Here is a 57671-nt window from a genome sequence, read left to right as displayed (position 1 = left end):
GCTAGAGCCTTATGCCTTGAGGATAAATTAGGTAATTTTGAGATCGGGAAAGAGGCTGATTTTGTGGTGCTAGATCCGCGATCAACTCCGATTATGGCGTTGCGAAATAAACCTCTCAATCAAGCTGAACCTTTAACGCTAGCCGAAATCTCCGACCAATTATTCGCCACTATTATCATGGGCGACGATCGCGCGATCGCCGCCACTTACATCATGGGTGAATTAGCACATAAAGCATAAAGAACGCTCCGCGTTCTTTATGCTTTAAAAAAATCCAGAACATTCTGTGTTCTTTATTCTTAAAATTCAGCATTCAAAAATAAAGAGCGCAGAGCGTTCTTTATTTTTAAAATTCCGCACTTTGGGGAAAACGTGGAAAAGGAATCACATCACGGATATTGCCCATGCCTGTGATGAACTGCACCAAACGCTCAAAGCCAAGCCCAAAACCGGCATGAGGCACAGTGCCATAACGGCGTAAGTCGAGATACCACCAATAGTCCTCTGGATTTAAGCCGACACTGCGGATTCTGGCTTCCAAAACATCAAGACGTTCTTCGCGCTGAGAGCCGCCAATAATTTCGCCAACCCCGGGGGCAAGGATATCCATGGCGCGGACAGTTTGGCGATCGCTACTCGTACCGTCATTCACCCGCATATAAAAAGCCTTGATCCCCAGAGGGTAATCCATCACAATTACGGGCTTTTGGAAATGCTCCTCTGCTAAGAATCTTTCATGCTCCGATTGCAGATCTAAGCCCCACGATACAGGAAACTCAAATGTCTTGCTACACTTTTCGAGAATGGCGATCGCCTCGGTGTAGGTAATCCGCTCAAATTTTTCATCGACAATCTTCCGCGCATTTGCCATCACGGTGTCATTCACCCGTTCTTGGAAGAACTCCATATCTTCAGGACAAGTTTCCAAAACGTGATTGAAAATATATTTGAGAAAGTCTTCGGCAAGATCCGCATCACCTTCAAGATCGCAAAAAGCCATTTCTGGCTCAATCATCCAAAATTCGGCAAGGTGACGGGAAGTATTAGAATTTTCGGCGCGAAAGGTGGGACCAAAGGTATAGACATTAGAAAAAGCCATCGCCATGATTTCCGCTTCTAGCTGACCACTAACGGTTAAGAAGGCAGGCTTACCAAAAAAATCTTCGGCAAAATCGACGGATTTACCAGTTGCCGCTACTTTATTTAAATCAAAGGTGGTTACCCCAAACATTTCCCCAGCACCTTCACAGTCACTAGCAGTAATGATCGGCGTATGTACCCATAAAAAACCGCGCTCTTGAAAAAATTTGTGAATCGCAAAGGCACAGGCATTTCGTACCCGAAAGACTGACCCAAACATATTGGTTCGGGGGCGCAAATGGGCGATCGTTCTTAAAAATTCGATGGAATGGCGCTTCTTTTGCAGGGGATAGGTCTCAGGATCGGCAGTGCCGAACAGGGAGATATCCGTGGCTTGCATTTCCACTCTTTGCCCTTTGCCCATGGACTCCACCAGATGACCAGATACGGCGATCGATGCACCTGTGGTAATTTGCTTGATCAAGGACTCATAGCCATCAAGGGTCTGAGGCACAACGATTTGTAATCCCTGCAAAGATGAACCATCATTTAGTTCTAAGAAGGCGATTCCCTTCCCTTCTCGCTTGGTGCGTACCCAGCCACGAACGGTATAGGATTCATTAATCTGACCGCTACGCAATAGGTCACTAATTCTTGCAGATGCCATACGCTAGAAATAACCGCTAGAAATAACTGTCAATAGGTATAGGTTATACCAAAACACAAAATAGCGTCGCTATTTTGTGTTTTTAAAACGATTACAGGTTTTTCATGAAGAAAACCTTACTAGATGTGGCGCGAGCGAAGCCCGCGCTACATCTAGTAAATGCGTAAGTCCTAATTTTTATAAAAAAACTAATTAGAAGGAGAGTCTCAAAGGGCTGTGAACTATTCCCCAATTCTTCCACTTAGAGACTAATTAGGTAGAGATTAGTTAAGAGGAATTAGTTGATTGAGAGTCAAGAGATTAGAGACTCTTACTCGCAAAATTAACTAAGTACTAAGAAGTTAAGATTTAACAGCTTAGACAATCAATATTGTTTAGTATTGTTTAGTGGGAAATATCTGAATAATTTCTCTAAAGCCTTAACTAAGAGATTTCACAAAAACTAACTATTAAAAACCCAATCATCCCCGCAATAAATGGGAGCTGCTAAAATTGATGCTAAAGAAGTTCTATGTGAAACTAGTCTTAATTTTGATAAGCCATTTCACGAATCAAGGGCAAGCGATCGCTAATATAGTCACTAAGATCGTTTTGCTGATGAGAATCTAGGGAAGAGCGCTGCGTGACTTGATCGACTAACCAACTCATTAGACCATCATCATCCAAATTGAGGAGCAAATTAGGATGAGCTTGGTTAACTGAGTCCCAGAAGAGGCGTATAATAGCAGGTGACATGATTGTTTACCTTAACCTTAATGTTTTCCTAACATTCATAGATTAATACATTTGCGCGTTAGTACTGTCAAAATTCACACAAATTGAAATAAAAGACACCATCCCATAGATTGATTGATAAATATCTATACAAAAAGTGTTATTAGTTCATAACTCAAAAACCTGTGGCGCACGCTGCGCGTGCGCCACAGGTTTTTGAGTTTTAAGTCATAGTTATTTTAGGGACACACAGTAAAATAAGGAACCGATTTTTGGTGGTGTAACAAAGCCACACTCCCAAAAATCGGTTCTTTACTAAATTTTGCCCAGAGGAATTTTTATGGCTAGACAGGTAGAAATTTGGAACGATCGCGCTGAAATAGCCTCTAGAGCATTGTTACTATGTCAACTTGCCTATAATGAGGCGATCGCTAAAGGTGAAAGATTTACCATAGTTGCCGCAGGGGGGAGTACTCCTCGCGTTTTGTATGAACTTTTAGCCACAAAGGATTGGGATTGGTCAAAGGTGCATGTGTTTTGGGGCGATGAGCGCTATGTCCCTGCGACCGATCCACAAAGTAATGAGGGGATGACGCGACAAGCTTGGCTCGATCGCGTGGATATTCCCGCTAGTAATATTCACCCGATTCCCACGGAGGCAGACGATCCTGCGATCGCCGCTACTCAATACGAACAGCATATTCAAGAGTTCTTTGGTATTAATGCTGGCGAAGTTCCGCAGTTTGACATGATTTTGTTAGGGATGGGCGATGACGGACATACTGCGTCACTATTTCCCCATACTCCTGCTCTGAAGGTTAGCGATCGCCTTGTCACCCTTGGCAATAAAGATGGTCAACCACGGATCACGATGACGGTTCCTTTAATTAATAAAGCCAAGGAAATTGTCTTTATGGTGGAGGGGGCGGCTAAGGCTAAGGCGCTTAGTGCTGTCCTCGCGCCCAAGGGAGATGTGAATCAATATCCATCTCGTTTGATTACTGGGAATACGATTTGGCTATGCGATCGCACAGCCATGAATCAAAAAAAATAAGTATAAAGGCGGCGCTTTGCGCCGCCTTTATACTTAAACAAAACAAATGGCTCTGCCATTTGTTTTGTTTAGAAAGAAAACGTAGTTCTGACCGTGCCAACGAATAAATTACTGTTGGAGGAGACTTGGTTAGGATTGGCAATCCACACAACTCCCGGGGTAATCGAAATATTGTTGGTGACTTGATATTTGTAAAACGCTTCAATATGCCAGACATCACTATTGGCTAGCGGCAATGAAGTCCCTGCATAGGTTTTGATACCTTTGAGCGTTGGTTCTACACTCACCACAATTCCTAATAGATTGCCTTCTTTGCCAAGATTTGGAAAAGCAAAGGAAATGGCATAGTTCCAAATGTCGGCATCACCAAGGCTAAAGAGTCTAGCGGAGGTGTAGCCAGCCCAGCCGCCCACGACAAAGCTAGGACTGAAGCTATAGGAAACTTGTGCGCCATAGGAATTGCTGGAAACTGGGGTTGCAGGAATTGTCGCACTAGCCGCATCCGTAGGAATTAATCTCGCCCCAGCAATTAAATTGCCAAGGAAACTACCTGTAGCCTGCCCTGCTCCACCATAGCGAAATCCTGTTTGACCACTACTTATACCGTTATAGGCAAGCACATAGGTGAGTCCCGCCTTAAAGCGATCGCTAGGTTGAAATACTAACTGCGCTAGAGCCGAGTAATTACCACCCGTAAGTCCGCTACCTGTAGTGCTTGTGGGTACATTGGCGGTATTTGCCAAGTAGCCAGCATCAAGTTTAAAGTTGTCGCTGATTTTGTAGTTAAAGCCAATCCCAGCACCATTGCCATTGATGCCATAGATGGGATTGCGCTCACCAAAACGGGAAATTGCGCCTTTACCACCACCTTGATCATCTAGGTAAGGATTAAGGGTATCGGCATAATAAAAATGATTGCCGCCATTAGCAAAAACTGTCACTCGTGCCCGATTGCCTAGGGAAAAGCTATAGTCTAAGGCTTCTAGAAAGACCGAATTATTATTGGTGGCGATCGTGGAATCATCGAAGCCTAATCGTCCATCATTGGAGGCGAGAAGACTTGCGGCTCCCAAACTGTTATTGAAAGTGAGTAAGGGCTGAGCATTACCTGCCTGTAAGCGAGTACGCAGGCGATCGCTACCTGTAAAACTGGTGAGCAAGTTTAAACGGACACGGTTTTGGAAAACAATATTTTGTTTACTCGGAGCAGTGCCACCAAAAGGACTTGCCAGCGTGTCGCCACCTGTGGAAACGCCGCTAACAGCAAAAATTGCTTCGCCAGAGAGCTTGGTAGTAGTAGAAAATTGTTGGGCTTCGAGTTTGCTAGTTTTTGCCTCAAGGCTATCAACCCTACCTCGCAATGTGGCAAGTTCAACGGCAAATTCTTCTTGCAACTTGCTCAAAGTTGCCAAATCTTCCTTGCTAACTTTGTCGGCTAGCCCTGCGGAAATAATCTCATTGACTTTGTCTAAGCAAGCATTTAAACCTGCGGCAAATTCATAACGGCTTAGAGCTTGTTTACCGCGAAAGGTGCGATCGGGATAACCAGAGATACAGCCATAGCGCTCGACGAGGGACTGCAAAGAGGTAAAAGCCCAGTCTGTGGTGCGGACATCGCTAAGCTGAGATACGGCATTTACCTGTGCGACAGAATTATTTTGCTCGCTTGATACTGGCTTAAGCGAAGTATCAAGCATAATGTCGAGCGATCGCTGAGCATTTTCGTCGGCGATCGCAGGCAAGGCGATCGCTAAGCTGAGTAATGACAAAAATGACAAACTACAAAATTGATAGCATCGGGGCATATTAAGCATTGAACCAAATCCTCATACCAAAATCATTGCAGCAATTCTCATGGTAAAAATTGGTTTTTAGAAACTAGTTTTGGTATTTCCAGCACCGAAGGTGCTGGAAATACCAAAACTAGTTTCCGAAGAGAATTGTTGAATTGATGAAGATTTTACTATTGAATAAAAATTAAAAAGATAAAATAATAAAATTTGTGATGTCAAAACTTAATCAACAACAATACGATCGCCTAAGACGTGAAGCAAAATCTCCCTATCGGGGTCTCCGCATATTTATTTATTTAGCCTTTGCAGGATCGGGATTTATTGGTGCGGTGGTATTTTTTGCGAGACTGATCGCTGGAAATGGTGAACTGGAAGCGAATTTAGGGAATTTTGCTTTGCAAATTGGGGTTTTAGCGCTAATGATATGGCTTTACCGAATTGATCGCAGCAAATAACAAAGTGACGTACCTTGCATGTGCGCCACAGCTTTTAGGGTTAAAAAAACTAGCCTTGCTATATCAATTGTTTATTCCTGATCTGATCTGGGCTTGTTATAATGACTGGATGTTTTTTAAATCTAAAACCCTCAATCCTAATGTCAATTACATGTAAATCACATATTTATTTCGACTAAATTAGCTTAACTAAATTTGCAATTATTTAAGAATTTATTTAAAGACTTAAGAAAGCTTAAAAAATTTACAGTAGTTGAAATGTGATGTTTTTTGTTTTAGTAAAAATTCAATTTCATATTGGGTTTGGGAAGGCTTGATATGCAAAGTTGCAAAAATGCAATAGAGGAGTTGGTAATTGCTGAAATTGATTTGCAAATTTCACATTTACCCCAGTACCGCCGAGATCAAATTAATTTAAGTGAAGTCGCAGCCTATGCGCTTAATCGCCTCCCGCCGATGTATGCCACATCAAAAGCGGGATGGGTAAGACAACGCAAAAAGGCAATAAGTGAAATGCGACCCCAGATTGAATCGGCGGTCAGGCGTGCCTTAGTCAGTGTCAAACCTGATGCTCTAAGAGATGCGAGTCCATTGCCTGTGCAAGAAGTAGCCAGTCATGCGCGAGCGCTTGCCGCCCTCCAACAAATTTTAGGCGCAGAAAATGCGACTTGGAAAGATGTCCCCACGGCGCTCGAAAATGCCTTGATGACCGTCAAGCTTAAAAGTGCGGTCAGTAACACCTACAGCTATACAGCCAAGCGCGAAGCAGTAGGCAAAGACGAAACTGCTTTTAGTCGCCGACCTCCTGAAATTACTTGGAAAGGTAGACAAGTCCAAAATGTGTCCAGTATTGCTAAGGATGAGCAGAAGGCTAAAGACTTTCAAACCTATATGGTTGATGCCAATTATCAGTTCAGTAATGTCTTAGAAAAGTTAGTACTGTCCCTTGCGTATCACCAAGTCCAAAAGCTCCATCCTGCGATCGCGGAAACAGTAGATCTAGGCGAAGCAACTGCCTATGTGTTGAATCGGTTGCCTCCCATGTATGCCACTTCGGAGAAGGGCTATAAATCTTTGAGACTAAGGGCTAGAGAAGTTTATGGAAAGGAAGTTGTTGCCGTTTTAAAGGAAGCGATCTCCGTCTGTGTAGAGTCTCCTAATCTCGAAAAAATGCCTTTGCCCTTAGCTAGATTTGAAGCCGAGGTGGAAGAGGCGATCGAGCAGGTGTGTTGGATTTTGCAAAGGGATGATATTACTTGGCGCAATGCTCCATTTATTGTGGAGGAATGTTTGCATAGATCTATCAACAATGAAATTGATTGGCGCAAACGCAGTGATTATAATTACCCTTTCAATCAGTAATACTAACCAAAGCCCGTAAAGTTGCGCCCCTACGGGGCGCAACTTTACGGGCTTTGGTAATTTATTTATAACATTCCCGATCGCAGCTTAGTCCAGAGATCTTTGTATTGGGTTACAGCCGAAGGCGGTAAGGTGGCGATTAATTCACTTTTCGCAAAAATATCCTGAGCAAAAAACTTGATCGGATCAGCCTTCACGCTCGCTGGTACTTGCTCTAATTCACTAGAAGGACTCACCGCATCCGTTAAAGATGTAATTTGCGCCGCGATCGCAGGAGTCAGACAAAAATTCATCCATTCCGCCGCCGAGATCGCCACTGCTCCTTTAGGTATTACCCACATATCATGCCAAATGGCAGTTCCCTCTTGAGGAATGACGACTTTGAGATCGGGGTTTTGGCGCTGGGCTTTATACATATCACTTGTCCAGCCCACGGCAACTAAGCTGTCATCGGAAAGCAGAGATTGCAAATAATTATCTGAAGAATAGGTCAGAACTTGAGCATGGAGACTTTTAAGTTCTTGGGTAATTTTGCCAATATCTGGATGGGCTAATAAATTTTCGTGTTGGTAGGACTGCCCCATTTTTTTGAGGACTAACCCAATTACTTCGCGAGCATCATCGGGCAGAGTCAGTTTCCCCTTAAGTTCCGATCGCCATAGATCTGACCATTGGGTAATGGGAAATTTGAGTTTATCGCTACGGTAGGCGATCGCTGTTGCGCCCCACCGATAGGGAATTCCCCATACTTGATTTTCACGGGTTACGCTTTGTTGCCAAAGAGGCGATAACTTTTGCCATTGCGGAATTTTGGCTAAGAGATTGGGGGGGATCGGCTGAATTAAGGACTGGGCGATCGCCAGATCTAGCCATGCGTCACCAATACTGGTCAGATGCGGTATTTTTTCCTTGTCTGGCTCTTTGAGATTGGCGTAATTTTGTAGTTCTTGCCAAAGTTTTGAGGGTAAGTTTTCAGCTTTAAATTCTATTTTTTGGGGAGAGCTAGACTCAAATTGATTAATAACTTTGCTAGGCAAAGCACCCAGTAGTCCTGCAATTCGGAGACGTTCTCTTTGATCAAAAGGATTTGACCATTGGCATCCCCCAATACCAGCGATCGCGGCTCCACCTAATACTAAAAACTTACGTCTATCCATGCATCTTTTATACAAACTTTACCAATTATATCGCTGTCGTTAAAGGTATAGCTGTGGTCACTTGCGTTAGGACAAATCAAAACCTAAGAAGCGCCGCAACTCGCCTTCTGGTTTTGTGTCCTAATAAGATTGACCACAGCTATATTAATACCAAATCACGAAAGTGTTGCCACACTTTTGTGATTTAAAAACCAAACCCAGTAAGGTTTTTAAATGAAGAAATGGCGTAGCCATTTCTTCATTTGGTATAACAACAATAGAAGGGAGAGAGATAGGCGTCACAAAGCGCCGCCCTGCTATTAAAAAAATAAAAAGCGAGTTGGGGATCTTCGCACCACAACTCGCTTTCTGGGAAAAATTGCCAAGCTAAACTTTTGAAAAATCTATTTAACAAAGGGGCGCATGAGTAAATAGCCAGCCCCAAAGGAGGTAAGCACGATCGCGACAATCGTGAGGGTTAACACCCAACCACTTAAACCACTCGACTCGCTCGCTTCTTCCCTTGCTTCATTACGCAGAGGACGCGACGACACTTCCTCACGAATTTCTAGCTTAGGTAATGTCTTCGGTGGCGTTGCCATGGGAGTAGGTGTATCAAAAGCCGCAAAGGAACTGTCGTAATATAAAGCGTCACCTAAAGCTGGCTCATTAGCGTTAGCGGGAGATGGCTCATTGGCGATTTGTCTAGCCCTAGAAATCGCTTCTTGAATCGCATTGCTGGTTTGTTGCACCGAGGTTTTGCGGGGACTTGTCTGGGTTGTGGGCTTATCCGCAGGCACGGGCTTCGAGGCAGGGGGACGACCTTGATTAGGGGAATTGCTTCGAGATGGGGCAGGGTTGATTTGAGAAGAGGCGCGAATACCTGCTAAAACTTCGGATAGCTTGGCATCAGGCAGATTTGACTGGGTCAGAATTGCTTGCACTCGGTCTGTCGCTTGGGCGATCGCTTCAAACTCTTGCAGCAACATCTGATTTTGTCGAGTTAACTGCTCATTTTGTAACTGAAAAAAAGACAGCTTAGCTTGAGTAGATTGCAACTCCGCAGCTAGTTCTCGATATACCGTTACAGGTACGGATGCTTGATAACCAGACTGAGCAGTCTGATAACCAGATTGAGAAGTTGTAGGTTTGAAGACTGGATTGGCTTGCATAGGCGACAGCACTCTAAAAGCGTAAAAATTTAGTCGAGACTATATCATATTTGCCGCGAGATGCCTACAAAAAAGTGTGGTGCTTGCAAAGCAAGCGCCACACTTTTTAAAAAATCCTAAATATATAGCTGTGGTTACTTGCGTTAGAACAAATCAAAACCAGAAGACGAGTTGCGGCGCGAAGCGCCGCAACTCGTCTTCTGGTTTTGGAGCTTAACAAGAATGGCAACACCTATAAAAGTGGCGACGCGAAGCGCCGCCACTTTTATATAAAATTATTTTCATGCTTTTACTACAGTTCAGTACTTCCCACTATTGCCGCAAAGCTAGGTTAGCCCTTGGCTACAAGCAAATTTCCTATCAAGTCGAAAATCTCACCCCGGGGCTACATATATTGAGAGTTAAGCCCCTGTCAGGTAATAAGACTGTTCCCGTTTTATTACCGCAACAAAAAAACTGCCCCGCCGTAGTTGCGGACTCGACCGAAATTATTCGCTTTCTGGAGGCTTATCAACCTAATCCGCCTCTTTATCTGGAGGAGCCTTTAGACCAGAAAGAAGCTTTACGCTTAGAGGATCATTTTGATGAATCAATTGGTACGGCTACGAGATTCGTCTATTACGAATTTCGCGCTAAAGAGGGGAAACAGCTTGATCCTTCGTTAATGAGTCAGGCGGTGATTGCCATTGTGCGATCGCAATATGGCATTAATGCCCAAACTGCAAAACAAGCCGCCCAACGTATTGCTGACGCGATCGCTATGCTCAGTGAATTTTGGCAGGATGGCTATTTAGTAGGCGATCGCTTTAGTGTTGCCGACTTAACCGCCGCCGCATTACTATCGCCTCTGGGATTGATCCCCCACTATCGCCATAACTACCCTTGGTTATTTGATCGCATTACCGAAATTCATCAGCTTTGTAATGAACCTTTACCAAAAAATTGGGACAAGGCTATATAAAACGCAAAAGAAGGTGGTGGCGCAAAGCGCCACCACCTTCTTTTGCGTTTTATATAGCCGAGGACAAAAATCTGGAAAAATGTTGCAAGATTTAGTTCGTAGACAAATTGGTGTTAACTTATTGGTGTTAGCTTAAAGCAGGTCAATAAGCATATTAGAACTGTCTATAAACTAGGTTTTTTCTATGCTGAGCTTGCAAAAAAGTATTCTTAGGCATTTTTTAGACATTTTTAGGTATTTTTTGAGGCGATTAGTGCGAGTAAGCATATGGCTGTTAATGTTAGTGATTCTTTGTTTGAGCAAATCCTCGCATATCTACGCACGAGGACAGAATCCAGCGATCGCGTTGCTCAAAACTTGCTAAGAACCCTAGAAACCCTCACTAGTAATTCTTCTACAAATTCTGTTACAAAGTCAGCCAGCGATCGCATTGAAGATGTTGCCGCGCAGTTTGGGCAGAAGTTATTTGAAGCATGGAAAGAACTTGCTGATTTACAGGTTGGTGAAAATTATTGGAGTTATCCTGTCATGTTTGAAGATTTGGCGGAGACGATGGAGATCTCGGTCGATCGCTTTGTGCAGTATCTAGCCAATATCCAGATTGGTAGTTTGCAACTAATTCAAGGACGGGGCTATAACTATCAAGTCAATGGGCAGCAAGCAGCTTCACTAACTTTTCATTCGGCTCCCACCCTCAAGAAGGCAGCTATTCCGAACTTGACTGAAAAGAAGCAAGAAACGGGTTCTAAAAATAAAGCTTTCAAGGTTGGCGATCGCGTTTGTGTAAATGCTAATCGTCAGCAGTACGCCAATCACAAGGGAGTTGTTGAGCAAGTTATTAGTGTTAGCTGTCGAGTGAAGCTCGATAATGGCTGGACTGCCTTTCTACCCAACCATTGTTTAGATCATATATAAAGAAAGAAAAGGCTTGCTTCGCAAGCCTTTTCTTTCTTTATATATGATGGACTTATCCAATTAATGACAGTTATGACCTTTGAAGAAGCGATCGCCTATACCGAAGCCTTACTATCGCGTAGCGATCTAGATGAGGTGAGTCTAGAAACTGAAATAGCTCAGCTTGTCCAAACATCTAATGGGGCAAGAGGTTTTTTTGTATGCTTTCTCACAGGTGAATGGCAACTTGCCGATGCCCCTAGCCCTAGCGTGATTCGCGCTTTGCAATCGGCTCCTGACGCGATCGCCGAATTACTAGTCAAAAATTTAGCAATGTCTACGGCGATGGCAATTACCCACCGTCGTTCGGGTCATGAAGATCAAGCCCAAGGTTCCGATCGCGTCGCACGTCGTACGGCTCTTTTAATTGAGAAGGTTGATCTTGCGGAAGTTCGCACCATTGCAATCACCATGAAGGATTCGGCGCTCAACAATAGCGGTGAATACGTTAATTTTTTGGACAAGTGGGGATATGATGCGGAGCAGAAACAAGCGATCGCGCAAATACTCTAAATACTGGAAATGGTCAGCGCAGGGACTCTAAGGGAATTTGAAATGGAAAATGCGATGTTTGGAGAAGCGATCGCCCAATTTAATAATGGCGACTATTACACCTGTCACGATACCCTAGAGGCGATTTGGAATGATGCTTGGCAAAGCGATCGGGCTTTTTATCAAGGGATTTTACAAATTGCGGTGGGACTATATCATTTAAGCAATGCTAATTGGCATGGCGCGACAATTCTATTAGGCGAAGGCACAAGTCGCTTACCTGCCTATCTGCCTGATTATCAATCCATTGATGTGGAAACTCTGTTAGAAGATAGTTTAGAAATATTACGCACTGTCCAGATCAGTGGTAAAGAAGGAATAGCCAATGTGCTAAAAAGTATTGAGCAGGGAGATATTAAAATTCCTAAAATCATTCACTTATATAGCAATTCCCAATGATTTAAGAGAGTATGCCCCAAAGGGCGCACTCTTTTAAATCATTGAAGATTTTTCCAAGGAGTATCGCTGTGGTTCAACCATCTCGCAAACATCCCCTGAAATTAATTTTAATTAGCCAATTTGTGATCTTGATTGTGGGTATATCAGGGTTGATGGCTTGGCTATCATGGCGTAGCGAACAGGAGACCGTGGCGAACTTAGTCGGTCAACTTCAAGATGAGATCGGCGATCGCATCGAACAGAAGTTAACATTCTATTTAGAAACTCCGCATTTAATTAATAAAATTAATGCCGATGCGTTGAAGCAGGGTTTTTTTAAGCCGCAGGGACAGGCTAGTGAAACCTATCTTTGGAGACAGATCCAGAATTTTCCTAGCGTATCTTGGATTTATTATGGGGGAGAGAAGGCTGGGGAATTTATCGGAATTACACGCCTCGATAAGAGGCAAAGTCCAGAGCGATCGCTGCAATTAGCGGTGAATATGAATGGCTTTCAGCGCTATTACTACAACCTCGATCAACAGGGAAATCGGGTGGAAACTAAGCGAAAACCTGAATTTTATGACGCAAGACAACGTCCTTGGTATCGATCGGCAATCAAGACTAATCAACCTAGTTGGAGTCCCATTTATCCCGATTCGACTTTACCCGATCAAGTCATCACCGCGACTCTGCCTATCTACAACACCCAGAATGAGCGAATTGGCGTTTTAGGTGCAGACTTTTCCTTAGAAAATATTTGTCAATTTTTGCAAGAATTACAGATTGGCAAATCAGGACAAGCTTTTATCCTTGAACCCTCAGGGCTATTAGTGGCTAGCTCCAAGTCTCATCCAGAGCAAGCGATCGCTAATCAATCATCACCTAAGTCTAGAATGCTTGTCAAAAATAGCAGTCAGCCCATGATTAGAGATGCGGCTAATTATCTAGAACAACAGGTGGGGAGTTTAGAGAAAATAAACACTGAGCAGAATCTCAATTTCTGGTCGGAAGGGAAACATGTTTTCCTGAAAGTATTACCCTATCGCGATCAACGGGGGCTTAATTGGCTAATTGCCGTAGCTATGCCTGAGTCTGACTTTACAGAACAGATCGATGTCAAGCGAAAAACTACGATTTTGTTGACTTGTTTAGCCCTTGGGAGTGCGATCGCCTTGGGGCTTTTCACTACGCAATATATTAATAAATCCTTGCGTCGCCTAACCTTGGCAAGCCAAGCCCTTGCCAATGGAGAACTAGAACGGGAAGTCCCCACCACTAAGATTAAGGAACTTGATCTTCTCTCTCAAGCCTTTAATCAAATGGCAACTCAATTAAAGCAATCCTTTGCAGAATTAGAAAATGCTAATGAGGGTTTAGAACGGCGGATTCAAGAGCGTACTTTAGATTTACAGACCTCACAAGAGAAGTTTAGGAGTTTAATTTCTAATCTCACGGGGATTCTCTATCGTTGCTCTTGCGATCGCGATTGGACAATGGAGTTTTTAGGCGGAGCCGTTACGGAAATTACTGGCTATCAACCTCAAGACTTTATTGGCAATACCAAACGCACTTGGGCAAGCATCATTCATCCTGAAGATCGGGAGATGGTGGAAAGAGTTGTCGATGAAGCTTTAATTTGCCGCCATCCCTATATTATTGAATTCCGCATTATTGATGCCCAAGGCAATATCCATTGGTTGTACGAGAAGGGACAAGGGGTATTCAGCAACGACCAATTGCTCTGGCTCGATGGAGCAATTTTTGATATTAGCGATCGCAAACAAGTTGAATCTCAACTCCTTGAGCGCGTCCATCTGTCGATCTTGATGGCGGAAATTGGAGCAGCTTCTACCCAAATGATTACCTTAGAAGAAGTCATTCAATCCTATGTGGAATCCCTATGGCGACATATGCAAGTAGCTTTTGCCCATATTTGGACAATTAATGTCCGAGGGGATGCATTAGAGATCCAAGCAAGTGCGGGTCAGTTTAATCAAATCGATAGCAACCGCCTTCGCTTGCTCATCCCTTCGGACAAAATCTTGGCGATTATTAAAGGAAGTCTCCAACCACTCCTCACAGAAATAATTTTTGATGAGTTAACGGAAGCCGATCAAGTATGGCTCCAAAATGAAGGGATTGTATCCATCGTCGGATTTCCTCTAATGCTAAAAGATAGAGGTATTGGCGTGATGCTATTAATCTCCCAATCCCATCTTCGTATGGATATTCAAATTATCGAATCCGTAGCCAATGCGATCGCCATCGGGATTGATCGCAAGCAATCGGAGGAAAAGCTTAAAACCACCAATGCGGAAATGACGGCTCTATTTGCTGCCATGGATGAAGTGATCTTAGTGCGCGATCGCTTAGGAAGAATTATCAAAATTCCCCAAACTCGGCGCGAGTTAGTAAGCTGGCTCATCCCCGAAGAAGTACTTGGCAAATTACCATCGGAAATTTATCCTCCCGAATATGTGGAACTATTAACCACCCATATCCAGAAGGTATTAGATACTCAACAAACTTCTCATATCGAATACGCTTTGCCATCAAGTAGAGGTAACGATCAGCACCTGCTTTGGTGGGATGCGAGTATTTCGCCAATCGATCAAGATACGGTGATTTGGGTCGCCACGGATATTAGCGATCGCAAAAAAACTGAACAACAACTCAAGCAAGCAAAACAAATAGCTGAAGACGCTAGCCACGCTAAGGGGCAGTTTTTAGCCAATATGAGCCATGAACTAAGAACGCCGCTCAATGCCATCCTTGGATTTACACAACTGATGGCGCGGGATACAGGATTGCGCGATAGCCACCGATCCTATCTACGGATTATCTATGACAGTGGCGAACATTTACTGGAATTAATTAATGATGTTTTAGATATGTCCAAAATTGAATCTGGACGCATCAGCTTAAATCTCAATAGCTTTGACCTCTACCATTTACTCGATACCCTAGAGAAAATGTTTCGGCTTAAAGCTAATTCTAAGTCTTTGCAATTAACCTTTAAGCGATCGCGAGAAACTCCGCAATGGATTAATACCGATGAAGGAAAATTACGACAGATTTTAATAAATCTACTTAGCAATGCGATTAAATTTACCAATGTAGGTTCCATTACCTTATCCGTGGAAGTCTTAGACCCAAGGGACAGTTTTCTAGAATTAGCCAACCTAGAAAACTTAGCCAATAATGATCTCGAGCCTCCTCCTATGGATTCCCCTATCTTTTTAAGATTGGCGATCGCGGACACGGGTGATGGGATTCCATCTCATCTCTTAGAAAAGATTTTTGAAGCCTTTGAGCAAACCGATATCGGTAAACTTGCCTCCGAAGGTACAGGGCTGGGCTTACCAATTAGCCGTAAATTTGCCGAATTATTAGGAGGTGCAATTACAGTCACCAGCAAATTAGGTAATGGCAGCGTTTTTCGGCTCCTCCTGCCTATCCACATCCCCCCAAGCAGTACGATTGCGGAGCGATCGCCCGAACGCTATGTGATGGGTTTAGCTCCTAATCAGTCCGAATATCGGCTCCTAGTGGTAGAAGATCGTTGGGAAAGTCGGCACTTATTGGTTAAGTTGCTAGAAGCTGTAGGCTTCCAAGTCCGCGAAGCAGAAAATGGCGCTCAAGCGATCGCGATTTGGGAGGAATGGCAACCACACCTAATCTGGATGGATATGCGGATGCCCGTTATGGACGGATATGAAGCCACCCGCCAGATTAAATCCCATCTCAAGGGACAGGCTACGGTGATTATTGCCCTCACAGCCAGTGCCTTGGAAGAGGAGAAAGCGATTATTCTATCGGCAGGTTGCGATGATTTTGTGCGTAAACCTTTTCGGGAGTCGCTCATTTTAGATAAATTAGCCGAGTATTTAGGGGTAATTTATCTATACGAAACGGAGACCGATAGAACTAAAAACGAGAGTGATGATTTAGCGATCTTAGAATCTAATCTCCAAGCTCATCTCTGTCACATGTCCGATAGTTGGAATGCTCGACTTTATCAAGCCGCCACCCTTGCCGACAATGAATTAATCGCAGATTTAATCAAGGAAATTCCCATAAATAACACTGTTTTAATTCAGTCTTTAGTCAGCCTTGTCGATAATTTTTGCTATACTCAGCTTATGAATTTAACGCAGCAAGCTCTTGAAAACTGAAAAGATATTTGCCCCGCTTCGCGCTATAAATATCTTTTCAGTTTTATAAATCAACCAGAGCAGCGATCGCCATAAACGCAATAAAATATTCAATGACTAGTCATTTAAAGGGCTTTAAGTAATAACTTCATGGGTGCGGCTAACCAATGACTAGAGAATACAGTGGAGACATACTCATAGTTGACGATACGCCCAATAACTTGCGGTTTCTATCAACAACTTTGACCGAGCAGGGCTATAAAGTTCGTAGCGTAACCGACGGCTTAATGGCTATGACCGTAGCCCAAGCCGCTAAGCCCGATCTGATTTTGCTAGACATCATGATGCCGAATATTGATGGCTACGAAGTCTGCCAGCGCCTCAAGGCAAATGAGCAGACCTGTGATATTCCTGTGATTTTTCTGAGTGCCTTAGATGAGGTGTTGGACAAAGTCAAAGCCTTTAGTGTGGGGGGAGTTGACTATATTACTAAGCCCTTTCAGCTAGAAGAAGTTTTAGCGCGTATCCAAACCCATTTGAGCTTGCGTGAAGCTCAAAAAGAAATTAACAAACTCAATGCCGAACTTGAGCTACGTGTGCGCCAACGTACTGCCCAACTCGAAAAAGAAATCGCCGAGCGTTTACAAGTCCAAGAAAGACTTTTGCATCTAGCTTTGCATGATGTCCTCACAGGTCTACCAAACCGCACTTGGTTTATGAAGAATTTAGAGCAGTTACTTCAGCAGGTACATCAGCAGACTGGCTCACATTTTGCGGTTTTATTTTTAGATTGCGATCGCTTTCAGTCTGTCAATGATTCCTTGGGGCATTTAGTAGGCGATCAACTATTGGTGCTAATTGCAAGGCGCATTGAGTTATGCCTTCGCCCCGGCACTACCCTTTGTCGGCTCGGCGGCGATGAGTTTACGATCTTGCTCCAAGATATCCATGCGCCCGAAGAAGCAACTAAAATCGCCAATGATATTCATCGGGAACTAGCGACTCCCTTTCAAATAGGGGTCTATCAAGTATTTACGAATGTCAGTATTGGCATTGTCATGGGCAATGAAATATACAAACAACCTGAGCATATTTTGCGGGATGCTGATACTGCCATGTATCGCGCCAAGGCAAATGGCAAGGCTTGTTATCAATTGTTTGAGCCAACTATGCATCGACGGGCTTTTAGCAATTTTCAGCTAGAGTCAGAACTCAGGCAAGCCATAGAACGCAATGAGCTAATCACTTATTTCCAACCAATAGTGGAATTAAAAACTAACAAAATCACTTCCTTTGAAGCTTTAGTTCGATGGAATCAACCCCTGAAAGGAATCATCACTCCCAATAATTTTATTCCGATCGCTGAGGAGACGGGGTTAGTAACAGCGATCGATTTATTTGTGTTACGCCAAGCTTGTCAGCAGTTGAGAAGTTGGCAAAATGAGGGAATTTGCGAACTATCTCTAACCATGAGTGTTAATCTCTCGGTGAAACACTTCATGAGTTTTAATTTGCTAGAGCAGATCGATCTAATTTTGCTGGAAACAAATATTGATGGGCAGTGCTTAAGGCTGGAGATTACGGAAAGTGACATTATGGAAAATGCGGGGTTTGCAGGCAGGATCATTGAGCAGTTACAAGAGCGTCATATTCAATTAAGTATTGATGACTTTGGCACAGGTTACTCTTCGCTTAGTTATCTTCATCGCCTACCCATCGACCATCTAAAAATAGATCGTTCTTTTATTATGAGAATTGGGAAGCATGGGAAGAATGTGGAAATTATTAGAGCGATTATTGCTTTAGCTAAGAGTCTTGATATGTGTACGATCGCGGAAGGTGTGGAAACGCAAGAGCAACTAGATCAAATTTGCGAACTAAATTGTGATTTCTGTCAGGGTTATTTATTTTCTAAACCTCTGAGTGCTGAAGCCGCTAGAGATTTATTAATCAAAGGTATAGTTAGCCCTTCGCAATAAAGTCCAAAGAGGAAGGCGGTGCTTCGCGCCGCCTTCCTCTCTGGACTTTATTGCACTTTCCAATCAAATGATTGAAAGCCTTAAGAGATCCCCCTCAATCCCCCTTAAAAAGGGGGAAGAATTTAATTCTCCCCCCTTTTTAAGGGCGTTCATATACTTGACACACCAAATATCTAGAACCCCCTCTAACTCCCCCTTGGAAGGGGGAGAACTCAGACTTCCCCCCTTCCAAGGGGGGACTGAGGGGGGTAAGAATTTGTAAAGTGTGTCAAGTATATTAACGCCTTTTTAAGGAGGGCTGGGGGGATCTAGACAATTCTTAAATGGTTTCTTAAGTCGAGCAGATTAACCCATCTTGAATACGAATAATGCGGCGAGTTCTTTCAGCGACATCTGGCTCGTGAGTTACTAACACAATCGTAATCCCTTGCTCATTTAAGTCAGCCAGCAAATTCATCACCTCATGGGATGTTTGCGTGTCTAAGGCTCCCGTTGGCTCATCGGCAAGAATTAAGGCAGGTCGATTGGCTAAGGCGCGAGCGATCGCGACCCGTTGCTGTTGTCCACCTGATAGTTGATTAGGACGATTAGCCATGCGATCGCCAAGTCCCACTTTCGTTAAGGCTTCAGTGGCAAGACGACAACGCTTCTCTTTGGGAATATTAGAATAAATCATCGGCAACATCACATTCTCAATCGCCGTGGAACGCGATAGTAGATTAAATTGCTGAAATACAAATCCAATGCGACGATTGCGAATATAGGCGAGTTCATCATCGTTATAGGTGGTTAACTCTCGATCTTCGAGATAATATTTCCCTTTAGTCGGGCGATCGAGGCAGCCGATGATATTCATAAGGGTGGATTTGCCTGAGCCTGACATCCCCATGATTGCGGCATATTCTCCTGACTGAATTTCGAGATCTATCCCTTTGAGAACGGGAACATCAACTTCACCGAGTCGGTAGGCTTTGCGGATATTTTCTAAACGAATCATAATATTTCTCACTAATTTTCGGTTTCGATGCGAAGCATCGAAACCGAAAATAATTTTGCTAATCACTTCTAAGGGCTTGAATAGGATCGAGCTTGGCAGCACTACGGGCGGGAATTACCCCGGCCACTAGTCCCACAATCATCGATAAGCCGAAACCAGCCAAAACTGCCCAAATTGATATCAGAAAAGGAAATTGAAAAATTGTTGCTGATCCATAGGCGATCGCTACTCCTAAGCCAATCCCCACTATTCCCCCCAGCCCTGAAACTAAAATAGCCTCAGTCAGAAACTGATTGAGAATCGCGGCTCGCGTTGCTCCTAGAGCTTTGCGTACCCCGATTTCGCGAGTACGCTCGACCACAGAAACTAGCATGATATTGGCGATGCCGATCCCGCCAACGATTAGGGATATAGCGGCGATCGCGCCGACCATGAGAGTTAGCAATCCGACAATATTTGTAAAGGCACTGACAATATCCGTTTGATTGACAATCCGAAAGTCATCGGGCTGAGGTGGGTAAATCTTGTGGCGCAGACGTAAGAGATTAGTTAATTGGAATTGAGCCGCTTCGATTTCTGATTCATCAAGAGCTTGTACCCAAAAACCACTTACGGAAATCCCTTGCAAAGCATTATTACCAACCTGTCGAGCTGACATATTTTTTAAAGGAATATATACGCGATCGTCCTGATCGAAACCTCCAGCCGAACCCTTCGGTTCCATCACTCCAATTACTTGATATTGTTCTCCCTGAATCCTAACTCTTTCACCTAGAGCATTTTCTCCTCCAAACAAATCAGAGCGAACCTTTGCCCCAAGAACGATCACTGACTTCGCATTATCAATGTCTGCCTGCTCGAAATATCTTCCCTCATTTGGGAAAGTATTGCGAATTGGAGAATAATTAATATCTGTTCCAATTACAGATGTAGAAGTGTTTTGACCTCCATAGGCTACTTGACGGGTTCGCTGCAAATAAGGAGATACTAGCTTAACCGCAGGTGCTTTTGCCACAGCTTGAGCATCCTCTAAGGTTAAAGCAGAAGCAGATCCACCTCCCTGATTAATCCCACCTATCCGCGCTGAACCTGTGAGGACATTAATCGAATTTGTGCCAAGGGCTTGTAGCTGAGTTTCTGTAGCCTTTTGAATCCCTTGCCCTACAGATGTAATCGCAATTACGGCTGCGATACCAATAATTACGCCCAGCATGGTTAGAGCCGTTCGTAAACGATTATTCCATAGAGATTCCGCCGCCATCGTCAGGATTTCGGCAAAGGGAACCTTGGCGACTTTAATCCGTGATTTAGCGATCGGTGTTTTCGGTTGAGACTTCGATAATTGCATAGCTTTTGAGCGACTCTCTGATGATTGCTGTTCCTCAACCTCTACTTCTCTGCGGCGAAGGCGATAGCCCCGGAATTCCGCTAGGATTAGAGCGGGGGCGAGATCCTTCAGGAAAAGATACATATATCTTTTCGTTACCAGTTAAGCCAGACTTAACTTCCGTTTTGTCATCAACGGTGACACCTGTTTCAATGGGAGTAAATACAGGAGTTTCACTCTGATCGGTTTTAACGTAAACACCTGTACTACCCTGCTGTCTGACGATCCCCACTGTCGGCACAACTAAAATATCTTTGAGTTGCCCTGCTTTAAATTCCAAACTCGCATTCATCCCCGATCGCAACATTTTCTTGTCCTGAGAAGTAATTTCGGCTTTAACTTCAAAGCTAGTTACATTCTGGTTCACGATCGCCTGTGGAGAAATGGAAACGACCCGACCACGGAATTTTTTATTAGGATAGGCATCAACTTGGAGAGACACCTCCTGCCCGATCGCTATCTGAGCAATATTCGACTCCGCCACATTTGCCACAACTTGATTGTTACTCGCTAGAGCCAAAATCGAAGAAGCGGTTGCCGAACTCACCGAACTGCCTGAAGTCGTCGGAGTCACGAAGGCTCCGGGGTCTGCATATTTTCTCACCACCACGCCATCAAAGGGAGCGCGAATAATCGTATCCTCCAATTGCGATTGCACCGATTGCAGCGAACCTGCGGCGGCTACAACTTGCGCCTCGGCACGATCTATTTCTTCAGGACGCGCTCCCGCCTGTTGCAAAGATAAGGCTTCTCTCGCTTGGTTTACCCTCGCACTATTGGCTTCCGTCGTGGTTCTCGCACTATCGAGATCCCGTGAGGCGATCGCCCCTTCTTTGTAAAGCTGTTGATTTTGGCGATAGACAATCTCTGATTGTTCCAGCGTCGCCAAAGCATTGTTGAGGTTTGCTCGAGCTTGGGCAATATCTTGAGAACGATTTCCCGCTTTTAATAATTCTAAACTTGCTTGGGCGGAGGCTAACTGACCATCCGCCTGCGTAATTTGCCCCAGAGTATTCGACTCATCCATATAGGCAAGAATCTGCCCCGCAGTTACGCTTTGCCCTTCTTTCACCAATAAGCTCTTGAGTCTTCCCGAACTTTTAGGGCTAACGTTGATCGACTTCTCAGGCTGAATAGTTCCGTTTGCGGTGACAATAATTGGCAGATCGACGCGCTTAACCGTAATCAAACGATCGCGCTTACGACTTCCTTGATTAATGGCGGGTGCGGTCATTTGGGTGTAGGCATAGTAGCCGCCGCCACCCAGTGCCGCTAAGACTAAAACGATCGCCACAGGTTTCCACCAACGTCCTATAAATGATTTTGGAGGAATATCAAGTTCATCAGAGGAAATGGATAAGTCCTCAGTTGTATTTACTTCCTTGGGTTCTAGCTGTTTCTCTGATTGCATAGAAGTTATGTTAATAGCTAAAGGCTTTAGACTCTTATACTCGATAAAACGTTCATTCATAGAAATTTCTGATTGGACAAATCTCAATAAATTTTTTGAAAGTGTTACAGAGTAAGACTTTCAAAAAATTTATTGGGCTTTGGGTGGGAGCGCAAAGCGCTGGATGTGGCTACATTGGTATAATTTGCCAGATTAACTATTTCTAAGAGAGATTATTTTGCCAAACCAATTTCATGTCTGTATTACCCTAGGCACTCGCCCCGAGGCAATTAAACTAGCACCTGTAATTCACACTTTCCAAAATAGCCCTTTATTTAAAACTTCCGTAGTCTCAACGGGGCAGCATCGCGAGATGGTAGAGCAGGTGATGCAATTATTTAAACTTAAGGCGGATTATGACCTAGAGATCATGAAGCCAAAGCAAACTCTCACGGAGATTACCTGCAATAGCTTAGTGGGATTAGAGAATCTCTATAAAGAAATTAAACCTGATATGGTGTTAGTCCAAGGCGATACGACCACCGCCTTTGCCGCCGCTTTAGCTGCCTTTTATCAGCAAATTCCTATCGGTCATGTCGAAGCAGGATTGCGGACAGACAATCTCTTCAATCCTTTTCCTGAAGAAGCCAATCGCCGCCTAGTTTCCCAAATCGCCCAACTCCATTTTGCGCCTACAGGGGCCTCTGTAGCGAATTTGCAAACATCGGGAGTGAAAATAGGAATTCACAATACAGGAAATACGGTAATTGATGCTTTGCTCTATGTGTCAGGGCGATCGCCTCAATGCGAAATTCAGGGCTTAGATTGGGCAAGCCATCGGGTTATCCTTGCCACGGTGCATCGTCGCGAAAATTGGGGACAACCGTTAGAGCAGATTATGCAAGCTTGGTTAAAGATCTTGGCGGATTTCCCTGATGTGGCGTTGGTGTTACCGATGCATCTTAATCCTGTGGTGCGAGAGCCTTTAAAAACAACCCTAGGCAATCATCCGCGCATTTTTTTAATTGAACCATTGGACTATGAACAGCTGGTCGGCGCGATGCAACGTTGTTATCTGATCATGAGTGATTCGGGCGGATTGCAAGAGGAGGCTCCGAGTCTTGGTAAACCTGTGTTAGTCTTGCGAACTACTACGGAGCGCCCTGAAGCGGTTACCGCAGGTACAAGTAAGCTGGTCGGCACAGAAAGCGAGGATATTGTGGCAGCCGCCTCTAAGTTATTAGGCGATCGCCAAGCCTATGAGCAAATGGCAAATATTGCCAACCCTTTTGGCGATGGTCAATCGAGTCAGCGTATCCTAGAGCTAGTGCATTCATTTTTAGCAAAATAATTTCAAGGTTTTGAGAAGGTAGCTTTTCCCTTTCTCAAAACCTTGAATTGAGCAATTGTATGAATCAACTTTCTCGAAGAAAATTTTTAACAACCTTAGGAGTTGCGGCTAGCTCAGTAGTGCTGAGTAACTGCGCCTCAAAACCTCCAGCTATTCAGCCATTTCCTAATGATCTCTACGGAGGAGCTTCCGATATTCCCGAAGTGCAATCTGTCCGTTTGGGAATTATTCCTTCTATTGAAGTTGCACCTTTATTAGTCGCTCAGAACCAGAAACTCTTTGCTAAATATGGGATGACTAATGTGGAGTTAGTGCCTTTTGCATCTTGGCAAGAAATTAGCGATCGCACAGAATTAGGGAGTGAGAATGATGGCATCGATGGCGGACATTTCTATAGTCCTTTGCCTGAACTTCTCAATGAAGGCTTGATCAAACGCTATAACCGCAAAACTGCGATGTATACCTTGATGCGACTCCATACGCATGGCGGCTATATTGTCGTTTCCCAAAGATTACGCCCCTTTGGAATTCAAGTCCAACGCGCTCCTTTTACTCCATTTCAGAATGTAGCAAAGCTATTTGGTAGCCCGATGAATTGCGCGATCGCCGAATTTGGGAGTAACTACGATCTCTGGCTACGCTATTGGCTAGCATCCATGAGTATTATTCCAAAACTAAATATTGACATTCTAGAAATTCCCTTTGATGAACTGATACCTCAAATCAAACAGAATAAAGCAGATTTGCTCTGTCTCGATAGCTGGCATACGCTTAAGCTCTCCGAAACAAAGTTAGCCTATCCCGCGATCGCTACTGCCGAGATTTGGCATAATCACCCAGGGGAAGTGCTAGCAATGCGTGCGGATTGGGTGGATAAATATCCCATTGCCACACAGGCGCTTATTCAAGGAATTATGGAGGCGCAAATTTGGTGTGATGATCCCAATAATGCGAAGGAGCTAAATACTTTGCTAGCCTTGAGTTTTAGCAATAGTCGAAACTTAATTTCCCAACCCCTGCAAATGTTTTCGCAATTATTCAAAAATAGTCCAAGGCAATTTAAGCCTAAAAATAAAAGTGAAAGTAAAAATGAAAACAAAAGTGAAAGTAAAGGCGATCGCTTTCAGCAATATCCCATCAAATATTGGTCAAATGATGGAATTTCTGTGTCTTATCCCTATAAAAGCCATGACCTCTGGTTCCTGACCGAATATCGACGATGGGGGCTATTAACGAATATGAAAGAAATAAAAGAAACTATCGATGCGGTCAACCGTGAGGATCTTTGGAAAAATGCGGCAAAGGCGATTGGGGTTCCTGATACAAATATTCCAATTGCTACTTCGCGAGGAGTAGAAGTATTTTTCGACAGTGCGGTTTTCGATCCCAATGAACCTGATAAATATCTAGCCAACAAGGTCAATGGCATTTCCCCATCCTAGCGATCGCACCAATAATTAGGAGTGCGCGGCTTCGCAGCGCACTCCTAATTATTGATGGGAGGGTGGCGCTTTACGCCCTCCTCCTTACCTTAATACAAGCGATCAAGAACGTAGTTAGTTAACCCAATAAGAGATTGCTTAGGAGCCGAAGATGGTAGCCACTCGATCGCCGTTAGCGCCGACTTGACATGACTCTTCGCCAGTTCACGCGATCGCGAAATTCCCTCGCTACTATAAACGAGTTCTAGCGCCTTATCTAAATCCCCTTCTTCACTAAATTCACGCTCAATCAAGCCGCGCAATTGAGGATATTCTTCTAAAGCAAATAATACAGGAGCCGTTAAATTACCTTGCTTGAGGTCAGAGCCTGCGGGTTTGCCCAAAGTCTCCGTGGAACTGGTGAAATCGAGAATATCATCGACCACCTGAAAGGCGATCCCAAAATGCTTGCCAAAGTTAAATAGCTGCTCCGCCTGTACTTGGCTCACCCCACTGAGGACACCTGCCGCCTTGGCACTACCTGCCATCAAAGAAGCCGTCTTATAAAAACTCTTCTCTAAATAATCCTCTAGAGTCAAACTGCTATCAAAGGCTGTGAGGCTTTGACGAATTTCTCCCTCAGCAAAGTCGGTAATTACCTTAGAAAGCAACTTCACCACTTCAAGGTGATCTAAATTGGCAAGATACCAAGAAGCTTGGGCAAAGAGGAAATCCCCAGCAAGCACTGCGATGCGATTACCAAAACTATTGTTAACAGTAGGCATCCCCCGTCTGAGTTCAGCCGAGTCAATGACATCATCATGCACTAAGCTCGCTGTATGGATCATTTCTGTAATTTCGGCGAGACGGCGATGGCGAGAGGTGATATCGCGATCGCTCATTGTCGCCCGTGAAGCTAGCAGTACCAAAGCTGGGCGCATACTTTTGCCTTTTGCCTCAAACAAATGCTCGGCGGCGGCATAAAGAATTGGATGTCTTGCCCCAACCAACTGCTTCAGGTTATCCGTGAGAGTACGCAAGTCATCCTTGACTGGTGCAAAAAGTTCGGTGACAGAAGTAGTTGGAAGGCTCATGCGAATAAACCAGATTTTATATCAATTTTTACATATCTTCATATATTGTATGAGTAATGTTGTAAGAGTTGAAGACAGAGTAAGGTTGTTTTAGCGATCGTCAACCTATATCAGCATATAGATGACGCTAAATAGCTGATAATCTGTACCTACTATTCCTTTAGCCAGAAATTTCTTAGCGATCGCCACAAAGTCTAGATAACGGATATAGAGCCAAGCTTTTCTCTTCACCTCTAGTATTTGAGAGCTATCTGTAGGAAAAATTGCTATAGGATATATTATTCAACACACTCTATTAATCCAATCGTTTATAGATGGAACTTTGACTGATGATGCCTAGGCTGCTATTGATCGATGATGATCCAATAATCTCTGAAATGGTTACGCTAAACCTTGAACATGCTGGTTATCAAGTCACTCAAGCAAGCGATGGCATTAAAGGACAAGCTCTTGCCATTCAGTTAATGCCCGACATGATCATCCTTGATCTGATGCTGCCAAGGGTTGATGGTTTTACAGTTTGCCAAAGATTACGCCGCGACGAACGGACTAGAGAAATTCCTGTAATGATGCTCACCGCAATGGGACAAACCCAAGACAAGGTTGAGGGTTTTAACGCAGGTGCTGATGACTATCTGACTAAGCCCTTTGAGCTTGAGGAAATGCTCGCAAGGGTACGTGCTTTATTGCGGCGCACTAACCGCATAATTGACACAGCAAAACATGGAGAAATTTTAATTTTTGGTTCTCTAACCCTTGTTCCTGAACGTTTTGAAGCAATTTGGTTTAATAAAACTGTCAAGCTTACGCATTTAGAATTTGAGCTACTGCATTGTCTATTGCAACGACATGGTCAGACCGTATCACCTAGCGAAATCCTCAAAGAAGTCTGGGGTTATGAGCCTGATGATGATATTGAAACCATTCGCGTCCATATTCGCCACCTTCGCACCAAGCTAGAACCCGATCCCCGTCATCCTAAATACATTAAGACTGTTTATGGTGCAGGCTATTGTCTAGAGCTACCTCATGATAATGAGACTAGCCAAGAGACTGTTCAAGAAGAGGCGGTAGCAGTTGAATAAACAAACAAAAGGATGCATGGGCATCCTTTTGTTTGTTTTCTTAGCCACAAAACTAAAAAGAGGGTTGTAGTGCTTTGCACTGCAACCCTCTTTTTAGTTTTGTTACTACATAAAAATTACTGCTGTAGCGATCGCTCTATGCCTGAAAATAATTACAGCACTTATGGATCAAACAACCGACCAGCGATTTTTTGAAAGTGTTACGAAGCAACACTTTCAAAAAATCCCTTGATTTGAGTTTGAGCGCAAAGCGCTGTAGATAGCCTGAAATACGAGTAATGATCAACGAATGAAAATTTTATTTGCGGCGGCTGAAGTTGCTCCTCTCGCCAAAGTTGGCGGTATGGCAGATGTGGTAGGCGCACTCCCACCAATTCTCAAGAAGATGGGACATGACGTGCGGATCATCATGCCTTACTACGGTGTGATTCCAGACAAACTGAAAGAAAATCCTGAATGGATCTGGAAAGGCTATGCCATGTTTCAGGAATTTGATATCTTTCAGACAGTTTTACCAGGAACAGATGTCCCCCTCTACCTTGTGGGGCATGGTTCATTTATTCCCTCACGCATCTACGGTGGCGAAGACGAAGATTGGCGGTTCACGATGTTTGCCAATGCTGTCGCTGAATTCTCGTGGAACTATTGGAAACCGAATTTAATTCATTGCCATGATTGGCATACAGGGATGATTCCTGTGTGGATGCACCAAGTATCAGACGTTGGTACTGTTTTTACAATTCATAATCTTGCCTATCAAGGTCCTTGGAAATGGTTTTTAGATAAAATCACTTGGACTCCTTGGTATATGGATGCTCATAACACGATGGCAGCAGGGATCAAATATGCCGATCGCGTTAATACCGTCTCGCCCACCTATGCTCAGCAGATCTGCACATCAGCCTATGGCGAAGGATTAGAGAGCTTGCTATCATTCCTCAAACCTTGGGGCATTTTGAACGGGATCGATCTGGAAGCGGAAGATCCAGCCACTGATCCTGCTTTAGTCCAAAACTATTCCGTAGACACCCTTGAAGATCGCATCGCCAACAAAATTGCTCTACAAAAAGAATTAGGTTTAGTGGTAAGTCCTGATACCTTTCTCATCGGGATGGTGGGACGCTTGGTAGAGCAGAAGGGAATCGATTTGCTCCTCCAAATCCTAGAGCGCTATATGGCTTATACCGACGCGCAGTTTGTGGTCTTAGGAACAGGCGATCGCTACTACGAATCGCAACTATGGCAAATCGCGGCTCGTTACCCTGGTCGTATGTCTGCCCAGATTTTATTTAACTCGGCACTATCCCATCGAGTTTATGCGGGTACGGATGCCTTTTTAATGCCTAGTCGCTTCGAGCCTTGCGGCATCAGTCAGCTAATTTCTTTGCGCTATGGTTCCGTACCCATTGTGCGTCGTACTGGCGGTTTAGTCGATACAGTTTCTTTCCACGATCCGATCAACCAATTAGGTACAGGCTTTAGCTTCGATCGCTACGAGCCATTGGATATGTATACCTGCATGGTGAGAGCATGGGAAAGCTACCGCTATACGGATGCGTGGAAGTTATTACAACAACGCGGCATGAACAGTAACTTTAGTTGGCAAGCCTCCGCCGAAAAATATGTTCAGCTATATCGCTCAATTCCCGGCTTAGAATCCGCCTAATTTCTATTGCTGTAAGGCAATTAAGTAATTAAACCAATCCCAAGATATTTTTTGAAAGTCTTGCTAAGCAAGACTTTCAAAAAATATCTTGGATTTTAGCCAAGTAATCAAGAAGGGATACCACACACACCTTCTTGATTACTTAGCTAAAAAGTTGATAAAGCACTGTAAAATCACTATAAAAACTTCATTCAATAGAACCTTCAGGCCACTTATCAATGCGTCAGTTTCCTGTTATCCTTATCCCCCCCGAAGTACAGCGAATCGCTCAGTCCAGACCTGTTGCGCCTGATTTTAACATTGAACTCCCTAGTGTTCCTTCCTATCGCCAGCCTAAGCCAATCCATATACAGGAGGCGCTATTTCTGACTATTGGGCTGGTCATTGTAGTGGCTTTAGTTACTTTGATTGCTAAGGAATTAGGAATAATTTTGCTTATAGTTGGCACAATATCTATTATTTTTAGAATTAGATATCAGTTCCAATCCTATAAAAGACGCTACAAAAAGCATCAAGATACTTTTCAACGCTATTTAGCCAAGCTAGAAGCCTATTCTCACGACGAAATTAAGTACCAAAGAGAGTTGGCGATTCTTCACGCACCAGAGAGAATACAAGCATTTCGCCATGAGCAGTTTAAGAGTTTTTTTGAAAAGCTGCCTCCCGCCGAAAATGCGATCGCCCTACGTGAAGCTAGTAATCCCTTTGGTAATGCCAAGCCGAGTGACGCAGAAGCGATCGAAGGCGTTATTTACTATTTTGGAATTACTCTTCAGCAATACCTATCGGGAACGCTCTATCAAGGCTTAAAGCTATATATTCCCAGCATTGATTATGATTGGTCTCCTGCATTGGCTTATATCGATCCTGAGTTGAATTTGCACATTGCGATCGAAATTAGTTTCCCTTCAGACAATGCGGCAATAATTATGCGAAATGACCTTGCAGAGAGATATTTGGTTGATTCTGGGTGGATTATTATTAAATTCTCTCAAGAACAAATCTTACGAAACTCGGCAGAATGTTGCAAAGAATTCGCAAAGCTACTTGACCGTTTAAGTTTTGATTCCACAGTTTTAGAAAACTTTGCGGATACTCCAGATCTCGCACCAATCAAGTATTAAAAATAAAGGCGGCGCAATGCGCCGCCTTTATTTTTGTGTTTTATTACTATAACAATCGCTACAGCGATCGCTACTTAACACGTCTATTGTAGGTAGATGCTAGAATCAGCTACCAAAAGCTGAGAAGGCTTTGTTTTGTAGGTTTTGTGTGAGGGTACTGCCCGTGAATGCTGCCGAACAAGCTAGAAATGTCGAAATAGCGACTAAAATTGCCACGATTGTCAATTTGTTTAAAGAAATTTATCCTGCGGCGCGATCTGATTTAAAACCTTGGATTAATAATTCAGATACGCGCAAATTACTTGATCCTGACTCAATTGATGTGGGCTTCCACTTTCCGGGGGTAAGTTGGCGACTTAAAGTCCGATCCATTCTCTTTCAAATAAGACTCTATGAAGATCCTGTGGATGGAGATATGCGTGCGATCGGTATGGAAGCGAGCGGACATGACTACAAAGGCGAGCGTTGGCGATTTTCGACGGTAGATAATTGGCAATTTTTTGGTGATACCTTGCCCATGGATGATGGAGCCGAAAATTTGCGCCAATTTAGTAGGCAAACCCTTGAGGTGTTTAACAAAAGCACGTAATTTTAAAAGTACAAAATGTCGTAGACATTTTGTACTTTTAAAATCATTACTGGATTTTTTTTAAGACTTCACAAAAGTGTTGTCCCACTTTCGTGAATTAAAAAACAAAGAGAGTTGCGGCATTGCCGTAACTCTCTCGCAAAGCTTTCGATTAAGAAATACGCAATAGCTCTACATCAAAAATCAAGGTCGCATTAGGAGGAATCACCCCACCTGCTCCACGAGCGCCATAACCCAGATCAGGCGGAATAATCAAGGTGTAGCGATCGCCAACACGCATCAAGCTCAAACCTTCATCCCATCCCTTAATGACTTGACCAACGCCAAGCTTGAAGGAAAAAGGACTATTGCGATCGCGAGAACTATCGAACTTGCTGCCATCTTCGAGCGTACCCGTATAATGCACAATTACCGTGTCACCCTTTTTAGGTGTAGCACCTGTACCAGACGTGATCACTTGGTATTTAAGACCAGTGCCAGTTTCTTTGACTTCAGAATCACTCATACTAATTAAAGGGGCTGCTGCTACTTTTACTTCTGTTTGGTTTGGCGCACCCGTTGAAGGCGCTCCACTACTAGCAACTGCTGGCTGTCCACCTGTAATTTGAGCAACTACAATGACCAGTACAGCAACTGCCATAATGCCAAAGCTAATCAAAATTCCTTTCAAGGCTATATCTCCAATCAATTACGTCATGACTTAGCTTTTGGGATCTTATACCAATTACAGTGATTGGCGATCAAACCAAGCCCAAAAATATAGCAATGTAAGTATTGCTATATTTTTGCCATTCTTGTTACTTCCTTCCCACCCAAGGATTAGCGTTGCGGCGCTTCGCGCCGCAACGCTAATCCTTGGGTTTTAATGCAAGTGACCGAGGCTATGTGACATAACAAAAAAGAGTTCGCTTAGCGAACTCTTTTTAAAATGATGCCAGGAACGAGATTTGAACTCGTGACACGTGGATTTTCAGTCCACTGCTCTACCAACTGAGCTATCCCGGCTCGGCGCTTTTTTTAGCGCTTTATTAAGATAACACCGATGGTCATTTTCGATCAACAAAATTTGAAATTTTTTTGAAAATATAGCAATGCAAGTTTTTGTCCTAACATTCTTGACTTAATCAAAAAATAATCGCGGCGCAAAGCGCCGCGATTATTTTTTGATTAAGTCTTTGATTATGAACCTGTAACTAGCCAGAAAACCGATCGCAAGCCATCACGTAAAGACTTAGCAGGATTTTCCGATTGAATTTTTGATGGAATCGTCACAGGATGCATCTCAATGCCACGACTGCCCAAAACGATTTTGCCAATGACAAGGGCGCGAGGCATATGGAAATCAGAAGTCAGCACATAGACATCCGTAATTTTGCGGCTCTGCAACTCCTTCACCATCACGGTGAAGTTGGTGACTGTATCGACAGCCCGATAGTCTAAAATAACGCGACTGCGATTTATTCCTGCACTATCAAATACATATTGGGCATATTCCTCGGGACTTCCCGAAGACACAAAGATGGGGAGACTGGGGTGTTGTAAAGCAAATTGAGCAGCAAATTTCTCGCGGGAGGGCGCGCCTCCTAAGACAAGGATCGCCTGTGGCTCTTTAGGTGGTGGACTGCTGATGATTGGAGGAACGCAAGGCAACCCAAATATCATGCATCCAGAACCAATTAACCCTGATAAAGCTGTCATAGGACTCCTTCTAGTTAATGGATCAAGCATCATCATTTTGGCGCTGCGAATCAGCAAAATATTATCTGCATGATGGGACAATATGCAACAAGATTTTGTTAAGGGACTGCCCCATTCGGAGCAATCTCTCCCAGTAATTATCGAGTTTTGCAAAAATGTTGCGAAGCAACATTTTTGCAAAACTTCTTAACTTAGTTTTGAGCGTAAAGCACTGTAACTAGCTAAAAATCTAATTCGCGTCGGCCCTCGATCGCTTTAGCGAGTGTTACCTCATCTGCATATTCTAAATCACCACCCATCGGAATACCAAAGGCAATCCGCGTAACTTTTGTAAAAGGCTTTAATAATCCCCCCACATATAAGGTGGTGGTTTCACCTTCTACGCTTGGGGCGATCGCCATAATTACTTCTTTGACTTTGTTTCCACTAACGCGACGTACTAAGCCTTGGATATTTAACTGATCGGGGCTGATGCCATCCATGGGGGAAATTAACCCACCGAGAACATGATATTTGCCACGATACTCGCGCGTTTTTTCTAGAGCGATCAGATCGCGAGAGTCCGCCACTACGCATATAGTCGAATTATCACGACTGGGATGGGCGCAAATTTCACAAATTGGTTCGGCGGAAAGATGTCCGCATATTGTGCAACTACCAACCTGTTGTTTAGCTTGCAATAATGCATGGGCAAGGGCTTCAATCTCTTCGGTGGGGCGCTTAATGATGTGAAGTGATAAGCGCTGAGCCGTTTTTGCCCCCACTCCGGGGAGTCGTTGCAGTTGTTCGATGAGATTAGCTAAGGGGCGAGTATACAAAACAGCATGGGCATGAAATAACTTAATAATTTTACACGCTATAGCTTAGAACCCCAAAGAGAGTTGCGGCGCTTTGCGCCACAACTCTCTTTTACCGTAATTTCCGATTAAACAAACCCAAGAGATTTTTTAAAAGCGTTGCCTTGCAACGCTTTTAAAAAATCTCTTGGGTTTGTTTGCAAAGCGTTGTAATCCCAAAATATAAAATGGCATAGCCATTTTATAAGACTAAAAGAGATGGCGCACGCTGCGCGTGCGCCATCTCTTTTAGTCTAGATACTTATTAAGAGAGGCTGTTAGTAATAAACCTATTTTGGAGATCGTAAGCTTCACGCTCCATCACGTTGTTTTCATACTTTTGACTGGAGCGTTTATACTCCACAAAGTATTGATAACCAAACTGATCTAAACCGCCATTTTGTTCACACTGACGCACATGCACCATTTCATGGGCTAATACGGCTAACTGTTTGACATCATCAGGTTTGTATTGATCGCGAAGATAGACGCGATCGCAATAGGTTTGTGCGATCGATTCCACTTTGCCAAAATGCACGGCAATATTACCAAGTACCCAACGATCCATCATTTGGGCATTGTAAATAACGGTTACGCGATCAATATAGTCAATGAAATAGCGCCGCAAATAACGCTTTTGAACATTATTTAAAGGCACGCCTTCGGGATTTTTAGAGCGCATAGTCTTAGAAGCGGCTTGATAGGCGATCGAGCCAGCTTGTCCCCAAGCTTCTTCCACTAAGCTAGACTTTGCCTCAGAGTTCCCCAAAAAATTACTATCAGAAATACTAACGGTTGCGACTAGGGCAAGAGTCAATAAAATTAAAAAGCCTATTCTGCGAATGCTGTTCATAGGACTTCACACAGTTTAATTAGTACAGAAATATTTTTAAAAGCGGTGCTTTGCGACGCTTTTAAAAATATTTCTGAGTTTGAAGAAAGCGCAAAGCGCGGTAATCCACTTTAAGACTGAGGATTTAATTCGTTAGACACAATTACTACCGTAATGTTGTCGCGTCCTCCCCGCAATTTTGCGGATTCAATCAAAGCTTGGGCGGCTTGCTGACAATTCCGAATACTCTTGAGTTGATGAGCAATGCGATCGTCACTGAGTTCCTCGGTTAAGCCGTCACTACAGATCAAAAAGCGATCGCCAGGTTGCCATTCGATTTCTTTAGCACTTGTCGCTTTGAGATCTTCGCGCCCTAAACATTGCAAAAGCATATGTCGCCAAGGATGGCTTTTGGCATCATCGGCATTCACCACACCTGTTTGAATAGCCCTTGCGATCCATGTGTGGTCATCGCTAATTTGTTCTAGCTTAGCTCCGCGCAAACGATATAAGCGAGAGTCGCCAATGTGACAAAACCAAGGCTGTTCGTCGCGAAATACCAATACAACAACCGTTGTTCCCATGTCTGATCGCACAGGATTAGACATTTGATCGTTAATAATGGCTTGATTAGCTTTGTCGATCGCATCTTGCATCAACTTCGGCACATCAGTCTCAACATCCCAAAGAGACTCTAGACAAGCGCGAATTGAATCGACAGCAATTTGACTTGCCACCTCACCTCCTGCGTGTCCTCCCATTCCATCCGCAACTACAAAAAATCGTCCCTCAGGATCGATATGGTAAGAATCTTGATTGGCTGATCTGACACAGCCAGTATCGGTAGCTCCCGCAAATAGACGCTTCATGTTAGGTGGTTTGGCTCGACGTATTGAATTGACCAGTTCTGCTACAGCAATCTATAGTTTAACCTTCAGAGACTAAAACTATAACAATATCCATAAACTATCACCAAACTTCAATTTAAGTAGGAAGGCTTAACTAAATGTAGGATGCATCAGTAGCCCATCAATTTGGTAGAGATGATGGGGTAGGTGATCGCGAACCCATCCTACAATGTCCCCATAGAGTTGTGGCGCTTCGCGCCACAACTCTATTAGGGTTTATCGTTCAGGACGATCTATTCGTGATAATAATCGCAATAAAACTAATACAAAAATTATGGCGGTAATCGCCGCCATAACTGCGGGGATTTGCCAGCCATTAATTAATAGCATTGTGGCGCAAATGAGGCAGGTTGCACCCAAAAGGGCATAAATTGCCCCGATACCGACGTTACTGAGCCTGCGTAATAGGCGATCGGTTTCTTGGGATTTAATCCTGACGCGAATGTCCCCACGATCGAGCTTAGCAAGAGTGTCATCAATGCGGCGGGGTAAAGCGATCGCCGTATTACTAACCTGAGCCGCTTGTCTGCCTAGCTCACCCAGAAAAGCAGTGGATAAACTGCCTGACTCTTTAGTACTGCCATTTTCCATAAGATTAGTTGCGTAGGGTTTTGCGACTTCCATAAAATTAAAATTAGGATCTAGTCCTTTGCCTAAACCTTCCAGCGTCGAAAGCGCTCTCATCACAAAGGTAAAGGTGGCGGGAAACCGAAATGGTTGGTCATAAGCAATATCGTATAAATCATCACTAATAGATGCTACGGATTGCTTATCCATTGGTTGACCCATGAAGTTATCGAGCATATATTGCACCGATCGTCTGATGGGACCCGTATCGCCTTTGACCTCTAAAGCACCTAGCTCGATCAGGGAGTTCACCACGGCCTCTGCATCTTTTTTGGCAATACCAAAGAAGGTGCGAAGCAATTTATCACGGGTGATGGATTGGATCTGCCCCATCATCCCGAAATCATAAAAAATTAATTCACCCTTACCTGTTACCGCCAAATTTCCGGGGTGAGGATCGGCATGGAAAAAGCCATGATTTAGTAACTGTTCGAGATATGCCTCTGCTCCGATACGCGCAATAATTTTGCGATCGATCCCTGCGGCTTCAAGGGCTTCATAGTTACTGACCTTAATCCCCGGCATATATTCCAAAGTCAGTACTCGGCGCGAAGCATAGCGCCAATAGACTCGCGGAACCATAATGCGGCGATCGCCCCGAAAGTTTCGCCGAAAGGTGTCCGCATTCTTACCTTCTTTTAAATAATCCGCTTCTTCATACAGAATTTTGCTGCATTCTTCATAAATGCCAACCCAGTCACGTCCCCTGCCATATTTAGGATGATTTTGAAAATACTGAGCAATTTTTTTGAGAATCCCCAAATCGATCGCAAATAGTTTTAATAATCCCGGACGTTGTACTTTGACGACGATTTCTTCCCCCGTATGCAGTTGGGCTTTATGGACTTGCCCCAGACTTGCCGCCGCGAGGGGAATGGGATCAAAGTAGCCAAACATTTGATCAATGGGTTTGCCTAAATCTGCCTCAACAATTTGTTTAGCCTTTTCGGCAGTGAAGGCGGGAACTTTGTCCTGTAATTTGGATAGCTCCTCAACGGACTCCGTTGGCAAAATATCGGCGCGGGTGGAAAGCAACTGCCCAACTTTAATAAATGTGGGGCCCAGTTGAAGCATGGATTCACGCAGCCAGATCGCTCGTCTTCTAGTGCGTTTTTTAACCTTAGCTTCAGTTTTGCCGCCGATATAGCTCCATTTTTTACCATCTAACCAGATCATCCACGAAAAGGTCAAAACGGTGCGCCAGATATCGAGGGTACGGGCGAATTCAGAGTAGTTGTCACGACTCCAGCGATAATTGGGTTCAGAAGATAAAGCTGACACGGTTCACTAACGATGGAAGGACGATTTAGAAAATTTGTAACAAACCTTTACATCTTAGCGTGAATGTTTATAAGTAGCTATCTAAAACCTGTGGCGCACGCTGCGCGTATACCATATAGTTTTTTAGGTAGCTACTTAACTCAAAATTTGTGCAGATTCTTTGAAAAAGCTAAAATCGGTCAATGTTTGACAATATTTGCAAATTTCTTGCCGAAACTTACTCTACTGATATTGCCTCTTGGTTATTGGGTGAACCCATTTTATTAACTCAAGTCCAGCCGCAAGAGCTAGCAGTTGAGCCGATTCGAGCCGATAGTTTGATTTTGCTAGAAGCCGAGGGTTTATTACTGCATTTAGAATTTCAAACTAAAGCGGATCTGCAAATTCCCTTCAGAATGTTGGACTATTGGGTACGCGGTAAGAGGCGATTTCCCAATAAGAAAATACGTCAGGTTGTGATTTACTTGAAAGAGACAAACTCAGATTTGGTTTTTCAGGACAAATTTGAGGATGGCAAAACTTATCATGAATTTGAAGTAATCAGACTATGGGAACAAGAATCAACTAAATTCTTAAAATATTCAGGTATGCTCCCCTTTGCTATACTTGTAAACGAGAGTAACAAGGAGCGCTTGCTGCAAGATATTGCTCAAAAAATTGACGAAATCCCTGATCTCAATACTCGCAAAACCATAGGAGCTGCAACCTATGTATTGGCTGGTCTGGTTTTAGACAAAAATATTGTTAAGCAAATTTTAAGGAGAGATCTCATGCGTGAATCAGTAACATATCAAGAGATTTTGCAAGAAGGTCGGCAAGAAGGTCGTAAAGAAGGTCGTAAAGAAGGATTAGTTACGATTGTTCGGAGGTTGCTGACTCATAAGTTTGGGACTGTACCACCAAAGCTGCATACTCGAATTATGAGACTACATATCCCTCGCTTAGAGAGTCTTGCTGAAGCGCTTTTGGATTTTCAGACTCTTGAGGATTTAGAGGTTTGGTTTACCAAGAAAAAATGATTTCACCATACTAAGTTTCCGCAATAATCGGCAACATCAGCGTTGCATCTATAATATTGCAAAGCAAGAGTTAGCCAGTACAAACCAAAACCCAAAAAGCGAGTTGCGGCGCGAAGCGCCGCAACTCGCTTTTTGGGTTTTATGTCCTAAGCAAAACTTACATTGCTATATCTATATAAAGTAGCCCCTACCCCTAAAATTTGGTAAGCTGAAAGGACTAATTGGGGATAGGTGAGCTATGACCCTGACGATCGCACCAGTACAGAATCAACCTGTAAGCCTAGATGAGTTTATCGCGCTTTATGGTGGAAATAATCGCTATGAATTGATTGATGGAGAGGTGTTCGATTTGGAACCAACGGGGCAGCATGAGGAAGTTGCGGCTTTGATCACAGCAAAAATCTGTGTTCAGATTGAGCAGTTAGGCTTGCCTTGGTTTGTATTGCAAAGGGGCTTGTTTCGTCCCTCTAGTGCAAGTATGACGGCTTTTCGTCCTGATGTAATAGTTGTAGATCGAACGGAAGTTGCGAAAGAATCGCTCTGGCAAGAACAATCGATCATCACAATGGGTAGCTCAATCAAGTTTGTCGCAGAAGTTGTGAGTAGTAATTGGCAAAATGATTATGCACGTAAAGTTGAGGATTACGCGGCTTTAGGTATTCCTGAATATTGGATTGCTGATTATTTAGGTTTAGGCGGAATTCGACATATTGGTAAGCCTAAACAACCTACTCTTTCAATCGGCGCGTTGGTAGATGGAGAGTATGAAATTAATTTGTTTCGCGGTAATGAGGCGATCGCTTCACCAACATTTCCAAATTTGAAATTAACTGCTAAGGAAATTCTGAATACTGGGATGTGAAACTATGATTTATACCAATTCACAAAAGTGTTGTCCACTTTCGTGAATTAATGGGGACGGAAGAATACTTGATAAGGCTCTCACTGGCTCATCTACATCATAATCTTGATAGAAGTAACCTGTTGAGATACAGATTCTTCTAACCACTTAGTAAAGCTCTCATCGATTAAACGTTGTTGTACGGATTCATCTAGCTTGACTGGTAATAACTTTTCGAGTCTGACTAAAACGACCCAATCCCCAATAACTGTCGGAGTCTGGACTTGACCCGCATCGCTAACCAGCAGAATTTTGGCAAGGTTAGCATTAATTGAACCAAATTCCACTGGGCCAATTAATCCTCCTGTTTGAGCTTCGGGACCTTGGGAATATTCTCTGGCTAGTTCATCAAAGGATTGCTCACCTTCCTTAATTCGGAAATATAATTCTTGAGCAACACAAAAGTCTTTAGTACAGATCAGCGAATAAACTACTCGATCTAGTTGAGGTTTCCGTTCTAAAAAGATGGAATTAACCTTTGCTCCCCAAATCGCTTGTTTGTATTTTGAGAGCTTTAATGCTCTTTCTGATCTTTTTTCTAAGTCCGAAAAACTCATGCCTTGTCGCTTCAGCCATTCTTGTAACTTCTCTTCCGAGTCAATACCTAACTGTTGAACAGCTTGTTGGATGGCAATCTGTCGTTCTTCTGAAGTTAAAGAGATATCAGCAGTAATGCGATCAATTGTGATCTCTTTGATTAGCTGAGGCATCATGCCCGAGCTAATCATTTTCTCAACTAGTTGTTCTGGCTGAAATTTATCTCCATTAATTTCTAGGGTTTGCATAGGGTTAATTTGAGTATAGGAAGTAGCGTATTAACGGACATATTTGAGGCTTTCGGTATTTTTAAAGAAGAAGTCAGTAAAGAGACTGATCACCGTGCGATCGCGAATCTTGATATTAGCAGTTAAGGACATTCCTGACTGTAGGCGAATATCACGACCATTAATCTTAAGGGTCTGCCGATCAATCTGTACCTTCGCAGGAAAGCGATAGGTCGGATTTGCCTGATCGGGGGGCAAGGCATCAGAACCAATCCAAATTAGCTTCCCTTTAACATCGCCAAATTCACTAAAGGGAAAAGAATCCAACCGCACATCCACGGGCATATTCTCTTTTACAAAGCCGATATCTTGGTTGGTGATAAATATCTTGGCGACTAATTGATCATCAGGCACGATTTTGAGAACATTTTCGCTGTTATTGGTGTTGGCAACATAGCCCAGCCCCGCCTTGAGTTCAAACACAGTTCCTGATACGGGAGCGCGGAGTTCTTGATATTGCAGAGCCACTTCCGCTTGGCTGATTTGTCCTTCGATTTCGGCAAGGCGCTTATTGTTATCCACTAGAGCTTTGGTAAATTGGCTATCAATTTCCGCAATCCGTTTAGTGTTATCACCGATTTGGACAGTTAGCTCTTTGCGAGTGGAGTCAAAGGTGTTTGTAAGTCGCGATCGCCCCTCGGATATCGCGGCTTTTAAGCGCATTTCCTCTTGTTCGAGTTGACGAATTTCTGATTCTGTATTCAGAACATCTTCCTGCTGCTTGAGGTATTGAATTTTGGAAATCCCCCCTGCATCCGCTACACCTTTAATATCATTGAGAATCTTTCGGTTAATTGCTAACGATTCTTGCCGACCGATTCGTTTAGTTTGGGTTTGATTGAGTTGTTCGATGGTTTGGGCGATATTTGCTTCGGCAGCTTGCGATCGCGAACTTAACTCCGCTTGGTTAGCTCTGAGGCGATCCTGTTGATCGCCAGATAAACTAGCATTGCCGCCATTGACTTGGATGCGATAAAGTTGTGCTTCTGAAATCAATGCTTCGCGATTACGGGCTAGGGCTAAGACATCGGCGGGAATTTCCGCTAAGGTCGCGGAGCCGATAGGGGCGCGATCGCCATTAAGCAGAGACCGATAAAACTGATTTTCTTCTTGAAGCTTTTGGCGTAGTTTTTTCAAGGAGTCGAGTTGAGCTTTGGCGGCTGTAGCATCAATTCTCAGTAAAACTTGACCCGCTTCTACTCTTTCCCCATCCTTGACCAAGATTTCTTTCAATACCCCATTAGCAGGAGCTTTTACTTCCTTAACGGCTCCCTGTGGTTCTAATTTCCCTTGGGCAGGAACTGATTCTTCAATCTTGGCGACGGCTGCCCAAATTAAGCCAAAGGTAACCGAACCAATCAAAGTCCATAGAATCGCCTGTGTCCATTTGGGGGATTGGCGCAAAACGAGGGGCTGATCGAAGGTTTGTACAGCGATCGCCGCAGGATTTTTTTCCACTAAAGAACTACTATTTGCACTTTGAGCAACTAGAGCATCGGTCTTGATGGATATTTGGCTAGATTCTTGCCCTGATTGATGATCTTGCTGATCGTATTTGCCGTTATTACTATTGTTCATTGCCCTTCACCTGATCTAAGATTTGCAATTTTCACTAACAAAAAATCATGATTAATCATGATTCACCCGCCGCTTCCTGCTGACGATAGAGCGTATAGTAGCGCTCTTGCTTCGCCATTAATTCTGTATGGGTTCCTTGCTCCGCAACCCTACCACTATCCATTACGACGATAATGTCTGCACTATGGATCGTCGCTAAACGGTGCGTAATGAAAAATACAGTGCGCCCACGAAACTCCTCAGCTAAATTGAGACAGACCTGACGCTCTGTATTGTAATCTAACGCGCTTGTAGCTTCGTCTAAAATTAATAACTGAGGCTTTTGCAACACTGTACGGGCGATCGCAATGCGCTGACGTTGACCACCCGATAGCGCCGCACCCCGTTCGCCCACCCGTGACTCATAGCCGTTAGGCAACTGCATAATAAAATCATGGGCGCAAGCAATTCTAGCGGCATCAATAATTTCTTCAGGTGTGGCATCGGGATTAGTCAGGGCAATATTTTCTTGGACAGTGCCATCAAACAGCAATGTATCTTGAAGAACTACGCCAATCTGACGACGAAGCGAATAAAGTTCCACTTTACTCACATCGTAATCATCAACCAGAATTCTGCCTGACTCAGGCTCATATAGTCTCGATAGCAGCTTAGTAAGTGTACTTTTACCAGCACCGCTAGCTCCCACTACTCCCACAAATTTCCCCGCAGGAATTTCTAAACTGACATTATTTAATTGGAGATTGCCGTTAGGCACAAAGCGGAAGTTCACATTTTCGTAACGTACTGCGCCAATGATTGCTGGCATTGGAATATTCCGACGACCTGCTTCTTCCTGCTCTTGGGGATAGTTGATAATGTCGCTGAGGCGCTCAAGGGAGAGGGCGGTCTCTTGGAAGTTTTGCCAAAGCTGAATCAATCGTAATAATGGGGTTGTGGTATAGCCTGCGATAATCCGAAAGGCGATTAATTGTCCGAGCGATAGATTATTACTCAGTACAAGATATGCCCCGACCCACAGAAGCAATAAGTTAGAGAATTGATTGAGAAATTGACTAGTGGAACCTGCGGTAGTTGAGGTTACCACGGTTTTAAAACCTTCGGAAACATAACGGGCATAGCGTCTCTGCCATTCCCATCGAGATTTTAATTCGATACTTTGAGCCTTAACCGTTTGAATCCCTGAAATTACTTCCACTAAATAAGATTGAGTAGAAGCATTGCGCTCAGCCTTGGTTCGCAACTGTCCGCGAATGATCGGAGCGACAATAAACGTCAGGAGCGCAAAAAGAGGCACTGTGCCTAACGCCACAAGAGTCAATAGCCAGCTATAGCAAATCATCACGATGATATAAATCACCGAGAAGACGGCATCTAAGACTACGGTTAACGCTGTGCCTGTGAGGAATTGGCGAATATTTTCGAGTTCACCGATACGGCTGGATAATTCACCAACCGATCGCTTTTCAAAGTAACGCAGAGGCAACCGCACGAGATGATCGATGGTTTCGGAGCCGAGGGTTAAGTCGATGCGATTGGTGGTATTGACAAAAAGGTAAGTGCGTAGAGCGCTGATGATTGCTTCAAAAACCGAAATTGTGACTAAGAGAATGCCGAGGGTATTGAGGGTAGCGGGGGCATTCTGAATAATCACCTTATCAATAATTACCTGTGTAATTAAGGGATTGGCTAGTCCTAGTAGCTGCACAAAGAAGGAAGCGACTAAAACGGTGATTAAGGTTTTTTGATAACGCTTGAGGGATGGTAAAAACCAAGATAAGCCAAATTTCTGTTGGGGGGTATCCTTGGTGGGCTGAATTAATAGAACCTGACCCGATGCGCCCCAGAGTTCTGCAAATTGCGAAGTTTTTTTGGTGACAATTCCCTGTTCAGGAATTCCTAGTACCAATTCCCGATCGCTAGCTTTGTACAGCACCGCAAAGGTATCTTGCCAAGGTATTAATGCTGGTGTTGGCACTTGAGCAATGGAAGTCGCAGGAATGGTTAATAACTGTCCATTTAAGCCCATTAATTCCGCGATCGCGCCGCATAGCTGTAATGACAACTTTGGCGATCGGTTAAATTGAGCATCGATCGCCCGTTTAACCACATGGCGGTAAAAGGGGATCTGCCAGTAGCGAGCCAACATTTGGAAGCAAGCCAGAGAAGCATCGACGGGCCCGCGACCATAGAAATGAGGATAGTCTGTGCCTTTACGATCTTGGCGATCGCCCACGGTGGGCAATTCGGGCGCATAGGGAATATCTAGAGCCGTTAGTACGGGTTGTTCTTCTACAACTTCAGCCTTGACCGCAAAAGTATCCCTTATTCCAATTAACCTGACATAACTTTCCTGCGGAACTTCCAGCACGTCATTTTCGCCAATGGCACTAATACGGCTACCGACGGGAGCAGGGAAATTATCACCACCACTAACTAACCACAGAAAATCGCGATCGAGCTTACTTAGAGGCATTTTTCCAGCTTCTAGAGTCATTACGACTGCTTCCCCTAAAGCTTCCCTTGCCATATTGGCAAAATTCGAGGGAGCTTGCGCCCTGCGCTCCATTTCTATAGCTAATAGGTCAAATACTTCGATCGCTTGCGCCTTGCTGGTGAATGCTGCTTTAAATACGGGATCGCGATCGCAAAATCTTAAAAAATCTGATGCTTCTAAAGCTAAGCAAGTACTCTCGACCGAGGCAATTACGGTTTCACAGGGGATATGACGCATTAGACTCAGCCAACCAACTACTGAGCCTGATTTAAGAATATCTACGGTTACAGGTGATGCTGATTTTGGTATTTGCCCAAGCAGTCTCGCTTGTCCTTCCATTAAAAATAAGACCTGCGCGGGCATTGTTTCCCGTCGCAAAATCACCTGCCCCATTCGATAGCGTAAGGGCTGGAGTCGTTCATTTAACTCTTTCAAAGTAACTCGATCTATATCTTGTAACTCTGGTATGCGATTCAGAAATTCCTGAATAGGATCAGTTTTTGCAGTCATGAAACGGTTAACTAAACGACTATATATCTAAAAAACCATATTACCAGTAGCTAAGCATAAAAATGATTGCTCATGGGAACTAAATATTAATGTATGTCAGGGATTATGGCAAACCAACTAAGTCGATGCAATTTAAAGCGTGTACAGCAAGTGTTTTAATTGCATTACCTTCATTAATATTACAGTTTTTATTGTTCAGTATTAGAAGATAAGTGATTTTCTTCAAAGAGAAAAATTAATGAGTATTTAAACATAAAAATCGAATCAATATATGATAAGAAATTGTATTTTTACAAGTACTTTCTAATCTAAAGCTTGACAATTAAATTGCATAAAATAATTGTAAAAAATCTGTTAAACGCATTTTCTCTAAATATATAAAAGCTTTAAAACTACTGACAAACATCAATTTAATATACAAAATAAAAATATTTTAAAGACCATTAAAGATTTTCAAATATTATCTAATCTCAAATAAGTAATATTTACTACTAAATCCTATGAATAAGTAGCTTAGATTAGAATCCTTGCTGGGGAAAATATTTTAAAGGTTATCTTTAGTTTAAGAACTAGTTACCAATAAGTTAAAAAATGACTAAGCTTTGTTTTTGTTTAGGTTAAAAAAATAGATTTTAAAAATATCCGCGGTTCAATGTGTTTGAGCATACTTAGATATTGCTGAAAGCTATGGCAGACTTTAATGGATTTCATCGCGAAATATCTATTTATCTAGTTATCTAGACAGTTACTGCAAAAATTTATGGCAAGCCTCTCTTTCGATACAACTCAACCATCTCAAGTTAAGGGTTTACAAGGATATACCGTAGATCCTATTTTTACCGTTGGCGATAAAATTGGAACCTATGTTCCTCCAGGTATTCTTGATGGTATTGGTGCTTTCTCTCTCAATACCAATACTGTCCGTTTATATGTCAACCACGAATTGGCTCCAACTGTTGGTTACAAATACAGTCTTGCTAGCGGCGCTCAACTCACTGGCGCAAGAGTTAGCTATTTTGATGTTGACAAGCGCACATTTCAAATCGTTGATTCTGGACTTGCTTATAACAAGATCATCAACCGTGCTGGCAATCAAGTTAACAATTCCACTACTTATTCTGCTACCAACATTAACGGGTTTGATTCAGCAAGCGTTCCAACAAACAATTCCCTAAATGGACTCGCTCGTTTATGCTCAGCATCATTGTTTGAAGCAAATCAGTTTGGAAGCGGTATCGGTCTAGCTGATCGCATCTTTTTCACTGGTGAAGAGTCTACCGACGGTACTCAGTATGCATTAGACACCGCAACCAATACCTTGTATGCAGTGCCTTGGTTCGGACGTGCATCTTGGGAAAACGTCACCGAGATGAATACAGGTCGCGCTGATAAAGTTGCTTTCTTGATCGGTGATGACTCTAACAACGCACCTTTATACCTCTATGTTGGTGACAAGAAAGGTACTACATTCCTCGAACGTAACGGGCTAGCTCAAGGTAAGCTTTTTGTATGGGTTGCAGACGATCCAAATGCTTCTGATCCGATCGAACTTGATGCAAGTACTTTTAAAGGTAATAACACCTCGACAAACGGCAAGTTTGTTGAAATCCCTTACTACGATCCCCTCAAAGCCAACACTGCGGGTTATGACTTCCAAGGCTTTGCCACACAAGCTAAGCAAAATGAATTTGCAGCCGCAGTAAGTGCATTCAAGTTCTCTCGTCCAGAAGATATTTCCACCAATCCTAAAGATGGTACGCAAGCCGTTTTGGCTTCTACTGGTGTAAGCACTTTACCTGATGTATATGGAACAACTTACAAGATTGATGTAGATTTTGTTGATTTTACTACCAACAACTTCACCGCCAAGCTTGATATCTTATATGACGGAAATGTAGTTGGACCAACAGGTTTAGGTCTGCGTAGCCCTGACAACCTTGATTGGGCTGATGATGGCAAAATCTACATCCAAGAAGATCGCGCAATTACAGCCGCTCTATTTGGTGGCAGCGCAACCAATAAGCAAGAAACCTCGATCTTCTCAATCGATCCTGCAAATGCTAATCCTTCCTCAACTCTAACCCGCATTGCTCAGATTGATCGCTTGGCACTTCCTGCCACTCAAACTGATTCAGCAGCAGGAGATTTAGGTAACTGGGAAACCTCAGGTATTTTAGATGTTTCCAATTTGTTTGGAGCTAAAGCTGGTGAAGTCCTTGTATTTGATGTACAAGCAGGTGGGCTTCAAAATGGAACTATCATCAGTGCTTCTGGAAGCCTTGATACTGACGGTAATGGCACTGTCACAGCCAATGACAACCTCGTTCGTGGTGGTCAGCTATCCTTCCTGATTGCTCCTACCGCTAAACTCGTTCAAAATACATCTTTAGTAGCTGGTGCTTCTACTGGTGCAGACGATCTAAAAGCTGGAGTAACTACAGGCTTTGATGGCGTTAATGACATCGTCTTCACTGGTGCTGGTGATGACAAGATTGATAGCGTAATTGGTGGAGCCTTAGCTAGTGGCAACCGTGTTGATGCTGGTAGTGGCAAAGATACCATCGACATTGCTAACAACGATCGCGTATTTGGTGGTGAAGGCAACGACATCCTCGACGCATCCGATGCAAGCGGCTACCGTGCTTCTGGTGGTGCTGGCAATGATGACTTCTTCCTTGGTTCCAATGGTCGCGCATTGGGCGGCGAAGGCGACGATCGCTTCTTCGTTCAAGCTGGCGGTGCTAACTTGCTATCTGGTGGCGCTGGTGCTGACCAATTCTGGATTTTTGGCGCACAAAATCCTGCTAGTGTAAACACAATTGTGGACTTCGCAGTTGGTACTGATGTAATTGGTTTGATCGGTTCAGGTGCAACCTTCGCTCAATTGACCCGTACTGGCAGCACCATTGCGTTGAATGGCGTTACCCTTGCGACTTTGACTGGAGTTGATACAACTACCTTGACTGCTGCAAGCTTTGCCTTTTCTAATACTCAACCTGTTTAATGATTAGATAAACCTCCAAATGGAAGTTCCATTTGGAGGTTTTTTGTAGACTCATTTGCTAAGCGATCGTAATAAAAAACTAGCATGACAAACCATATCAGGAGCTATCTTTTGCATAGTTTTGAGAGGTTTGTCTTTTCGACTATTTAGCTTATATAAAGCTTTGGAAGCAAGTGAATTATTATTTTTCCGTCGAAGGTGGAAAGTAATAATTTATGAGAACTGATACCAAATAAGAGGACAATTTTAATGGCTACAATTACTGGAACTCCTAATGATGACAAGCTGTTTATCGCAGCAGGCGTTAGTGGTGACACCCTATTAGGATTAGCGGGTAATGATGACCTTGAGGCAGGCTTTGCCGCAGGGGATAATACTGTTTCTGGTGGTGATGGCAACGATAAGCTATTCGCTTTTAAGAACGACAAACTATTCGGCGATGCTGGTAACGATGAGCTATCAGCAACGGGTGGTCAAGGCGGCAATACCCTTTCAGGTGGCGAAGGCAACGATACAATTTTTGCTTCCTTCAATGACAGTGTCTTTGGGGATGCTGGGGATGACACAATTTTTGGCGGTCAAGGCGGCAACACGATCGCTGGTGGATCTGGAAAAGACATCTTCTGGATTGCTAAGGTAGATGTTCCGAATAATCCCAATACCATTAATGATTTCAATCAACTTCAGGACACTATTCGCGTAGATTTGGCGGGAGTTACCAAATTAAGTGATTTGGCGATCGCCCAGTCTGGCAACGACACCACCATTAGCTTTGGCGGTAAAACTTTAGCTATTCTCAAAAATACAGGTGCTGCAAGTCTTAGCGAGAACAATGTTGTTGTTGATCCTAATAGCCAAGCCACCAATGTGGGCAGCAATGTTACAAGCTATGATTTCAAAAACCTTCCTAAAATTGGAACCACTTCCAAGGGACAAGATTTATTTTTAGGTGGATTCTCAGGACTTTCTTTCCAAGGTACTAATGCCAAAAATGGCAATCTAAAATTTATTACACTCACCGATCGCGGACCTAATGGTGAGCCTACTGGACAAAATCGTCCATTCCTTTTACCTGAGTTTCAACCCCGCATTATTAGTTTTGAATTAAATCAGTCCACTGGTGAAATTACTATCACCAAGGAAACTGGGCTTTTCCGAGCCGATGGAACCACTAAACTAACTGGCTTGCCAAACCTACAGGCTGGAGCTAACGGCATTGCCTACACCGATGAAATTGGGGTCAATTTAGATGGTGGAGTTCTCCCAAATGACGTTTTTGGCATTGATTCCGAAGGAGTTGTTCTCGATCGCAATGGCAATTACTGGGTAGTAGATGAATATCGCCCTGCAATTTATCAATTTGATACCAATGGTAAATTGTTAGACCGCTTCATTCCTAAAGGAACTGCCACGGCTGCGGCTACCCTCACAGGCGGCTCGGACACTAATTCTTCAGTAGGTACTTTTGGCACAGAAGTATTGCCAGAAGTTTATGCCCAACGCCGTAGTAATCGCGGATTTGAAGCCGTTGCTCTCGAAGGCAACAAACTTTATGCTTTCATTCAGAGTGCGATCGACAACCCCGATAATGCTGGTGATACCACTTCCCGCAATTCTCGCAACTTGAGAATTTTGGAATTTGATATCAAGACCAAAACCGTTACGGGTGAGTATCTCTATCTGCTAGATGACATCAGTGGTAGCGGTAACGCCAAAACCGATAAGATTGGTGATGCCGTATCTTTGGGCAATGGCAAATTTGCGGTTGTAGAACGAGACGATCTTTCCACCACTGCTTCCAATAAATTGATTTACCAAATCGATTTAGCCTCTGCTACGAATATTAACAACAGTGCCAACTTTACTTTGCCATCAGGCAAAACCATTGAGCAACTTACACCCGATGAATTGACTGCCGCTAACATCAAGCCAGTCTCTAAAAACTTGATTGCTAATGCTGCAAAGTCAGGCTATACAGGCGTTGAGAAGCTAGAAGGTTTAGCGCTCATTGACAATAACACCCTAGCCCTGATCAATGACAATGATTTTAATGTTGCCGTAGGTTCGGCTGTGCCAAGCAAGTTGGGAATTTTAGAACTTTCTAACAATCTGCCCACAACTCTAAAATTTCAGAAGAATGATACGGATGTTTTTGATATATCTGGGGGGTCTAAGCCTAAGCCCACTCTTTCCTTCACCATTAAAGGCAAGTCTGCCAATCAGGTGAGCGAAATTGGGGTGTTTATCGTTGATGATGCTTTTGGCAATATCGATGGAACTGCTCCCAATCAGTCTGGCTATGCCGAGAAAGCTCTTGGACGCGCTAAGGTAATTGTTTCCGCGATCGCTAATAGTCCTAATGGATTTAGTCTTGATGGTTTACAGCGTTTGCTCGGTTTTAATAACAATGACAAACTCCGCTTTTATGCCATTAACGATAAAAGCACCACGACAGACTTAATTCTGAAAACCAAATCCTTTGAGAAGGTGACTTTCTCTACTACTTCTATTCTCAATTTTCAAGAGATTGGTACTGCCGAAACGACGATTAAATTCAATAATCTTGAAATTAATATCAAAGCTACTGATGACGACTTGCTTTTGGGTACTGGGTTGCAGGATCGACGCGAAGGTGAGGTTCTAGATTTGCGTAGTGTTGATACAACTCTGTTCTCCCAAGTGAAAGCTGATTTCACCCTCAATCGGGAAGCCGCTTTTAACAACTTTGTCGGTTTCTACAAGATTGAGAACGAAAAAGGTGATATCAAGAAGGCAGATGGCTCAATTGTGTCCGTGGGGCAGTCTGGATATACGCAAGCAGCCATAAGCAATCGGGTTGCGGGAATTGATTTGAGCGTTGGCGATCAGGCTATAGCTACTAGTTCAGGGATTTTTGCAGCAGGTTCCATCTTTGCGCCATTTATCATTATCAATAATCGTCCCGATGCCATTTTAGACAACAATCCTAATAACGATCCTGCGGTGTATTTCTCCTACCTAGGAGCAAATTCCGATGGCATTGACCATGTGCGGTTGCTCGGCAACAACACCTTTGGCTTCGAGGATCTACCTAGTGGTGGCGATTTTGACTATAACGACTTTATCGTTAAAGTAAATCTTACTCCAGTGAAGTAATCCCAAAGCCCACAATGGCTTACCATTGTGGGCTTTTCAAATCCTTACGGAGTATAGCAATGTAAGTTTTGCTTAGGACATAAAACCCAAAAAGCGAGTTGCGGCGCGAAGCGCCGCAACTCGCTTTTTGGGTTTTGGTTTGTACTAGCTAACTCTTGCTTTGCTATATGATTTTTAATTTACGAAAGTGCGACAACACTTTCGTGAATTTATCCAAGCTGGTAATCTCTAACTCGCTGTAAACGATTATGGATTCGGTTAGCTAACTCAATGCCGACAATTGGCTTACATAAATAGTCATCTGCACCCACCCCAAAGGCAAGATTTTGAGTATTAGCATCCGTCATCACACTTAGAAATAGAACTGGCAAACGTTTCCAATTTAGATCGTTTCTAAGAGATTGACAAATTTCTAACCCATTAATAGGAGGCATATTTACATCTAAAACTAGGATATCGGGGAGTACTGACTGTAATACTGTCCAAAATTCCTGTGAATCAGCTAGGGTGGTCACCTTAAATCCCCAAGGGTTGAGAAGTTCCGTAAGCGATCGCAAACAATCAACATCATCATCCACAATCATCACCTTAGGCTCAATTGCAGTTCGAGACTGCTTCAGCGAGAAAGTTGAGGTATCTGCAATTGAATTCGTAGGTAAGCTTTGGATGAAATTAGTACTTTGAATAGCCTGCTCTAAGGCAATCACCAATGGTTTTAAGGTTTCTAACTGTACTTTTTGGTCGGAGGCTTGACTGTTAAGCAGGTTTTCTAATTGGATCGCCAATTGCATAGCGCTCGTTAATCCCAAAGTTCCCAAAGTTCCCGCTAACTTATGAGCCGTTTGATGGGCTAGTTCTTGGAAATGAGGAGACAAGAATCCCGACTCCAATTTCTTGATCGCTTGAAATAATACCATCAACTGTTCCAAACTCTTCGGCTTAGTAGTGACCCAAAGCTGATTTAAGAATTCTAAATACTTTTCCTGTTGAGTGTTTGGAGTAATTGATTTTAGATTAAGGGAAGTAGCAGGAACAGTTGCCACGGGCTTTGATATTTCGGCATCCGTAGATTTATCTGGTACTTTCAGATAATATCCGCGTCCATGCACAGTAGCAATAAAATCTGAAGGAGCGCCTGCGGCTACTAACTTACGCCGCAATCCTCGGATATGGGAGCGCACAGTGGCTTCCGAAGGAAACTCATCCGAAGACCAGAGGCGATCGAGAATCTCTTCCACACTCAGCAAATGCTGACTGTCACGCAGTAAAATTTCTAATAATTCGTATTCTTTGTTAGTGAGGGTGAGAGGTAAATTATTGTAAGAAACTTCGGAAGTACTGGAATTTAAGTGTAAATTTCCCCAAACAATGATGGGAGAAGAAACTGCATTACTCCGTCTCAATAAGGCTCGAATTCGAGCGATTAATTCTGGTATATCAAAGGGCTTTACTACATAGTCATCCGCTCCTGCATCTAACCCCCGTACCTTTGTAGTACTAGAATTTTGGACTGTTAGCAAGAGAATGGGAGTGCTATAGTCTTCGGCTCGAAAGCGTTGACATAGGCTGATTCCATCTAACTTAGGCAAACCAATATCTAATATAATTAGGTCATAATCAAAGGTTGAACCATAACTCCATGCCATTTCCCCGTCTTTGACTACATCGACAATGTAGCGATTTTCAGCCAGAATTTTTGTTAAGACCGCAATTAAGACCTCATCATCTTCTACTAATAATAGTTTCATAGGATTTAAAAATGATATGTAGATTTGGGAAGGTTGTTAAGTTTCACTTTTGAAGATGTTAATGCTTAGAAATTTTGGGGGGCTTACCAATCAAGCATTTTTGTAATTAGATCAGGCAGATCAAGGGAATTAAACGGTTTCGTAATTACGCCACTCACCTGTAAATTATTAAACTGTCTCCTTTCTGAAGTCTGCGCCTTCGTAGTTAACAAGACAACAGGAATCTGGGCAGTTTGGGGATCAGCCTGAAGGGTCTTAAATGTAGCTATACCGTCCATGTCAGGCATCATCACATCTAGCAAGATAGCATCAAGTTTTTCAGCGCAAGCAGTTTGGATACCTTGCATTCCTGAACTAGCCACTAGTACTTCCCAGTCAACAACCATCTGAATCCCAAACTGCATAACTGTTTGAATGCTTTCATCATCATCAATAATCAAAATTCTCTTAATTGACATAATTTTAGTTTCCTCATAGGTTTAATAATGGCAGAGTAAACGAAAAAGTACTACCTTTGCCAAGGGTACTCTCCGCCCAAATTTTTCCCTCGTGCTGTTCAATGATCTGGCGACAGATGGTTAATCCCAGTCCTGTTCCACCTTTACGGCGGGAGTCAGAGGAGTCTACTTGCTGGAATCTTTCAAAAATAATTTCAAGTTTGTCCAATGGAATGCCCTGCCCTTCATCACAAACGGAAAATAGAACTTCAGAGTTCAGTCTCTTTTCCACCGTTATCCAGACCTTACTGTTAACTGAAGAGAATTTAATAGCATTACTGATTAAATTTGTGAGGGTCTGAACGATGTAGTCAGAATCAACTAGGATATGGATATCAACTGGCTCAGCTACTAAAATTACGCCATGATCCTGCGCCATTGGTTGCATTACTTCTATTGCCTGCATCATTAAAGTAGAGACATTCCAGATTTGCTTATCCATTTGGACTTCACCAGACTCGATGCGCTGCAAGTCAAGGACATTATTAACCAGACGCACTAAGCGCTCTGTATTATCGTCAGCGATTTCTAGGATTCGCTGTCCATCTTTTGAAAGGGTTCCTAATTTCCCTGTCGTTAAAATTTTTAACGCACTATGTATCGAAGTTAAAGGAGTTCGTAATTCATGGCTAACGACCGCTATAAATTCATCTTTTAGGCGTTCGATCGCTTGGCGATCGCAAATTTCCTGTTGAAGATGATGATTGACTTCCTGTAGTTCCACAGTGCGAACTTTGACAGCTTTTTCTAAATGATCTCGAAACTGCGCTTGCGATAGAGCTATACCAATTAGATCGGCAAGTTGTTGCATCAGTTCCATCTCAAAATCTAGCCATTTATAAGGGCGATCGCCATGATAGGCGATCAGCAATCCCCATAATTGGTTGAGAGAACTTGATTCATTTAAACCTTCTGGGCGAGCGCTAACGTCGGCGATCGCGCTAACTTCACCTCTGACATAAAGTTGGTGATATTCAGGGGGAAATAATTCCTCAGGAAATTCTAAACCCAGAATCTCTGGGGAATCGGGTAAAACAACTTCCGTAATCACCTGTCCTGTGCCATCAGGAAAAATTTGATAAATCAGCACCCGATCAGCCTGCAAAAGCTGCTGTACTTCAGTTACCGTTGCTCTTAAAATCTCCTTAAATTCTAACGACTGCCTAATTTTAAAAGTAATTTCAGTCAATAGCTTCAGCCACTGCCGTTGGCGAAATAGCTCAGCTTGTTCGTGATTTTGGAGGGTATGCTGAGCCTCTATGGTAGTTTGGTGCTTTTTTTTGCGAAATTTAGATTTCTTTTTTTTTAGCATAGGCGAATTTTACTCTTACACTGCTTTGCACTCAAGGAGGCGCACGCTCTCAAATTTAGTTTTACAATCGCATTGATAAACCAATCCGCTTTAGTGACTCATTCACCTCTAGAACTCGAACCTTTACCACCTGACCAACCTTAACAATCTGCTTAGGATCGCTAACAAATTGATTGGCTAATTGAGAAATATGAATTAACCCATCTTGATGAACGCCAATATCCACAAACGCCCCAAAATTTGCCACATTGGTAATAATTCCTTCCACTTCCATTCCCACTCGCAGGTCAGAGATTTTCTGGATAGCTTCGCTAAAGGTGGCATATTTGAACTCAGCACGCGGATCGCGTCCCGGTTTTTCTAGTTCCCGCAAGATATCTCTTAGGGTTGGCTCACCGATTTCACTAGTGACATATTTCTTGAGGTTGACGGTTTTGAGTTTGTCCGCAGCCTTAGCAATTTCTGCTAACGGCACATTCAAATCTTGGGCGATCGCCTCGACAATTTTGTAACTCTCAGGATGCACCGCCGTATTGTCTAAGGGATTAGCACCATCGCGTATCCGTAAAAAACCTGCCGCTTGTTCAAAGGCTTTTGCACCGAGTTTGGGGACTTTTAACAAATGACGGCGATCGCGAAAGGCTCCATTTTGATTGCGATAGGTAATGATGTTATTGGCAATACTAGCGCTGAGTCCTGAGACAAAGGTGAGTAGCTCCTTAGAAGCAGTGTTCAAGTCTACACCCACATAATTAACGCAACTTTCGACGGTTTCTTCTAGCTTCTTTTTTAAGAGCTTTTGATCGACATCATGCTGATATTGACCAACTCCAATGGATTTTGGATCGATTTTGACCAGTTCCGCAAGGGGATCTTGCAATCGTCGTCCGATGCTAACGGCTCCTCTCACGGTTAGATCTAAATCAGGAAATTCCGCGATCGCCACTTCACTCGCCGAGTAAATTGATGCTCCTGATTCATTGACCATGACTTTGATCGGCGCTTTGTCTAGCTTTTGGATTACTTCCATTACAAAGCTATCGGTTTCTCGACCTGCGGTTCCATTCCCGATCGCAATCAGTTGAATTTGATATTTCTCGATTAAAGTTCTTACGGTACGCGCAGCTTGCTCTCGCTGGGCGGCGGCTTGGTGAGGGAAGATAGTTTGATATTCAAGAAATTTACCTGTCTCGCTAATTACGGCGGTTTTGCATCCTGTCCGAAAACCGGGGTCGATCGCAAGGGTGGGTTTCATGCCTGCGGGCGAAGCAAGCAAGAGGTCTCTCAAATTAGTTTCAAAGGTTTTGATCGATTCTCCATCCGCCCATGCTTTCTTGTCAGCAATTACGGCTGCGATCGCTGAGGCTTTCATGAGGCGATTAAAGGCATCTTTGAGCATCTCTTGATAAAACTGCCTGATAGCGGGGCTTTTCGCCTTAATCTGTTGCGACTCTAAATAAGTTAAGAGATGATCTTCATCAAAGTCGAGACTGAGACTGAGAATTTTTTCGGCTTCACCCCGCAATAGAGCAAGAAGATTATGGGGAGCGATCGCCTTAACTTTGGCTTGATAATCGCGGTACATCTCAAATTTGGTTGTACCCACGGGATGGGTATCTTTGATTTTGGAAATAAATAGCCCTGAATGCATCAGGTAGTCACGAATATAAGCACGATACTCGGCTTTTTCGGCTACTTCTTCCGCAAGAATATCCGATGCTCCTTTGAGAGCTTCTTCGATAGTCTTTACCTGCTCTGATAAATATTTGGCAGCTTCTTGCTCAAGGGATACGGTGTTGATATTGGGGCGGTTACAAGCTTTGATTGCTTCGGCGAGGGGTTCGAGTCCTTTCTCCCTAGCGATCGCGGCTCTAGTGCGCCGCTTGGGGCGATAGGGCAGATACAAATCTTCAAGCTCAGTCTTTTGGAGACAGGCTTCAATTTTAGCTTTGAGGGACTCAGTGAGTTTTCCTTGTTCAGCGATCGCTTGGATGATGGTGGCTTGGCGTTCCCTCAGTTCGGTTAAGTAGCTATGCCGATCTTGCAGTTCTCGTAACTGGATCTCGTTCATTTCCCCAGTGCGCTCTTTTCGATATCTCGCCACAAAGGGTACTGTTGCTCCTTCAGCTAATAGCTCTAGGGCATTTTTTACCTGTTCGGGGCGTAGCGATAGTTCTTGGGCGAGGATTTGTTCGAGATTTTGCATCGGTCGTTTTTAATTTGCGCGGATGTTTGGCTAAAGTGAAAAAAATGGCTATGCAATTTTTTCTGGGGATATAAGTGCCTAACGCACTCATTGTTTAATCTTCTGGATTTAAATCACCCATAAATCCCTCAGAACGGATGTCATCGGGCGTAATTAATCTTTCCTGCTTAGAATCCTCTTCTTCATCCTCCCTAAAGCTTTCCAAATCCCGAATCGATTGGTTATTGCCGCGGATTTTTTCTTGATAAATATCTGCGCGACTTTGCCGACGTGGACGACCTAGAGACTTTAGCCCTGCCTTAAACCCCGCAAAAGCACTTTTTGTGGCGATCGTGGCACTAGAAGCACTTTGCCTTACACCTTTAATCCCATCGTTAACCTGTTTAACCGCCTCGCCAGCGCTTTTGGCTCCTTGATTAAGCTCATCACTTAACTCACTTAACTCCAAACCTGTCATACGGATTGCCTCTAGGGTCGCTGGTAGCTCTCTGGTTAAAGTGTCGGCTAATCTGACCACACTATTTGCTGCCTTTGCCAATTCTTGGAAAGCAGGGATCGCCGTTAGCAAAAGAATCGTCAGGCAAACGACTACCAATAAAAACGATAATCCGAGCAGAAAGATGGCTTCTGACATAATTTCCTACATTTACTTACTCTCGTTGATCTGTATATTCCTTACCCAGTGCTACCAAATCACGAAAATGTGCTAACACTTTTGTGATTTAAAAACCAAATTCAGTAAGGTTTTTTAAATTAAGAAAGGGTGTAGCCATTTCTTAATTTGGTATGAGTGGTTAGTATGGTGGGGCAAAGCCCTGCAATACTAACCACTCACTCTATCATGTCTATTTTTTAGGAACGCATGATAAAGAAGTATCCATATAAATATCTAATCTTCGTCGCCATCAGCCAGTTCACTAATCTCCCTTGATGAGCCAGACGAATTATTCATAGACGTAGCTAATTCCTCTTGAATTTTGCGACTAGCATCCTGCCCAGTGGCGATCGCCTCCTGTAAACGGATCATCGCCTCATCAATAGTCCGTTGAGCCTGTTCAGCAAGGCGATCGGTTTGATATTGCACATTAGAGCCTAAGTCTTCAGCTAGTTTTGGTAAATCCTTGGCTGAGCGCCTCAAAGCTTGACGAGTTTCCTTACCAGTACGAGGTGCAAATAAAATACCGATCGCCGCACCAATAGTTGTACCGACAATTAACCCACCGAAAAATTTACCTGCGCCGTTTGACATTATGTTTGCTCCCTGACGATCTGATGCCTGACGACTTGTTATTAACTGATTTAGTGGAACCTTGGCGAGACTGTTTCCAACGACTCCCTAAAAAGGATACACCACGCCCAAGCATAGACAATAATTTACGAATTTTTTCTAATTGCCCTTGCAATGCTTGATACTGCTGTCTTGTTGAGCCAACTCCCTCACGGGCTATTTCCAGCCCCGGAGACGAACCCCGTAGACCATTTTCACAGGATTCTGTCCAGCCATTTACGGTAATTATCGTAGCTTTGAGAGCATTCCGAACGTTCCAGATCTGCCATGAAGCCCATAACAACCCTGCACTCAATATTAAATGTATGGCGATCGCAATCCAAATCATTATTTTTTAATTAGGGTTAATAAGAAATCATAGAACTTTAAAGATTTGTAATTCATCAATCAAAAGTAACACAGACTGCATTTTTTATTGTCAAATTAGTATCTAACTTGCGCGTATAAATATT

At 43.4% G+C, this 57671-nt stretch carries 47 protein-coding genes and 1 tRNA gene (1 of these 48 cut by a window edge); 21 read left to right on the top strand and 27 right to left on the bottom strand.

The window, feature by feature from the left end; genetic code table 11:
* Positions 1-240 carry the final stretch of a guanine deaminase gene (gene guaD, locus H6F42_RS12750; protein WP_190399734.1) on the top strand. Its footprint begins 1095 nt before the window's first position, so only the last 240 of its 1335 coding nucleotides appear in the window; its start codon lies beyond the left edge, outside the window; the stop codon is at positions 238-240.
* A 106-nt stretch (positions 241-346) separates the two neighbouring features.
* Here the strand turns inward: guaD and asnS are convergent, their stop codons facing one another.
* Positions 347-1747 carry an asparagine--tRNA ligase gene (gene asnS / locus H6F42_RS12745; protein WP_190399733.1) on the bottom strand — a complete coding sequence of 467 codons (1401 nt, stop codon included), beginning with the start codon at positions 1745-1747 and terminating at the stop codon, positions 347-349.
* Between the two features lie 525 nt (positions 1748-2272).
* The gene (locus H6F42_RS12740) at positions 2273-2482 is read right to left on the bottom strand and encodes a hypothetical protein (protein WP_190399732.1); all 210 of its coding nucleotides are present in this window, start codon (positions 2480-2482) and stop codon (positions 2273-2275) included.
* A 319-nt stretch (positions 2483-2801) separates the two neighbouring features.
* Here H6F42_RS12740 and pgl point away from each other — a divergent pair, with 319 nt between their 5' ends.
* Entirely contained in the window at positions 2802-3515 is a 714-nt protein-coding gene (gene pgl, locus H6F42_RS12735) for a 6-phosphogluconolactonase (protein ID WP_190399731.1), read from the top strand.
* Positions 3516-3583: 68 nt separating this feature from the next.
* Here the strand turns inward: pgl and H6F42_RS12730 are convergent, their stop codons facing one another.
* Entirely contained in the window at positions 3584-5329 is a 1746-nt protein-coding gene (locus H6F42_RS12730) for an iron uptake porin (protein WP_242018424.1), read from the bottom strand.
* 191 nt (positions 5330-5520) lie between these two features.
* Here H6F42_RS12730 and H6F42_RS12725 point away from each other — a divergent pair, with 191 nt between their 5' ends.
* The 3 genes from H6F42_RS12725 to H6F42_RS12715 all read left to right on the top strand — a co-directional run bounded on the left by H6F42_RS12725 (position 5521) and on the right by H6F42_RS12715 (position 7125).
* Complete coding sequence (locus H6F42_RS12725; RefSeq protein WP_190399730.1) at positions 5521-5763, top strand: DUF3493 domain-containing protein; 243 nt, start codon at positions 5521-5523, stop codon at positions 5761-5763.
* Positions 5764-5767: 4 nt separating this feature from the next.
* Entirely contained in the window at positions 5768-5920 is a 153-nt protein-coding gene (locus H6F42_RS12720; RefSeq protein ID WP_190399729.1) for a hypothetical protein, read from the top strand.
* Between the two features lie 161 nt (positions 5921-6081).
* The gene (locus H6F42_RS12715; RefSeq protein WP_190399728.1) at positions 6082-7125 is read left to right on the top strand and encodes a late competence development ComFB family protein; all 1044 of its coding nucleotides are present in this window, start codon (positions 6082-6084) and stop codon (positions 7123-7125) included.
* A 65-nt stretch (positions 7126-7190) separates the two neighbouring features.
* Here the strand turns inward: H6F42_RS12715 and H6F42_RS12710 are convergent, their stop codons facing one another.
* Positions 7191-8282 (bottom strand): extracellular solute-binding protein, encoded by a 1092-nt coding sequence (locus H6F42_RS12710; protein ID WP_190399727.1) that lies wholly within the window; start codon positions 8280-8282, stop codon positions 7191-7193.
* Positions 8283-8665: 383 nt separating this feature from the next.
* On the bottom strand, positions 8666-9433 hold the full coding sequence (locus tag H6F42_RS12705; RefSeq protein WP_190399726.1) for a hypothetical protein: 768 nt from the start codon (positions 9431-9433) through the stop codon (positions 8666-8668).
* 283 nt (positions 9434-9716) lie between these two features.
* Between H6F42_RS12705 and H6F42_RS12700 the strand changes: the two genes are divergently transcribed.
* The 6 genes from H6F42_RS12700 (at position 9717) to H6F42_RS12675 (ending at position 18414) form a co-directional block, all read left to right on the top strand.
* The gene (locus H6F42_RS12700) at positions 9717-10394 is read left to right on the top strand and encodes a glutathione S-transferase family protein (protein WP_190399725.1); all 678 of its coding nucleotides are present in this window, start codon (positions 9717-9719) and stop codon (positions 10392-10394) included.
* 267 nt (positions 10395-10661) lie between these two features.
* On the top strand, positions 10662-11309 hold the full coding sequence (locus H6F42_RS12695) for a hypothetical protein (protein ID WP_190399724.1): 648 nt from the start codon (positions 10662-10664) through the stop codon (positions 11307-11309).
* 72 nt (positions 11310-11381) lie between these two features.
* Positions 11382-11861, top strand: coding sequence for a hypothetical protein (locus H6F42_RS12690; protein WP_190399723.1), 480 nt, complete (start codon positions 11382-11384; stop codon positions 11859-11861).
* 42 nt (positions 11862-11903) lie between these two features.
* Positions 11904-12299 carry a DUF309 domain-containing protein gene (locus H6F42_RS12685; RefSeq protein WP_190399722.1) on the top strand — a complete coding sequence of 132 codons (396 nt, stop codon included), beginning with the start codon at positions 11904-11906 and terminating at the stop codon, positions 12297-12299.
* A gap of 68 nt (positions 12300-12367) precedes the next feature.
* On the top strand, positions 12368-16456 hold the full coding sequence (locus tag H6F42_RS12680) for a cache domain-containing protein (protein ID WP_190399721.1): 4089 nt from the start codon (positions 12368-12370) through the stop codon (positions 16454-16456).
* Between the two features lie 146 nt (positions 16457-16602).
* Entirely contained in the window at positions 16603-18414 is a 1812-nt protein-coding gene (locus H6F42_RS12675) for a GGDEF domain-containing response regulator (protein WP_190399720.1), read from the top strand.
* Between the two features lie 331 nt (positions 18415-18745).
* Here H6F42_RS12675 and H6F42_RS12670 read toward each other — a convergent pair whose 3' ends face one another.
* From H6F42_RS12670 to H6F42_RS12660, 3 genes are all read right to left on the bottom strand, one after another.
* Positions 18746-19411: an ABC transporter ATP-binding protein gene (locus tag H6F42_RS12670; protein ID WP_190399719.1), complete on the bottom strand. Its 666-nt coding sequence runs from the start codon at positions 19409-19411 to the stop codon at positions 18746-18748.
* 58 nt (positions 19412-19469) lie between these two features.
* Positions 19470-20672 (bottom strand): ABC transporter permease, encoded by a 1203-nt coding sequence (locus H6F42_RS12665; RefSeq protein WP_347272305.1) that lies wholly within the window; start codon positions 20670-20672, stop codon positions 19470-19472.
* 121 nt (positions 20673-20793) lie between these two features.
* Positions 20794-22269 carry an efflux RND transporter periplasmic adaptor subunit gene (locus H6F42_RS12660; RefSeq protein ID WP_242018423.1) on the bottom strand — a complete coding sequence of 492 codons (1476 nt, stop codon included), beginning with the start codon at positions 22267-22269 and terminating at the stop codon, positions 20794-20796.
* 154 nt (positions 22270-22423) lie between these two features.
* On the opposite strand from H6F42_RS12660, the gene wecB reads away from it, so the two are divergent.
* Both wecB and H6F42_RS12650 read left to right on the top strand, forming a co-directional pair.
* Entirely contained in the window at positions 22424-23539 is a 1116-nt protein-coding gene (gene wecB, locus H6F42_RS12655; RefSeq protein ID WP_190399786.1) for a UDP-N-acetylglucosamine 2-epimerase (non-hydrolyzing), read from the top strand.
* A gap of 59 nt (positions 23540-23598) precedes the next feature.
* On the top strand, positions 23599-24981 hold the full coding sequence (locus tag H6F42_RS12650; RefSeq protein ID WP_190399717.1) for a CmpA/NrtA family ABC transporter substrate-binding protein: 1383 nt from the start codon (positions 23599-23601) through the stop codon (positions 24979-24981).
* Positions 24982-25070: 89 nt separating this feature from the next.
* Here the strand turns inward: H6F42_RS12650 and sds are convergent, their stop codons facing one another.
* Together sds and H6F42_RS22135 are read right to left on the bottom strand one after the other, a co-directional pair.
* A complete protein-coding gene (gene sds / locus H6F42_RS12645; RefSeq protein WP_190399716.1) occupies positions 25071-26054 on the bottom strand; it encodes a solanesyl diphosphate synthase in 984 nt (327 codons plus the stop codon).
* A 105-nt stretch (positions 26055-26159) separates the two neighbouring features.
* Complete coding sequence (locus H6F42_RS22135) at positions 26160-26285, bottom strand: hypothetical protein (protein WP_277873861.1); 126 nt, start codon at positions 26283-26285, stop codon at positions 26160-26162.
* A gap of 101 nt (positions 26286-26386) precedes the next feature.
* Here H6F42_RS22135 and H6F42_RS12640 point away from each other — a divergent pair, with 101 nt between their 5' ends.
* The 4 genes from H6F42_RS12640 to H6F42_RS12625 all read left to right on the top strand — a co-directional run bounded on the left by H6F42_RS12640 (position 26387) and on the right by H6F42_RS12625 (position 30518).
* Positions 26387-27139 carry a response regulator transcription factor gene (locus H6F42_RS12640; RefSeq protein ID WP_190399785.1) on the top strand — a complete coding sequence of 251 codons (753 nt, stop codon included), beginning with the start codon at positions 26387-26389 and terminating at the stop codon, positions 27137-27139.
* Positions 27140-27428: 289 nt separating this feature from the next.
* Positions 27429-28805 carry a glycogen synthase GlgA gene (gene glgA, locus H6F42_RS12635; RefSeq protein WP_190399715.1) on the top strand — a complete coding sequence of 459 codons (1377 nt, stop codon included), beginning with the start codon at positions 27429-27431 and terminating at the stop codon, positions 28803-28805.
* Between the two features lie 218 nt (positions 28806-29023).
* On the top strand, positions 29024-29929 hold the full coding sequence (locus H6F42_RS12630) for a hypothetical protein (protein ID WP_190399714.1): 906 nt from the start codon (positions 29024-29026) through the stop codon (positions 29927-29929).
* A gap of 163 nt (positions 29930-30092) precedes the next feature.
* A complete protein-coding gene (locus tag H6F42_RS12625) occupies positions 30093-30518 on the top strand; it encodes a hypothetical protein (protein ID WP_190399784.1) in 426 nt (141 codons plus the stop codon).
* Positions 30519-30669: 151 nt separating this feature from the next.
* On the opposite strand, the gene H6F42_RS12620 is transcribed toward H6F42_RS12625, so the two are convergent.
* From H6F42_RS12620 to H6F42_RS12590, 7 genes are all read right to left on the bottom strand, one after another.
* The gene (locus H6F42_RS12620; protein WP_190399713.1) at positions 30670-31188 is read right to left on the bottom strand and encodes an FKBP-type peptidyl-prolyl cis-trans isomerase; all 519 of its coding nucleotides are present in this window, start codon (positions 31186-31188) and stop codon (positions 30670-30672) included.
* Between the two features lie 262 nt (positions 31189-31450).
* Positions 31451-31523: transfer RNA gene (locus H6F42_RS12615), tRNA-Phe, on the bottom strand.
* 174 nt (positions 31524-31697) lie between these two features.
* On the bottom strand, positions 31698-32216 hold the full coding sequence (locus H6F42_RS12610; RefSeq protein WP_242018422.1) for a YdcF family protein: 519 nt from the start codon (positions 32214-32216) through the stop codon (positions 31698-31700).
* Between the two features lie 221 nt (positions 32217-32437).
* Positions 32438-33034 carry a recombination mediator RecR gene (gene recR / locus H6F42_RS12605; protein ID WP_190399712.1) on the bottom strand — a complete coding sequence of 199 codons (597 nt, stop codon included), beginning with the start codon at positions 33032-33034 and terminating at the stop codon, positions 32438-32440.
* Between the two features lie 283 nt (positions 33035-33317).
* A complete protein-coding gene (locus H6F42_RS12600) occupies positions 33318-33905 on the bottom strand; it encodes a DUF4157 domain-containing protein (RefSeq protein WP_190399711.1) in 588 nt (195 codons plus the stop codon).
* A 110-nt stretch (positions 33906-34015) separates the two neighbouring features.
* Positions 34016-34753, bottom strand: a complete 738-nt coding sequence (locus tag H6F42_RS12595) for a Stp1/IreP family PP2C-type Ser/Thr phosphatase (protein ID WP_190399710.1) — start codon at positions 34751-34753, stop codon at positions 34016-34018.
* 255 nt (positions 34754-35008) lie between these two features.
* The gene (locus tag H6F42_RS12590; RefSeq protein ID WP_190399709.1) at positions 35009-36700 is read right to left on the bottom strand and encodes an AarF/UbiB family protein; all 1692 of its coding nucleotides are present in this window, start codon (positions 36698-36700) and stop codon (positions 35009-35011) included.
* 182 nt (positions 36701-36882) lie between these two features.
* Here H6F42_RS12590 and H6F42_RS12585 point away from each other — a divergent pair, with 182 nt between their 5' ends.
* The gene (locus H6F42_RS12585; RefSeq protein WP_190399708.1) at positions 36883-37719 is read left to right on the top strand and encodes an Rpn family recombination-promoting nuclease/putative transposase; all 837 of its coding nucleotides are present in this window, start codon (positions 36883-36885) and stop codon (positions 37717-37719) included.
* 238 nt (positions 37720-37957) lie between these two features.
* Positions 37958-38581, top strand: a complete 624-nt coding sequence (locus H6F42_RS12580) for a Uma2 family endonuclease (RefSeq protein WP_190399707.1) — start codon at positions 37958-37960, stop codon at positions 38579-38581.
* 92 nt (positions 38582-38673) lie between these two features.
* On the opposite strand, the gene H6F42_RS12575 is transcribed toward H6F42_RS12580, so the two are convergent.
* From H6F42_RS12575 to H6F42_RS12565, 3 genes are read right to left on the bottom strand one after another with little or no spacing between them, the layout of a single operon-like run.
* Positions 38674-39405, bottom strand: a complete 732-nt coding sequence (locus tag H6F42_RS12575; protein ID WP_190399706.1) for a peptidylprolyl isomerase — start codon at positions 39403-39405, stop codon at positions 38674-38676.
* A gap of 30 nt (positions 39406-39435) precedes the next feature.
* Positions 39436-41022 carry an HlyD family efflux transporter periplasmic adaptor subunit gene (locus tag H6F42_RS12570; protein ID WP_190399705.1) on the bottom strand — a complete coding sequence of 529 codons (1587 nt, stop codon included), beginning with the start codon at positions 41020-41022 and terminating at the stop codon, positions 39436-39438.
* 55 nt (positions 41023-41077) lie between these two features.
* Positions 41078-44029 (bottom strand): peptidase domain-containing ABC transporter, encoded by a 2952-nt coding sequence (locus H6F42_RS12565; protein ID WP_190399704.1) that lies wholly within the window; start codon positions 44027-44029, stop codon positions 41078-41080.
* Positions 44030-44789: 760 nt separating this feature from the next.
* On the opposite strand from H6F42_RS12565, the gene H6F42_RS12560 reads away from it, so the two are divergent.
* The gene (locus H6F42_RS12560; protein ID WP_190399703.1) at positions 44790-47033 is read left to right on the top strand and encodes an alkaline phosphatase PhoX; all 2244 of its coding nucleotides are present in this window, start codon (positions 44790-44792) and stop codon (positions 47031-47033) included.
* Between the two features lie 249 nt (positions 47034-47282).
* A complete protein-coding gene (locus H6F42_RS12555) occupies positions 47283-50168 on the top strand; it encodes an esterase-like activity of phytase family protein (RefSeq protein WP_190399702.1) in 2886 nt (961 codons plus the stop codon).
* Between the two features lie 209 nt (positions 50169-50377).
* Here H6F42_RS12555 and H6F42_RS12550 read toward each other — a convergent pair whose 3' ends face one another.
* From H6F42_RS12550 to H6F42_RS12520, 7 genes are all read right to left on the bottom strand, one after another.
* Positions 50378-51916 carry a response regulator gene (locus tag H6F42_RS12550; protein ID WP_190399701.1) on the bottom strand — a complete coding sequence of 513 codons (1539 nt, stop codon included), beginning with the start codon at positions 51914-51916 and terminating at the stop codon, positions 50378-50380.
* A gap of 83 nt (positions 51917-51999) precedes the next feature.
* Positions 52000-52374, bottom strand: coding sequence for a response regulator (locus H6F42_RS12545; protein WP_190399700.1), 375 nt, complete (start codon positions 52372-52374; stop codon positions 52000-52002).
* Between the two features lie 13 nt (positions 52375-52387).
* Positions 52388-53725 (bottom strand): ATP-binding protein, encoded by a 1338-nt coding sequence (locus tag H6F42_RS12540; protein WP_190399699.1) that lies wholly within the window; start codon positions 53723-53725, stop codon positions 52388-52390.
* Positions 53726-53786: 61 nt separating this feature from the next.
* Positions 53787-55931, bottom strand: coding sequence for a Tex family protein (locus tag H6F42_RS12535; protein WP_190399698.1), 2145 nt, complete (start codon positions 55929-55931; stop codon positions 53787-53789).
* Between the two features lie 94 nt (positions 55932-56025).
* The gene (locus H6F42_RS12530; protein ID WP_190399697.1) at positions 56026-56565 is read right to left on the bottom strand and encodes a DUF948 domain-containing protein; all 540 of its coding nucleotides are present in this window, start codon (positions 56563-56565) and stop codon (positions 56026-56028) included.
* A 255-nt stretch (positions 56566-56820) separates the two neighbouring features.
* Positions 56821-57180, bottom strand: a complete 360-nt coding sequence (locus H6F42_RS12525) for a YtxH domain-containing protein (protein WP_190399696.1) — start codon at positions 57178-57180, stop codon at positions 56821-56823.
* The gene (locus H6F42_RS12520) at positions 57161-57547 is read right to left on the bottom strand and encodes a hypothetical protein (protein WP_190399695.1); all 387 of its coding nucleotides are present in this window, start codon (positions 57545-57547) and stop codon (positions 57161-57163) included. The genes H6F42_RS12525 and H6F42_RS12520 overlap by 20 nt, the downstream gene beginning before the upstream one ends.
* Positions 57548-57671: the final 124 nt, after the last annotated feature.

Source organism: Pseudanabaena sp. FACHB-1998, from assembly GCF_014696355.1.
GTDB lineage: Bacteria > Cyanobacteriota > Cyanobacteriia > Pseudanabaenales > Pseudanabaenaceae > Pseudanabaena.
This window is presented reverse-complemented; position numbering and strand designations above follow the sequence as displayed.

Bases quoted from the DNA above. Each gene is read 5' to 3' on its own strand.
- asnS (WP_190399733.1), bottom strand. From the start codon at position 1,747: ATGGCATCTGCAAGAATTAGTGACCTATTGCGTAGCGGTCAGATTAAT.
- H6F42_RS12740 (WP_190399732.1), bottom strand. From the start codon at position 2,482: ATGTCACCTGCTATTATACGCCTCTTCTGGGACTCAGTTAACCAAGCT.
- pgl (WP_190399731.1), top strand. From the start codon at position 2,802: ATGGCTAGACAGGTAGAAATTTGGAACGATCGCGCTGAAATAGCCTCT.
- H6F42_RS12730 (WP_242018424.1), bottom strand. From the start codon at position 5,329: ATGCTTAATATGCCCCGATGCTATCAATTTTGTAGTTTGTCATTTTTG.
- H6F42_RS12725 (WP_190399730.1), top strand. From the start codon at position 5,521: ATGTCAAAACTTAATCAACAACAATACGATCGCCTAAGACGTGAAGCA.
- H6F42_RS12715 (WP_190399728.1), top strand. From the start codon at position 6,082: ATGCAAAGTTGCAAAAATGCAATAGAGGAGTTGGTAATTGCTGAAATT.
- H6F42_RS12710 (WP_190399727.1), bottom strand. From the start codon at position 8,282: ATGGATAGACGTAAGTTTTTAGTATTAGGTGGAGCCGCGATCGCTGGT.
- H6F42_RS12705 (WP_190399726.1), bottom strand. From the start codon at position 9,433: ATGCAAGCCAATCCAGTCTTCAAACCTACAACTTCTCAATCTGGTTAT.
- H6F42_RS12700 (WP_190399725.1), top strand. From the start codon at position 9,717: ATGCTTTTACTACAGTTCAGTACTTCCCACTATTGCCGCAAAGCTAGG.
- H6F42_RS12695 (WP_190399724.1), top strand. From the start codon at position 10,662: ATGGCTGTTAATGTTAGTGATTCTTTGTTTGAGCAAATCCTCGCATAT.
- H6F42_RS12690 (WP_190399723.1), top strand. From the start codon at position 11,382: ATGACCTTTGAAGAAGCGATCGCCTATACCGAAGCCTTACTATCGCGT.
- H6F42_RS12685 (WP_190399722.1), top strand. From the start codon at position 11,904: ATGGAAAATGCGATGTTTGGAGAAGCGATCGCCCAATTTAATAATGGC.
- H6F42_RS12675 (WP_190399720.1), top strand. From the start codon at position 16,603: ATGACTAGAGAATACAGTGGAGACATACTCATAGTTGACGATACGCCC.
- H6F42_RS12670 (WP_190399719.1), bottom strand. From the start codon at position 19,411: ATGATTCGTTTAGAAAATATCCGCAAAGCCTACCGACTCGGTGAAGTT.
- H6F42_RS12665 (WP_347272305.1), bottom strand. From the start codon at position 20,672: ATGGCGGCGGAATCTCTATGGAATAATCGTTTACGAACGGCTCTAACC.
- H6F42_RS12660 (WP_242018423.1), bottom strand. From the start codon at position 22,269: ATGAATGAACGTTTTATCGAGTATAAGAGTCTAAAGCCTTTAGCTATT.
- H6F42_RS12650 (WP_190399717.1), top strand. From the start codon at position 23,599: ATGAATCAACTTTCTCGAAGAAAATTTTTAACAACCTTAGGAGTTGCG.
- sds (WP_190399716.1), bottom strand. From the start codon at position 26,054: ATGAGCCTTCCAACTACTTCTGTCACCGAACTTTTTGCACCAGTCAAG.
- H6F42_RS12640 (WP_190399785.1), top strand. From the start codon at position 26,387: ATGCCTAGGCTGCTATTGATCGATGATGATCCAATAATCTCTGAAATG.
- glgA (WP_190399715.1), top strand. From the start codon at position 27,429: ATGAAAATTTTATTTGCGGCGGCTGAAGTTGCTCCTCTCGCCAAAGTT.
- H6F42_RS12630 (WP_190399714.1), top strand. From the start codon at position 29,024: ATGCGTCAGTTTCCTGTTATCCTTATCCCCCCCGAAGTACAGCGAATC.
- H6F42_RS12610 (WP_242018422.1), bottom strand. From the start codon at position 32,216: ATGACAGCTTTATCAGGGTTAATTGGTTCTGGATGCATGATATTTGGG.
- H6F42_RS12600 (WP_190399711.1), bottom strand. From the start codon at position 33,905: ATGAACAGCATTCGCAGAATAGGCTTTTTAATTTTATTGACTCTTGCC.
- H6F42_RS12595 (WP_190399710.1), bottom strand. From the start codon at position 34,753: ATGAAGCGTCTATTTGCGGGAGCTACCGATACTGGCTGTGTCAGATCA.
- H6F42_RS12585 (WP_190399708.1), top strand. From the start codon at position 36,883: ATGTTTGACAATATTTGCAAATTTCTTGCCGAAACTTACTCTACTGAT.
- H6F42_RS12580 (WP_190399707.1), top strand. From the start codon at position 37,958: ATGACCCTGACGATCGCACCAGTACAGAATCAACCTGTAAGCCTAGAT.
- H6F42_RS12575 (WP_190399706.1), bottom strand. From the start codon at position 39,405: ATGCAAACCCTAGAAATTAATGGAGATAAATTTCAGCCAGAACAACTA.
- H6F42_RS12570 (WP_190399705.1), bottom strand. From the start codon at position 41,022: ATGAACAATAGTAATAACGGCAAATACGATCAGCAAGATCATCAATCA.
- H6F42_RS12565 (WP_190399704.1), bottom strand. From the start codon at position 44,029: ATGACTGCAAAAACTGATCCTATTCAGGAATTTCTGAATCGCATACCA.
- H6F42_RS12560 (WP_190399703.1), top strand. From the start codon at position 44,790: ATGGCAAGCCTCTCTTTCGATACAACTCAACCATCTCAAGTTAAGGGT.
- H6F42_RS12555 (WP_190399702.1), top strand. From the start codon at position 47,283: ATGGCTACAATTACTGGAACTCCTAATGATGACAAGCTGTTTATCGCA.
- H6F42_RS12550 (WP_190399701.1), bottom strand. From the start codon at position 51,916: ATGAAACTATTATTAGTAGAAGATGATGAGGTCTTAATTGCGGTCTTA.
- H6F42_RS12545 (WP_190399700.1), bottom strand. From the start codon at position 52,374: ATGTCAATTAAGAGAATTTTGATTATTGATGATGATGAAAGCATTCAA.
- H6F42_RS12540 (WP_190399699.1), bottom strand. From the start codon at position 53,725: ATGCTAAAAAAAAAGAAATCTAAATTTCGCAAAAAAAAGCACCAAACT.
- H6F42_RS12535 (WP_190399698.1), bottom strand. From the start codon at position 55,931: ATGCAAAATCTCGAACAAATCCTCGCCCAAGAACTATCGCTACGCCCC.
- H6F42_RS12530 (WP_190399697.1), bottom strand. From the start codon at position 56,565: ATGTCAGAAGCCATCTTTCTGCTCGGATTATCGTTTTTATTGGTAGTC.
- H6F42_RS12525 (WP_190399696.1), bottom strand. From the start codon at position 57,180: ATGTCAAACGGCGCAGGTAAATTTTTCGGTGGGTTAATTGTCGGTACA.
- H6F42_RS12520 (WP_190399695.1), bottom strand. From the start codon at position 57,547: ATGATTTGGATTGCGATCGCCATACATTTAATATTGAGTGCAGGGTTG.